This window comes from Desulfobacter latus (assembly GCF_013389365.1).
GTDB classification, from domain to species: Bacteria; Desulfobacterota; Desulfobacteria; order Desulfobacterales; family Desulfobacteraceae; genus Desulfobacter; species Desulfobacter latus.
Genome location: NZ_JACADJ010000027.1, coordinates 1 through 45,165, shown reverse-complemented (window position 1 = coordinate 45,165; position 45,165 = coordinate 1). Strand labels below are relative to the sequence as shown.

The 45,165-nt window shown below is 49.1% G+C and carries 39 protein-coding genes; 29 read left to right on the top strand and 10 right to left on the bottom strand.

Translation table 11 applies throughout. The features are described 5' to 3' along the window. The 5 genes from HXW94_RS19250 to HXW94_RS09550 form a co-directional block, all read left to right on the top strand. The coding region (locus tag HXW94_RS19250) for a hypothetical protein (RefSeq protein WP_218576648.1) at positions 1-255 on the top strand (255 nt) is incomplete at its 5' end. A gap of 190 nt (positions 256-445) precedes the next feature. Further along, complete coding sequence (locus tag HXW94_RS09565; RefSeq protein WP_178366676.1) at positions 446-1,795, top strand: multiheme c-type cytochrome; 1,350 nt, start codon at positions 446-448, stop codon at positions 1,793-1,795. A 9-nt stretch (positions 1,796-1,804) separates the two neighbouring features. Then, entirely contained in the window at positions 1,805-2,383 is a 579-nt protein-coding gene (locus HXW94_RS09560) for a manganese efflux pump MntP (protein WP_178366675.1), read from the top strand. Next, positions 2,380-3,540 (top strand): DNA-methyltransferase, encoded by a 1,161-nt coding sequence (locus tag HXW94_RS09555; RefSeq protein WP_178366674.1) that lies wholly within the window; start codon positions 2,380-2,382, stop codon positions 3,538-3,540. Before HXW94_RS09560 ends, HXW94_RS09555 begins: the two co-directional genes overlap by 4 nt. Before the next feature lie 106 nt (positions 3,541-3,646). Next, positions 3,647-3,913, top strand: coding sequence for a hypothetical protein (locus tag HXW94_RS09550; protein ID WP_178366673.1), 267 nt, complete (start codon positions 3,647-3,649; stop codon positions 3,911-3,913). A 114-nt stretch (positions 3,914-4,027) separates the two neighbouring features. Here the strand turns inward: HXW94_RS09550 and HXW94_RS09545 are convergent, their stop codons facing one another. Further along, positions 4,028-4,246, bottom strand: coding sequence for a Nif11-like leader peptide family natural product precursor (locus HXW94_RS09545; protein WP_178366672.1), 219 nt, complete (start codon positions 4,244-4,246; stop codon positions 4,028-4,030). 630 nt (positions 4,247-4,876) lie between these two features. Between HXW94_RS09545 and modA the strand changes: the two genes are divergently transcribed. The 14 genes from modA to HXW94_RS09475 all read left to right on the top strand — a co-directional run bounded on the left by modA (position 4,877) and on the right by HXW94_RS09475 (position 18,586). Continuing rightward, positions 4,877-5,656, top strand: coding sequence for a molybdate ABC transporter substrate-binding protein (modA, locus tag HXW94_RS09540; RefSeq protein WP_178366671.1), 780 nt, complete (start codon positions 4,877-4,879; stop codon positions 5,654-5,656). 19 nt (positions 5,657-5,675) lie between these two features. Beyond that, complete coding sequence (gene modB, locus HXW94_RS09535; RefSeq protein WP_178366670.1) at positions 5,676-6,356, top strand: molybdate ABC transporter permease subunit; 681 nt, start codon at positions 5,676-5,678, stop codon at positions 6,354-6,356. Between the two features lie 2 nt (positions 6,357-6,358). Continuing rightward, positions 6,359-7,531, top strand: a complete 1,173-nt coding sequence (locus HXW94_RS19510) for a GNAT family N-acetyltransferase (protein WP_178366669.1) — start codon at positions 6,359-6,361, stop codon at positions 7,529-7,531. Between the two features lie 408 nt (positions 7,532-7,939). Then, on the top strand, positions 7,940-8,764 hold the full coding sequence (gene nifH / locus HXW94_RS09525; RefSeq protein WP_178366668.1) for a nitrogenase iron protein: 825 nt from the start codon (positions 7,940-7,942) through the stop codon (positions 8,762-8,764). A 37-nt stretch (positions 8,765-8,801) separates the two neighbouring features. Then, complete coding sequence (locus tag HXW94_RS09520) at positions 8,802-9,161, top strand: P-II family nitrogen regulator (protein WP_178366667.1); 360 nt, start codon at positions 8,802-8,804, stop codon at positions 9,159-9,161. Continuing rightward, entirely contained in the window at positions 9,158-9,538 is a 381-nt protein-coding gene (locus tag HXW94_RS09515) for a P-II family nitrogen regulator (protein ID WP_178366666.1), read from the top strand. The genes HXW94_RS09520 and HXW94_RS09515 overlap by 4 nt, the downstream gene beginning before the upstream one ends. 36 nt (positions 9,539-9,574) lie before the next feature. Then, entirely contained in the window at positions 9,575-11,206 is a 1,632-nt protein-coding gene (nifD, locus tag HXW94_RS09510) for a nitrogenase molybdenum-iron protein alpha chain (RefSeq protein ID WP_178366665.1), read from the top strand. 47 nt (positions 11,207-11,253) lie between these two features. Beyond that, positions 11,254-12,630, top strand: a complete 1,377-nt coding sequence (gene nifK, locus HXW94_RS09505) for a nitrogenase molybdenum-iron protein subunit beta (protein ID WP_178366664.1) — start codon at positions 11,254-11,256, stop codon at positions 12,628-12,630. A 19-nt stretch (positions 12,631-12,649) separates the two neighbouring features. Continuing rightward, positions 12,650-14,026 carry a nitrogenase iron-molybdenum cofactor biosynthesis protein NifE gene (nifE, locus tag HXW94_RS09500; protein ID WP_178366663.1) on the top strand — a complete coding sequence of 459 codons (1,377 nt, stop codon included), beginning with the start codon at positions 12,650-12,652 and terminating at the stop codon, positions 14,024-14,026. Then, on the top strand, positions 14,023-15,432 hold the full coding sequence (locus tag HXW94_RS09495; RefSeq protein ID WP_178366662.1) for a nitrogenase component 1: 1,410 nt from the start codon (positions 14,023-14,025) through the stop codon (positions 15,430-15,432). The genes nifE and HXW94_RS09495 overlap by 4 nt, the downstream gene beginning before the upstream one ends. 11 nt (positions 15,433-15,443) lie before the next feature. Then, complete coding sequence (gene nifB, locus HXW94_RS09490) at positions 15,444-16,766, top strand: nitrogenase cofactor biosynthesis protein NifB (protein WP_178366661.1); 1,323 nt, start codon at positions 15,444-15,446, stop codon at positions 16,764-16,766. 29 nt (positions 16,767-16,795) lie between these two features. Further along, entirely contained in the window at positions 16,796-17,101 is a 306-nt protein-coding gene (locus HXW94_RS09485; RefSeq protein WP_178366660.1) for a (2Fe-2S) ferredoxin domain-containing protein, read from the top strand. Beyond that, positions 17,101-18,237, top strand: a complete 1,137-nt coding sequence (locus tag HXW94_RS09480) for a homocitrate synthase/isopropylmalate synthase family protein (RefSeq protein ID WP_178366659.1) — start codon at positions 17,101-17,103, stop codon at positions 18,235-18,237. The genes HXW94_RS09485 and HXW94_RS09480 overlap by 1 nt, the downstream gene beginning before the upstream one ends. A gap of 100 nt (positions 18,238-18,337) precedes the next feature. After that, positions 18,338-18,586, top strand: a complete 249-nt coding sequence (locus tag HXW94_RS09475; protein ID WP_178366658.1) for a hypothetical protein — start codon at positions 18,338-18,340, stop codon at positions 18,584-18,586. A 299-nt stretch (positions 18,587-18,885) separates the two neighbouring features. Here the strand turns inward: HXW94_RS09475 and HXW94_RS09470 are convergent, their stop codons facing one another. After that, positions 18,886-20,151 carry a radical SAM protein gene (locus tag HXW94_RS09470; protein ID WP_178366657.1) on the bottom strand — a complete coding sequence of 422 codons (1,266 nt, stop codon included), beginning with the start codon at positions 20,149-20,151 and terminating at the stop codon, positions 18,886-18,888. 429 nt (positions 20,152-20,580) lie between these two features. On the opposite strand from HXW94_RS09470, the gene HXW94_RS19505 reads away from it, so the two are divergent. Further along, positions 20,581-20,979, top strand: a complete 399-nt coding sequence (locus HXW94_RS19505) for a NifB/NifX family molybdenum-iron cluster-binding protein (RefSeq protein ID WP_246293816.1) — start codon at positions 20,581-20,583, stop codon at positions 20,977-20,979. Here the strand turns inward: HXW94_RS19505 and HXW94_RS09460 are convergent. From HXW94_RS09460 to HXW94_RS09435, 6 genes are all read right to left on the bottom strand, one after another. Next, positions 20,974-21,357 carry a response regulator gene (locus tag HXW94_RS09460; protein WP_178366656.1) on the bottom strand — a complete coding sequence of 128 codons (384 nt, stop codon included), beginning with the start codon at positions 21,355-21,357 and terminating at the stop codon, positions 20,974-20,976. The genes HXW94_RS19505 and HXW94_RS09460 overlap by 6 nt on opposite strands. 107 nt (positions 21,358-21,464) lie before the next feature. Next, positions 21,465-23,465, bottom strand: a complete 2,001-nt coding sequence (locus HXW94_RS09455; RefSeq protein WP_246293815.1) for a HAMP domain-containing methyl-accepting chemotaxis protein — start codon at positions 23,463-23,465, stop codon at positions 21,465-21,467. Between the two features lie 11 nt (positions 23,466-23,476). Beyond that, positions 23,477-23,854 carry a hypothetical protein gene (locus HXW94_RS09450; RefSeq protein ID WP_178366655.1) on the bottom strand — a complete coding sequence of 126 codons (378 nt, stop codon included), beginning with the start codon at positions 23,852-23,854 and terminating at the stop codon, positions 23,477-23,479. Between the two features lie 198 nt (positions 23,855-24,052). Then, on the bottom strand, positions 24,053-25,504 hold the full coding sequence (locus HXW94_RS09445) for a sigma-54-dependent transcriptional regulator (protein ID WP_178366654.1): 1,452 nt from the start codon (positions 25,502-25,504) through the stop codon (positions 24,053-24,055). Continuing rightward, a complete protein-coding gene (locus HXW94_RS09440; RefSeq protein WP_178366653.1) occupies positions 25,497-28,739 on the bottom strand; it encodes a response regulator in 3,243 nt (1,080 codons plus the stop codon). Before HXW94_RS09440 ends, HXW94_RS09445 begins: the two co-directional genes overlap by 8 nt. 11 nt (positions 28,740-28,750) lie before the next feature. Further along, positions 28,751-29,149: a bacteriohemerythrin gene (locus tag HXW94_RS09435; RefSeq protein ID WP_178366652.1), complete on the bottom strand. Its 399-nt coding sequence runs from the start codon at positions 29,147-29,149 to the stop codon at positions 28,751-28,753. 432 nt (positions 29,150-29,581) lie between these two features. Between HXW94_RS09435 and HXW94_RS09430 the strand changes: the two genes are divergently transcribed. The 7 genes from HXW94_RS09430 (at position 29,582) to glk (ending at position 38,195) form a co-directional block, all read left to right on the top strand. Next, the gene (locus HXW94_RS09430) at positions 29,582-29,914 is read left to right on the top strand and encodes a TusE/DsrC/DsvC family sulfur relay protein (protein WP_178366651.1); all 333 of its coding nucleotides are present in this window, start codon (positions 29,582-29,584) and stop codon (positions 29,912-29,914) included. Positions 29,915-29,962: 48 nt separating this feature from the next. Then, positions 29,963-30,574, top strand: coding sequence for an NAD(P)H:quinone oxidoreductase (gene wrbA, locus HXW94_RS09425; protein WP_178366650.1), 612 nt, complete (start codon positions 29,963-29,965; stop codon positions 30,572-30,574). A 63-nt stretch (positions 30,575-30,637) separates the two neighbouring features. Continuing rightward, on the top strand, positions 30,638-31,384 hold the full coding sequence (gene pgl / locus HXW94_RS09420; protein WP_218576647.1) for a 6-phosphogluconolactonase: 747 nt from the start codon (positions 30,638-30,640) through the stop codon (positions 31,382-31,384). Positions 31,385-31,452: 68 nt separating this feature from the next. Next, complete coding sequence (gene zwf, locus HXW94_RS09415) at positions 31,453-32,913, top strand: glucose-6-phosphate dehydrogenase (protein ID WP_218576646.1); 1,461 nt, start codon at positions 31,453-31,455, stop codon at positions 32,911-32,913. A 62-nt stretch (positions 32,914-32,975) separates the two neighbouring features. Then, on the top strand, positions 32,976-34,430 hold the full coding sequence (gnd, locus tag HXW94_RS09410) for a decarboxylating NADP(+)-dependent phosphogluconate dehydrogenase (RefSeq protein ID WP_178366647.1): 1,455 nt from the start codon (positions 32,976-32,978) through the stop codon (positions 34,428-34,430). Positions 34,431-34,486: 56 nt separating this feature from the next. Then, complete coding sequence (locus HXW94_RS19500) at positions 34,487-37,174, top strand: MGH1-like glycoside hydrolase domain-containing protein (protein ID WP_178366646.1); 2,688 nt, start codon at positions 34,487-34,489, stop codon at positions 37,172-37,174. 1 nt (position 37,175) lies between these two features. Beyond that, positions 37,176-38,195, top strand: a complete 1,020-nt coding sequence (gene glk / locus HXW94_RS09400; protein WP_178366645.1) for a glucokinase — start codon at positions 37,176-37,178, stop codon at positions 38,193-38,195. A gap of 59 nt (positions 38,196-38,254) precedes the next feature. Here glk and HXW94_RS09395 read toward each other — a convergent pair whose 3' ends face one another. Beyond that, positions 38,255-40,090 (bottom strand): cache domain-containing protein, encoded by a 1,836-nt coding sequence (locus HXW94_RS09395; RefSeq protein ID WP_178366644.1) that lies wholly within the window; start codon positions 40,088-40,090, stop codon positions 38,255-38,257. A 229-nt stretch (positions 40,091-40,319) separates the two neighbouring features. Between HXW94_RS09395 and HXW94_RS09390 the strand changes: the two genes are divergently transcribed. Both HXW94_RS09390 and HXW94_RS09385 read left to right on the top strand, forming a co-directional pair. After that, the gene (locus HXW94_RS09390) at positions 40,320-41,051 is read left to right on the top strand and encodes a substrate-binding periplasmic protein (protein WP_178366643.1); all 732 of its coding nucleotides are present in this window, start codon (positions 40,320-40,322) and stop codon (positions 41,049-41,051) included. Positions 41,052-41,094: 43 nt separating this feature from the next. Further along, the gene (locus tag HXW94_RS09385; protein ID WP_178366642.1) at positions 41,095-42,822 is read left to right on the top strand and encodes a methyl-accepting chemotaxis protein; all 1,728 of its coding nucleotides are present in this window, start codon (positions 41,095-41,097) and stop codon (positions 42,820-42,822) included. A 24-nt stretch (positions 42,823-42,846) separates the two neighbouring features. Here the strand turns inward: HXW94_RS09385 and HXW94_RS09380 are convergent, their stop codons facing one another. After that, on the bottom strand, positions 42,847-45,027 hold the full coding sequence (locus tag HXW94_RS09380) for a PAS domain-containing sensor histidine kinase (protein ID WP_246293817.1): 2,181 nt from the start codon (positions 45,025-45,027) through the stop codon (positions 42,847-42,849). Between the last annotated feature and the right edge of the window lie 138 nt (positions 45,028-45,165).

Here is a 45,165-nt window from a genome sequence, read left to right as displayed (position 1 = left end):
CAGTACAGGGCATTAGCTGGAAATATTGCAGGCTGCTTCATGCATCTGACGGTTATTCCTACAATACGACGTGCTAAGGTCCGGTGCCTGGGCTACTATCTTAATTATAAGGAGGACGGCAATTCCTTGCCGCATTTTATGAAAAACAGTAATATTGCACATAAGAAAAAAAATGTCGTTGTCCGCTTTTTTGAATGGATCGCAAAGGGGACCCAAAAGGCCGATCAACAGGGCCGTGGTCCCTGCAAATCCTGAGGCCCGAAAAAGTGATTGGCCCGTGAGGCCAAAAATTTGGGCTTGATTCTATTGTCGGCCATTTTTTGTAGGGGCAACAATCCCCCTGTGGTTGCCCTCGTTAGGGCAGGCACAGGGGCCTGCCCCTACAGCGGCCGACGTTAGAACCAATCCCAAAAATTCTTATCCTAATATAAAAAGGAGTACTCATATGTACAAAAAACAAAGAATCCGGGTTGCCCCCATCTGTTGCGGGCTTGCTTTCCTGTGTGTTTTACTGGTGTGGGCTGTACCCGTTGGTGCCGCTGCCAGGGAAAATAGTTTTGAGCTGGATCAATTCATTGATCCCGAGACCTGTGGGGCATGCCACGATGAGATTATGGCCCAGTGGGAGGGCTCCCTGCACAACCTTTCCCATAAAGACCCGATTTATACCCGGGTGGCAAAATTTTTTCGCGAGGGCCTGACGGATGCCGGTCATATTGAGGAGGCCGAGTCCTGCGTGAAGTGCCATACCCCTGTGGGATTTGTGACCGGTTTTCCGACAAAGGTGTCCGATGATCTTTCCAAAACCCCGTATGTCCCGGCCCAGGGCATCCAGTGTGACTATTGCCATGTGGCTGTAGACGTCAGCCGGATGTACAATAATGGACTGGTTTTATCCCCGGGGCAGGGTGAGGATGATCCCGGTGTCAAGTATGGTCCCTTTGACGATGCTGAACCTGACTTCCACGATGCCGCATTCTCAAAACTGCATACGGATTCAAAAATCTGCGGTACCTGCCACGATGTCAAGCATGTGTCCTTTGGCACCGACCTTGAAACGACATACACGGAATGGAAAAACAGTCCGTATAACAGCTCTGATCCTGAAACGCATGTGTCCTGCCAGGGGTGCCACATGTACCAGCGGCCCGGGGTTCCGGCCACCGGATCGACGCCCCGGCCCAAGAATCCGGGCAGTGCGGCGGCAGGTGCAAAGCAGCGGCCTCATATATTCACCCACAATTTTGTGGGCGCCAACTCCGGTGTGCCGGCAATGTTTAATGCCGAAGATAAATCAGCCATGGCTGTGGAACGCTTGAAACATGCGGCAGATCTTTTCCTGGTCATGACGGATGCCCGCACCGCCCGGGTTGTTGTCACCAATACCGGTGCCGGCCACAGTCTGCCCACAGGGTTAGGGGATCTGCGTCAGGTATGGATTGAAGTTGTTTTAACAGACCGTGCCGGAAAAACCGTTTTCCAGACCGGTGTTCCCGATAATAACAATGAACTGCCGGAAAACACGGTGATGTTTAAAGTCACGCTTGGGGACGGCCTTGGCAATCCGGTGATTAACATGGCCAAAGCAAAGGAAATTTTGTCCGACACCCGGATTCCTGTGGGAAAAAGTGCGGCCCGTTTATTTAATTTAAAGGCCACACCCCAAAAGGGATACACACTGACCGCACGGCTGCTGTACCGGTCCATGCCCCAGAAAATTCTCAACCAGTTGCCCGGACCGGCCTTAGGGCCGTTGCCTGTGGTGGAGATGGCTGCGGTACAAAAAACGTTTTAATATATTACAATGCATTTGTTCGATATTGTTGTCATCGCCATTGGACTGGCCATGGATGCCTCGGCCGTGTCCATGGCTGCTGCGGCCTGCGGGTATGCAAAAGACCGGCGGGCCGTATTCCGCCTGGCCTTTCACTTTGGTCTGTTCCAGTTCATGATGCCGGTGGTCGGGTGGATCCTTGGAACCGGATTTGTGTCATATGTCCGGGCCGTGGACCACTGGATCGCCTTTGGTCTTCTGGTCTTTGTGGGTGGGCGCATGGTCCGGGAAGGGGTTGCCGACACCGGCGACTGTCTTCACAGAGATCCCTCCAAAGGCCTGACCATGGTCATGCTCAGTTTTGCCACCAGCATTGATGCCCTGGCCATCGGCCTGGGACTGGCCGTGATGGATGTTAATATCTGGTACCCTTCAGTGCTTATTGGTATGATTACCTGCGCCATGTCCGTGGCCGCCATCGGCATTGGGAAACGGGTGGGCGCAGTACTCGGCAACCGAATGGAAATTGTCGGCGGAATAATATTAATAGGTCTTGGCTTAAAAATCCTGATTCCCGCACTTTTTACGGTGCCTGATTTAACCATATGAAAACAAACCATAAACACTATATATGCAATGCCGCAAAAATGGCAGCGGTGACAGACGGCAGTGTCAATCTTGTGGTGACATCGCCTCCCTATCCCATGATTGATATGTGGGATGAAATTTTTAGTCACCAGGACCGGAAAATTGAAAAGGCCCTTAGAAAATCGGACGGTTCTCTTGCCTTTGAGCTTATGCATCAGGTGCTGGACCGGATCTGGGAAGAGGTCTTCAGGGTGCTTTCCCCCGGTGGATTTGCCTGTATCAATATCGGAGATGCCACACGTACCCTGGGGGATAATTTTGCCCTATATCCCAACCACGCCAGAATATTAAATGCGACCCAGGCATTGGGATTTACGGCCTTACCCTGCATATTATGGCGCAAGCAGACCAATGCGCCCAACAAGTTCATGGGATCGGGCATGTTGCCGGCCGGGGCATATGTTACGTTAGAGCACGAATATATTCTTATTTTAAGGAAAGGGGGAAAACGCGAATTCACCTCTCCTGCAACCAAGGAAAACCGGCGCCAAAGCGCATTGTTCTGGGAAGAGCGCAACCAGTGGTTTTCAGACATCTGGATGGACCTTAAAGGCACCCGCCAGGCCATGGGAAAACAAAAAAAACGTAACCGCAGCGGGGCCTTCCCCTTTGAACTGGCCTATCGCCTGATCAACATGTATTCCGTAAAAGGGGATCTTGTTCTGGATCCGTTTCTGGGCACGGGCACCACAACGCTTGCGGCCATGGCTGCCGGACGCAATTCCACAGGATATGAAATCGACCCAAGCCTTCTGGAAAATTTTTGCGATAAATGCCGGGATTCCCTTGGTCACTTTTCATCCGTCATCCAGCATCGCATAGATCTTCATAACGAATTTGTCCAAGGGCGTCTGGCGGCCGGGAAACCCATCAAATATGAAAATGCGCATTATGGGTTTCCCGTGGTAACGCGCCAGGAAAAAGAACTTGTGTTAAATATCCCGGTATCTGCTGAACAGCAGGGTGATGAAAATATGGTTGTCCATTACAGCATCCCGTCCCGGGAAACCGCAAATACCGCCACGGCAGCCCAAAACGCCCCGGTTGTGCCCGAGATTTGTGGGGCAAAGTCCAAGACGGATGGACTTTTATTTCCGGATTTTGATCCTGCTTCCTGATAGGCTTGTATATTTTAGGTTTTACACAAAAAGATCTATTCTGTTAGAATGGATTCATAACAGGGCTTTTTTAACCCTATAATTTTCAAACTCCGGAGGTATCCATATGAAATCCATCCAAGCGGAATATAATGAGGCCTCAAAGGCAATTTCCATCAAGAAAGACGCGAAAATCGAAGACTGGGTGTCAGTCTGCCGGCGGTTTAACGATGATGTTTCCAGGATCTGTGATGTTACCGACATAGAAGATTATACCGGGCTTTTTGAATGTTTTGATGATGAAAACAACAAATCCTTCTACCTGGTCAAAGAAGACAAGGCATTGCGCCGGATGAAACGCCGGCACTTTTACGATAACCTGGGACTTGCGTAATGCGTATTGCCTCAACCGTTGAAACCCCTATTGAACATTGGCGCAGCAATTCTAAGGCCCATAACCAAAGTTTTATTTAAAAACGGTGCTGTTGCTGAACAGCACCGTTCACGATTATACCCAAATTCCCTTTTTGGGCGGGTTCCCATATGAATCGAAAGAGTCCCCATTGGCCTTCAATACGGCCTGAAGTTCTTCTACAGTAAATTCAAAGCCATCTTCTTTTGCCATGGCTGCAAATTTTTCCATTGAAAAACAGTTATCGTACTTTACACGGAATTTGCGATCATCTGCGCCTTTATCTAAAAAGGCCTGAACGTTTTCTTCTGACATCGTTTTTCTCCATTAATTAAAGAGTATAGGAATTTCCATTTCCCAGCACCCAGCACCCAGCACCCACCACCTAACATCCCGCCCAAAGGGCGCTAATTTAAGTTTAGTCGCGTCCGGTTAAGGGGTTGCGGATATTTAAAAAAAAGGAGGGGGGCCACCTTTTTGCATTTGCAAAATTATATCTGCAAAAACAAGACCAGTTTTTAACGGTCCATAATTATTTTAGAAGGATCGCCTTATATAAAGGATGAGATAACTATTAAAAAAACGGGCTTGGTCATAACAGCGGCCACAGCGTAGGTTGGGTTGAACGAAGTGAAACCCAACAACTTATCGGCGTTGGGTTTCGTTCCTCAACCCAACCTACCGGAAATTCGTATGGTCTAAAATATGACCAAGGCCCCCAAAAAACGGTATGTTTAATGCTTTTTATTAAATTTTATAGCTTTGGTATGAAAGTTGAAGGTGTAATGTGTAGGTGTAGACAATTTTGTTCTATTTTATGACAATTTTGTTTCTTAAAGGGATTCGTGGTTTATTTTTTACTTGAAAATGGGTATATGCAAAAGCGAACCGGCCACAATTAAAATTAAAATAAACCAACAACAATGAAGTCGGAGGAGGATTGATATGAAAAAAGTGAAAGGATTAAACAATTTTGTTGTTTTTATTCTGCTGGTATTCAGCACCCAGGCCCAGGCCGGGCAGGTTCGTGTTTCAGTGGCAAAGAGCATGAGTAATCTGTGCAATCGTTTGATAATAACGTTTCAGGGACAGCATCCTGATGTGAAAATTATCCCCAATTTTGCCTCATCCGGCGCCTTGGCAAAGCAAATCGAACAGGGGGCGCCTGCAGATATCTATGTCTCTGCCAATCCGAAGTGGATGACGCATCTGATTGAAAAGGGCAAGATTAAGATAGACACCAAAAAAATATTTGCTCATAATGCGTTGGTGTTTGTGGGTAAGCCAGGTACGGATGCCCATTCCGTGAGCGATTTACGGAAACTGACACGTATCGCCTTAGGCAGTCCCGGCAGTGTGCCGGCCGGTCAGTATGCCAAGCAGGCAATGGATAAAGAGGGTATATATGATGAAATGCTTAAAAAAGGGCAACTGGTCATGGCAAAGGACGTCCGTCAGGCCCTGCTTTATGCTGACCGGGGAGAGACCGACGGTGCCTTTGTTTACAAAACGGATGCGATGCTTGCCGGCAGTGCCGGGATTCTGTTTGAAGTTCCTCCAGGGCTTTATCGTCGGGTAACCTATCCGGTTGCCATGACAAAGCAAAGCGATGGGAATGCCGATGCCGAACGCTTCTATGCGTATATCGTTTCTGAAGCGGTCCATCCGGAAATGATTCGCCTTGGTTTTACGCTGCCTGATACGGGGCATGGTAAATCTTTATGATCAAGTAAAAGAAATTACAATGTTGACACTTTCTCCCCAGGATATTTCCGCCGTCTGGCTTTCCCTGAAGGTCGCTTGCTCGGCAACGTTGATTGCCACCCCCTTTGGCATTGCTTGTGGCTATTTTCTTGCCTTTGGCAAAACCAGAGGCAAGGCGGTGATCGAAGGGATGATCAGTCTCCCTTTGGTTTTGCCGCCGGTCGTGGTCGGATATTTGTTGCTGCTCTCCTTCGGGTCCAACGGTATCATCGGTAAGTTTCTGAATCTTCTGGGTATCCAGGTGGTTTTTTCACTTACCGGTGCGGTTATTGCATCGGCGGTGGTCGGGTTTCCCCTGATGGTCCGTTCAATTCGTATTGGTATGGAGGCAGTGGATCAATCCTATATTTCCGTGTCACGCACCCTTGGTGCAGGATGGTGGGACAGTTTTTTTACCATTGTCCTGCCGTTAAGCAGCCGTGCGATTTTTTCCGGGATGTCGTTGATGTTTGCCAGGAACCTTGGTGAGTTCGGCGCCACCGTGATTCTTGCCGGTAATATCCCGGGGGTGACACAGACAATCCCCCTGGCGATCTACGAATATACCGCTGTGCCGGGGGGTGATCGAATGGCGCTGACACTGTGTCTGGTCTCCATCAGCCTGTCTTTTGCCATTCTTCTCGTTAGTGAGGGAATAAACCGAAAGTTCAAGAAGGGATAGCCGTGCGATTAGACGTCGAATTGAAAAAACGTTTCAAGGATTTTACCCTTGATGTTGCATTCAGCCTCTCCTCATCAAGGACGGGGATTTTCGGTCCATCAGGAAGCGGAAAATCAACGATTATGAATCTGCTTGCCGGGCTAGCACTGCCGGACAGCGGTTATATCCGGTTGGGTACAACGGTTCTTTTTGATTCAAAGGAAAAGATTAACCTCAAACCCGATCAGCGCGGCATTGGGGTTGTGTTTCAGCACGCCCATCTCTTTCCTCATATGAGCGTTAAAAAAAATATCTTCTATGGATATAAACGGATCAAATCCGAAAATAGACAGATTGATCCCGCCGGCCTTTTTGAAGTTCTCGGTGTTACACCGCTTTTGTCACGGGATGTTTCCACCTTGTCAGGCGGGGAGCGCCAGCGTATCGCCCTGGCAAGAACGGTTTTGTCGAATCCTCGCTTGATCCTGCTGGATGAACCGCTTTCGGCTTTGGATGAGGGCCATAAATTTCAAATTATTCCGTATTTGAAAAATGTCTTCAACAATTACGGTATTCCCATAATTTTTATCAGCCATTCGGTGATGGAGATGCGAATGATGACTGATGAGATTCTGGTGATCAAGGGGGGCTGTATTCAGCAGCACCGTAGGACTGAAGAACTGATGAAACAACCGTGGCACCGTGATCTTGAAAGTTATGTCAACTTGAGAAAAAAGGCTATGAAAATTATTATTAAAGAGGCACGACCTGTAGATATTGATCAGATGCTGCCCTTGCTGGCCCAGTTATTTGCCATAGAACAGGATTTTGAATTCAATCCCGGGTCCCAGGCCAGGGGGTTGCGATTGATGCTGGATGGCTGCGGAAAGCACCGAACTGTAAAAGTGGCATGGGTGAATGACATAATTGTTGGAATGTGTACGGCCCAAACTCGAATTTCAACGGCCTTGGGCCGTATCACTGCCGTGGTTGAAGATTTGGTTGTAGACCGTGAATACAGAAATAAAGGGATAGCAACCCTTTTACTGTCTGCCATTGAAGATTGGGCGCTAAAAAAAGGGATAAAATCCATTTCCCTGCTTGCAGACAAAGACAACCATAACGGCCTTGATTTCTATAATAAAAAAGCGTGGAAACAGACCTCATTGATCTGTCTGGTTAAATCCCTGGATTAAGCGTTTCATATATCTTTCATTGTTTGTTGTGTCCGTCAGGACATGGCTGTTCTTTAAAAAATCAAACTCATTTCCGTGTCCTTCCGTGCTTTCAGTGGTTAAAATTCAGGATCGCTCACCCAGATACTCAATGATGATCAATAATTTATTAATTAAAAACAAGTTACATATTTGTATCATAATATATCACACAATTGTGATATTAAAATCGTCGTTATGTACAAAAACACAAAAAAAATTTTTTTTTGATTTAAAATAATTCGTAATTCAAAGTGGTTATGTTTTTTTTCGGTCACCACAAATCGCCATGGAACACCTGTTGCAGTTACATGCATTACGACGACGGACAGGTATTTTGCCTGTCAAAATCAAACACAACTAAAGCTTAATTAAAGGAGCGAAACAACAATGAGAAAAGTAGCCATCTACGGAAAAGGCGGCATCGGCAAATCCACAACAACCCAGAATACGGTAGCAGGACTGGTGGAAGCCGGTAAAAAAATCATGATTGTGGGGTGTGATCCCAAGTCAGATTCCACACGGCTCATGCTCAACGGACTGGCCCAGAAAACCGTTCTGGATACCCTGAGGGAAGAGGGTGAGGATGTGGAACTGGAAGACGTGAGAAAAGAAGGGTACGGCGGGGTCCTGTGTACGGAATCCGGCGGGCCGGAACCCGGTGTCGGCTGCGCGGGCCGGGGGATCATCACCTCCATCAATCTGCTGGAACAGCTGGGTGCCTATGACGAAGAGCAGCATCTGGATTATGTATTTTATGATGTTCTGGGCGACGTGGTCTGCGGCGGGTTTGCCATGCCCATCCGTGAAGGCAAAGCCCAGGAGATCTATATTGTTGTATCCGGCGAAATGATGGCCATGTACGCGGCCAACAACATCTGCAAGGGTATCGTAAAATTTGCCCAGTCCGGCGGGGTGCGCCTCGGCGGTCTGATCTGCAACTCCCGTAACGTGGACAACGAACTGGAAATGATTGAACAGCTGGCGAGTAGGCTGGGCACCCAGATGCTCCACTTTGTTCCCAGGGATAACATGGTCCAGAAAGCTGAAATCAACAGAAAAACGGTTATTGATTATGCACGGGACCACCCCCAGGCCGATGAATACCGGGCCCTGGCCAAAAAGATGGATGAAAATGAGATGTTTGTCATCCCCACGCCCCTTGAGATTGAAGAACTGGAAGACCTGCTTATTAAATACGGGATCGCGGCGTAACCGGAAACCACAACACAAAACGATAAGGAATATTTAAATGAAAGCAATGATTAAAGCCATCGTCCGCCCTGAAAAAGTTAATGCCGTCATGTCCGCCCTCATGGAATCGGGATATCCGGCAGTCACCCGGATGAGTGTGGCCGGGCGCGGAAAGCAGCGGGGCATCAAAATCGGTGAAATTACCTATGATGAAATTCCCAAGGAGATGCTTTTATCGGTTGTGGATGAAAAAGACCGTGATTTTGTCCTTAAAACCATTTTGGCCACGGCAAGGACCGGTGAGAAAGGCGCATTCGGCGACGGCAAGATTTTTGTCTCTCCGGTCATTGCGTCTTATACCATCAGTTCCGGCAAAAAAAATATAGACCTTGAAGAAGACCTGGAGGTGGCATCATGAAAGAGATCATGGCCGTGGTCCGCATGAACAAGATCAATGATACCAAAAAGGCGCTGATTGACGCGGGCGTCTCCTCCATGACCGCCCTGGAGTGCCTGGGACGCGGCAAAGGCCTGGTGAACATGGATCTGCTCAAAGGTGCGGAACAAGGTTATGAAGAGGCTATTGCCCAGTTGGGCCAGAGCGACCGCCTGCGACCCAAACGGGCCCTGTTTGTGGTTGTGCCGGACCAACTGGTCCAAAAAACCGTAGACACCATTATATACGCCAATCAAACCGGAAAATCAGGAGACGGGGTGATATGGGTTATGCCCACTGAAGACGCCATCTCCGTGAGAACATCTGAAAGCGGCGATGCCGTTCTGGACGAATTTTGAGCTAAACCATAAGAAAGAAAAAATAGGGGTAAACATATGACAGGCGAACGAACCCACACCGTTAATCCGGAAGAGATAAAAAAAGAAATACTGGCAAAGTATCCGCCCAAAGTGGCCCGGAAACGTGCCAAACAGATCACGCCGGTTTCAAGCGATGAAAAAGACGGCCTGAAGGTCGGTGCCAATGTCAGGACCGTCCCGGGCATCATCACCCAGAGAGGGTGCTGCTATGCCGGCTGCAAAGGTGTAATCATGGGTCCGACCCGGGATATTATCAACCTGACCCACGGCCCCATCGGCTGCGGATTCTACTCCTGGCTGACCCGGCGCAACCAGACCCGTCCCCCGTCAGACGATGCGGACAATTATATGACCTATTGCTTTTCCACGGACATGCAGGACCAAGACATTGTTTTCGGCGGGGAAAAGAAACTGAAAGCCGCCATCCAGGAGGCCTATGATATTTTTAAACCCAAATCCATCTCCATTTTTTCCACCTGTCCGGTGGGCCTGATCGGCGATGATGTCCATGCCGTGGCAAGGGAAATGAAGGAAAAGCTCGGCATCAATATTTTTGGATTCTCCTGTGAAGGGTATAAGGGCGTAAGTCAGTCCGCCGGCCATCACATTGCCAACAATGCCATTTTTACCCATGTTGTGGGCCTGGATGATACGGTTATGGACGCGAAATTCAAAATCAACCTGCTCGGAGAATACAACATCGGCGGCGACGGATTTGTCATTGAAGAACTGCTCAATAAATGCGGCATCGAGCTGGTGTCCACATTTTCAGGTAATTCCACCATGGATCAGTTTGCCAACTGCCACACCGCAGACCTCAATGCGGTCATGTGCCACCGCTCCATTAACTACGTGGCAGACATGTTGGAGACAAAATACGGTATCCCCTGGATAAAAGTCAGCTTTCTGGGGCCAACGTCAACCGCGAGCAGTCTGCGCAAAATCGCTGCCTATTTTGAAGACCAGGAACTCATTGACCGGGTGGAAGCGGTGATTGCCGAGGAAATGGCCCCTGTTGAAGCCAAAATCAAAGAGGTCAAACCCCGGTGTGAGGGCAAAACCGCCATGATGTTTGTGGGCGGCTCCCGGGCCCATCACTACCAGGAGTTGTTCAGGGACATCGGCATGACCGTGCTTTCCGCCGGATACGAATTTGCCCACAGGGATGACTACGAAGGACGCCATGTCATTCCGGACATTAAAATTGATGCAGACTCCAGAAACATTGAAGAGCTGGAAATCGAACCGGATGACACCCGGTACAACCCCAGAAAAACCGAAGAGGAGATGAAGGCGCTGGAAGAAAAGGGGTATCCGTTTAAAGCGTATGACGGCATGATCCCTGAAATGGAAAAGGGCTCCCTGATCATTGATGATATCAGCCAGCACGAAACAGAAACCCTGATCGCCATGTACAAGCCGGACATTTTCTGTGCCGGTATCAAGGAAAAATACGCAGTCCAGAAGCACGGTATTCCCATGAAGCAGTTGCATTCCTATGACACGGGTGGCCCATACGCGTCATTTGAAGGGGCGATAAATTTTTTTGATGAAATCGACCGCATGCTCAACGCCAATATCTGGCAATACCTGGAAGCGCCCTGGCAGAAAAACCCTGAATTGTCGGCCAAATATAATTGGGAATAGTCAAGAGACAAGAAACAAGAGACAAGAAATAAGAAACGGAGAAATTTATGCTGCTTCGACATACACCTAAAGAGATTAAAGCAAGAAAAGCCCTGGCTATAAACCCGGCAAAGACCTGCCAGCCCATCGGGGCCATGTACGCAGGTTTAGGGATCCATGGTTGCCTGCCTCACAGCCATGGTTCCCAGGGGTGCTGCGCCTATCACCGGTCCACGTTGACCCGTCATTACCGCGAACCCATTATGGCGGCCACCTCCTCGTTTACTGAAGGGGCATCGGTATTCGGTGGCCAGGCCAACCTGCTTCAGGCCTTTTTGACCATATTCACCACCTATGACCCGGACATCGTTGCAGTACACACCACCTGTCTGTCGGAAACCATCGGTGACGATGTGAACCAGATTGTCAAGAAGGCCAAAGCCGACGGCACCATCCCCGAAGGCAAGTATGTCATCCATACCCCCACCCCATCCTATGTGGGGTCCCATGTCACGGGCTTTTCCAACATGGTGAAGGCCATGGCTGTCCAGCTGGCTGAAAAGACCGGCAAATCCAACGGAAAAGTCAACATTGTGCCCGGATTTGTGGAGCCTTCGGATATGGTTGAAATGAAGCGAATCGCCGGGATGCTGGGTGTTGAGACCATCCTGTTTCCGGACACCTCGGGCATTTTGAACGGTCCTTTGACCGGCAAATTCCAGATGTACCCCAAGGGCGGCGTCACCATCGACGAACTCAAGCGTACCGGTGACAGTATCGGCTCCATCGGGCTGGGCGCCTGGGCCTCGGCCGATGCGGTCAGAGCCCTTGACACCCAGCTCAAGGTGCCCTGCCAGGTACATGATCTGCCCATCGGCCTGTTGGCGACGGACCGGTTTGTGGATGCCCTGCGCACCGTTGCCGGCGTTTCGGTACCCGATACCGTTACCCAGGAGCGCGGCCAGCTGTTGGATGTGATTTCAGACATGCAGCCCCACTTGTACGGTAAAAAGGTCGCCATTGCCGGAGACCCGGACCAGGTGATTGCCCTGACCGAATTTCTGGTCACCATGGGCATGAAACCGGTCCACATCGTCACCGGCACCCCGGGCAAGGCCTTTACCAAACGGATTAAGGAAGTCACGGCCCGGTTTGGCGACGACATTAACGTCAAGGGGCCCGGCGACCTGTTCCTGTTGCATCAGTGGATCAAGAACGAACCTGTGGACCTGCTCATCTGCAACACTTACGGCAAGTACATTGCCCGGGACGAGGACATTCCCTTTGTACGCCACGGATTCCCCATTCTGGACCGGATCGGCCACTCCTACTTTCCTTCCGTGGGATACAAAGGTGGATTGCATTTGCTGGAAAAAATCCTGGGCGCTCTCATGGACCGCACAGACCGGGATGCACCGGAAGAGCGTTTTGAACTGGTAGAGTAAAATAAGAAGGAGAAATAAAATGACCTCCATATCGGTACTCAAACAGCGGGAAAAACAGATCTACCAGAAGGGTAAGCAGCCCTTTGAGATGACATGTGACACCAAGAGTCTGGCCGGCGCAGTCAGTCAGCGGGCCTGTGTGTTCTGCGGCTCCAGGGTGGTGCTTTACCCCATCGCAGATGCCTTGCATCTGATCCACGGCCCCATCGGGTGCGCTTCCTATACCTGGGATATCAGGGGGGCTCAGTCTTCGGGCCCGGAGCTTCACCGGATGAGTTTTTCAACAGACCTGTCAGAGACCGATATTATCTATGGCGGAGAGAAAAAACTGAAAAGGGCATTGCTGGAGCTCATTGACAAATATTCACCCAAAGCCGCCTTTATTTACTGTACCTGTATTGTGGGCATTATTGGTGATGACGTGGACGCGGTCTGCCGCCAGGTCGAAGAAGAGACCCACATCCCTGTCATTGCGGTCCACTCCGAAGGATTTAAAGGCACTAAAAAAGACGGATACAAGGCGGCTTGCGACGCCTTGTTCAGTCTCATCGAAAGAAACAAAACCCCCCGGATCACCATCCCCGACTCCATCAATATCCTGGGCGAATTCAATATTGGCGGAGAGACCTGGATGATCAAAAAATATTATGAAGCCATGGGGGTGAAGGTGGTCTCCGTGATCACCGGAGACGGCCGGGTGGACGAAGTGATGCAGGCGGGCAATGCCGCCCTGAACGTGGTCCAGTGTTCAGGGTCGGTGACCCACCTGGCAAAGCAGATGGAAAAAGAGTACGGCATCCCTTTTATAAGGGTCTCCTATTTCGGCATTGAAGACACCTCGGATGCCCTGTACCAGGTCGCTGTATTCTTTGATAAAAACCCCGAAATTCTTAAAAAAACCCAGGACCTGATCAAAAAAGAGGTCCAGGCCATTATCCCCCGCCTGGAAACCATGAAAAAAGACCTTGAAGGCAAAAAAGCGGCCATATACGTGGGCGGCGCGTTCAAGGCCTTTTCATTGATCAAGGCATTAAAAACCCTTGGCATGGAAGTGATCCTGGCCGGTTCCCAGACCGGCACCCAGGAAGATTATGAAGTGCTCAGGCAGATGTGTAACGAGGGCACCGTCATTTTAGACGACTCAAACCCCCTGGAACTGGCCAAGTACTCCGTTGAAAAAGATGCAGACCTGTTTATCGGCGGCGTCAAGGAACGCCCCATTGCCTATAAGATGGGCATCGGGTTTTGTGATCATAACCATGAACGTAAAATTCCCCTGGTCGGATTTGAAGGCATGGTCAATTTTGCCAAAGAAGTCCACGGAACCGTGACAAGCCCGGTATGGGATCTGGTTCCCAGGCGGCAGAAACCGGCCGGAAAGGAAGGTGCCATATGACCCTGAGAAAATATAAAGATACACCATCATACACCGCGACCCAGAATGCATGCAAAATGTGCACGCCTTTAGGGGCCACCCTGGTGTTCCAGGGGATTGAAGGCTGTGTACCCCTGCTGCACGGCTCCCAGGGATGCTCCACCTATATGCGGCGTTACCTGATATCTCATTTCAAGGAGCCCGTGGATATTGCCTCATCCAACTTTACCGAGGAAACCGCTGTATTCGGGGGCGGTGCCAACCTGAAACTGGCCATTGAAAATGTGGCCCGCCAGTATGCCCCGGCCATGATCGGTATCGCCACGACCTGTCTGTCCGAAACCATTGGGGATGATGTCCAGCTCATATTAAACAGCATGGGCAATACCATCAATGATACGGCCCTGGTCCATGTCTCCACACCATCATACACCGGCACCCACGTGGACGGATTTCATGGTGCCGTGGCGGCCGTTGTGGATCGCTTCAACCCGGTGGATAAAAGAATCGTTTACCGGCCCAAGAAAAAGAAAAAAATAAACCTGTTTCCCGGTATGCTCTCCAACGAAGACCTGCGGCATTTAAAAGATATTTTTGAGGCGTTTCATACCCCGGTCACCATTCTGCCCGATTATTCGGAACGGCTGGAAGGACCCTCATGGCAGGAGTACCAGGCCATCCAGAAAGGGGGCACGCCCATGTCAGAAATTGAAAAGATGAATGTGGCCGTCCACAGTATGGAGTTCGGTGCCGTGCTGGCCCTGGCCGCTGAAAACGGCCAGGAAACCGCGGGCGACATCTTAAACAAACGCTTTGGTATCCCCTGCACACGGCTGCCCATCCCCATCGGGGTCAAGGCCACGGATCGCTTTCTGGATAACCTGTCCCGGATTTCGGGCCGGCCCGTGCCCGAACGGTACCGAAAAGAGAAATGGCGGCTGGTGGATGCCTATGTGGACGGCAATAAATATGTATCGAAAAAACGGGCCCTGATTTACGGGGAAGAGGATTTTGTCGTCTCCATGGCCGGCTTCCTTGCCGAGGTCGGTATTATTCCCGTACTCTGCGCATCCGGCGGCAAAAGCAAAACATTTAAAAAAGCCCTGGAACAGACCCTGCCCGAAACCCTCATTGACCAGGCTGTGATCCAGAATGACATGGATTTCACCTGCATGGAAGAGACCGCCGCAGCCATGCCCGAAGATCAGAAACCTGAACTCATCATCGGCAACTCCAAGGGGTATGCCATGGCAAGACGGCTGAAAATCCCATTGGTAAGGGTGGGATTTCCCATCCACGACAGGGTAGGGGGCGCGCGCATCCTGCACGTCGGGTATAAGGGGGCCCAGCAATTGTTTGACAACATCGTCAATACAATTCTTACGGCAAGACAGACCGAATCCAGAATCGGATACTCATATATGTAAGGAAAATAAAGATGAATTTAGATCACCATCCCTGTTTTAATAAAAAATCGTGCAAGGATTTCGGTCGGGTCCACCTTCCGGTTGCGCCGGCCTGTAATATCCAGTGCAATTTCTGCAACAGACAGTTTGACTGTGTCAATGAAAGCCGCCCCGGGGTCACCTCCTCCATTCTGAGCCCGGACCAGGCCATGGCCTACCTGGCCGATGTGGTGGCGGCCAAACCCAATACTGCTGTGGTGGGCATTGCCGGCCCGGGCGATCCCTTTGCCAACGGCGATAAAACCATGGAAACTTTAACCAGGGTGCGCGCCGCCTATCCGGACATGCTCCTGTGCGTGGCCACCAACGGCATGAATATCCATCCCTACCTGGATGAATTGAAAGCTGTCCATACCACCCATGTGAGCATTACCATCAACGCGGTGGACCCTGACATCGGCGCAAAAATTTACGCATGGGTCAGGGACGGCAAACGGTCCGTGGGTCCGGCCCAGGGTGCCGCACTGCTGTTAGAGCGCCAGCTTGCCGCTGTCAAAGGACTTAAGGCACGCAATATCATGGTTAAGGTCAATTCTATTCTGTTGCCCGGCATCAATGACGGCCATATGGTAGACGTGGCAGAAAAAATGGGTGAAATGGGCGTGGACATCTTCAACTGCATGCCCTATTTCCCCACCAAAGGCTCAAATTTTGAAAATATGGCAGAACCGGGCAAAGATCTGGTCAGGGAAATCAGAACGGCGGCCCAGGTTTTTGTACCCCAGATGACCCATTGCAAACGCTGTCGGGCCGATGCTGTAGGCCTGCTGGACGATCCCTTGAATCAGAAACTTATGGATCGGCTGACATACCACGCCACTGCCCCGATACCTTTATCCACTGCGACCACGTATTGCCATGAAAGGCCTGGTGAACATGACGATAAGTATGCGTTCAATGCTTCGGCCCCAAGACCTTATGTGGCCCTGGCCAGCCGGGAAGGTGCGTTGATCAATCAGCACTTAGGTGAGGCCACGGAATTACACGTTTATGACGTAAACCAGGAAATCCCGACATTTGTAGAAACAAGAACCTTGCCTAAACCCGGCGGCGGGGATGTCAGATGGCAGAACCTTGCCCGGACCATTAAAGATTGTCACACCATTCTGGTGTCCGGTGTCGGGGATACGCCTAAAAAAATTCTGGGCACTATGGGATTCACCATTCATGAGGTCAACGGCATGATTGATCTTGTATTGGTGGCCTTGAAAAAAGGGGAATCGTTAAATCATCTGGCTGTCCGGACACAGACCGCCTGCGGGGCGTGCAGGGGAACCGGCACCGGTTGTATGTAAAATAAAAAAAAACAACTAAGGAGAAAAAAATGAACAAGCCTGAAAAACACATCCTCGTATGCGCAAGTTTTCGCCCCAGTGGAGAACCCAAAGGCAAATGCCACAGAAAAGGGTCCGGGGATTTTTTGGCCTATATTGAAAATGAAGTGATTGACAGGGGCCTTGAAGAGGTGCTGGTCTCTTCCACCTGCTGCCTGAAACAGTGTGACGACGGCCCTGTGATGGTGATTTACCCGGATAATATCTGGTATGGCAACGTGGAGAACGAAGAGGCCATTGACACCATTTTGGATGCCATGGAAGACGGTGAGATTGCAGAGGACTACGTACTCTGATGAAAACCCATGATGTGCGGGTTTGGATGGTGGACACCACCCTTCGGGACGGGGAACAGGCCCCGGGTGTCTTTTTCAGGCCCCTGGAAAAATTGACTATTGCGAGCCGGCTTGCCGAATGCGGCGTTGACGAAATTGAAGTGGGCATTCCTGCCATGGGCGAGTTTGCATGCCGGGAAATTGAATCCATTGCCCGGTTGAACCTGCCCAGCATGCTCACCTGCTGGTGCAGGGCGGTCAAAAAAGATATCGAACTGGCCATTGGCTGCAACACCCCCGGGGTACATATCAGTTTCCCCACGTCCTCCATTCTGCTCAAGACGTTTGAGAAAAATGAGGCGTGGGTGCTGGAAACCCTGGATGACACCGTCCGATTTGCCAGACACTATTTTGACCAGGTATCCGTGGGCGCCCAGGATGCCACCCGCACAGACATGGATTTTCTTTTACGGTTCTGCCGGGAAGCCATCGGATTGGGCGTCCACCGGGTACGGCTTGCCGATACCGTGGGTATGATTACCCCGTCCGCACTCATGGACATGATCGAGACCCTGTTAATCCGTCTGCCCGGCCTGGCCCTGGAATTTCACGGCCACAACGATCTCGGCATGGCCACGGCCAATGCCGTGTCTGCCGTGGATGCCGGTGCCAAGGCCATCAGTGTAACCGTCAACGGCCTGGGGGAACGGGCAGGCAATGCCCCCCTTGAAGAAACCGCCATGGCCCTGTTCGGTATTGGTGCCAAAAAAAGTAATATGCGCCTGTCTGAACTTGCCCGGCTGTGCAATACGGTGGCCAGGTTTTCAGGGCACCAGATCCATGCGACCAAACCCATTGTGGGCTCACGAATATTTTCCCATGAATCCGGCATCCACTGCGCCGGCCTGCTGAAAGATACACGATCCTATGAATTATACGATCCCGAACAGGTGGGCAGAAGCACCCCAAGACAAATGATTTTAGGCGTTCATTCAGGCTCGGCCGCCATAAAACACGCCCTGGCCCACCGCAATATCGACATTGATGCCGATACCGCCCAAAGGTTGCTGCCCCAGGTGCGGGCAGCAGCTGCCGCAGGAAACAAGCCCGTAACCCCGAAACTACTCGAATCCATCTATTACAAGGCGTTTTGTTGATTTGCAAATGTAATAAAATTTTTTAAATGATATTTGTTTGCAAAAAAAAAGGAAAGTAACGCAAACTCTTTTCAAAAACGATTAATTCAAAGGAGAAAGCATGAAAAAAACAACACTGGAAAAGATTTTTGAATATGCCTCTATGCCGCTTCATGGCACCTTGTCGAGAAAACTGAGGAAGGATGTCCAATGCCAGATAAACGATGAAAAGGTTTATACCGCCGCGACGTTCTTTCTTGGTGACGAGTTTGTTCGCATCACGGAAACCGAAAAAAATAAAATGATCAACACCTATTACGACTGGGAAAGCATCGTCTCTGTGAGAACCATTGCAAACACAGGTGATTAGGAAAGGAGGCCACATTCGATAAAGTGGATATATTTTTTAACGAATTTTTAAAAAATATATCCACTGCTCCCTCAACATCGAGTGTGACTGAAAATCAGCAGACTAATTGCACACATAAAAGGGATTCACTGCTTTTTTTTCATATTTGATTACTTCGAATGAATATTCCCATAAATTATACTCATCAGAACTGCTTTTGTTAAAGCGAACCTTTTCATTTGTAAATTCAATTTGAAGGGGAACAGTTACTGTGTCCTGTTCAGAACAAAGACTCTCTTTAAGTTGTTTGCCGGGTATGATTAAAATCCACACCCCATGCCGGCCATGGGGTTCTTTTTGTTGCATGCCTCGACATCCCGTTGGATCATAAAGTCCATACTGTGCCCCTCGAAAACGGCTTCAGCGGCTTCTACGATTGTTCCGTCTAATTCTAAAACATCAATTTTCTTTTGACTGAGTATGCGGCGCGGACTGTCGCCGAGCCCTGTGACCATCAATGCCCTGCAATCACTGAGCAGAGCGCTCAAGTCTTCCCAGCGCTGCTTCCCACCGCCGGGCCTGGGTGTCTTTCGCGCTTCAACAAAATAGATGCCACCATTATCTTTTTGGGCATAAATTAACAGTTCTTCCGCTTTTCCGAGATGCTGATTAACCAGCCGGCCGTCAAGACTGGCAACCGCCACATAAGGCCGGTCATCGCCGTGTATTTCCGGCATCTGTGCACATTCCTGAAGTTTTTTAGTGATTTTCCGGCCATTGTCCTCACCCAGAATGCCTGCGGCATCAGCCCGGCAGCGTTGGCAATGATACATTTGAGGGATATGTTTTGCCGCCTTTTTTCGAATATCGGCCATTAGTGATTCGGACGGCTCTTCCAAGTGGCCAAAATTAGACCCCTTATTGGGATAAAAAGGGATGCAGTTGAGAACATCTACCTTTAGTTCGGCCATCTTTTCAGCGATTGCTTCAATATGGCCGTCATTGATCCCCGGTATAATGACAGTATTGACTTTAGTGATGATGTTTTTTTCTTTAATACCGCAGATTGCATCAAGTTGCTTTTCCAGCAAAACCTCAAAGCCCGGTTTGGGGGCCAGGGTTCTTTTGCCATGACGAACAAAGGCGTATAGTTGCGATCCGATTTCAGAATCAAGTGCATTTAAAGTGACAGTGACATGGCTGACATTCATCCCGGCCAGGTCATTGATGTACGGGCCGATACCCAAACCGTTGGTGGCCAGACAAAGTATCATTTCAGGGTATTTCCTTCGCACCAATCGAAGTGTTTCCATGGTTTCATCGGGATTGGCAAATGGATCACCCGGACCCGTAATCCCCACGACCGAGATGTTTTTCATTTTTTCAAGTACATAATCGAGATAGACCATTGCCTGGCTCGGTTTCAGGACCGCACTGCTTACCCCGGGCCGGGTTTCATTTACACAGTCGTGTTTTCGATGGCAATAATTACATTGAATATTGCACCGTGGTGCAACGGGAAGGTGAACTCGTCCGTAGGTACCTTTTATCTTGGCATTGAAACATGGGTGTTTGGATAGATCCATTTTTTCTCTCCTGGCTGTTAAACTGATTCTCATTGCCTAACCATATTGCCTTTAGGCCACTGTATTTGGCTTTACCTTTACAGCACCATGCAATCTGTCAATATAGTTGGTTGGTAACTCTGGATAAAAGCAATAAAAATGCCAGTGAATGTGAAAAGTGAAAACAGAAGACAAAGACTACCGAAAATACATGGGAAAAAATATATGATACTGCGTTCGGTTTGGGATGATCCGAGTTTTTTGCTGCATTGTTACGGCTCGGCGGGCGACTAATTGACAATTTTGTTGATTGTTAATGGGAGACATGTGGCTTTTATTGTCAAATTTACATGAATAGGGCCAAGAGTTGCCAAAAATCGATTCTCAGTTTATTGCCGTAATGATATATGTTCAACTACATCATAAAACAGGATTATAAAGGAAAGCTATATGCAGATAACTTACATCGGCACAATACAGAGCCATGGCTTATCTGGCCGCGGGGATGCCGGATGGCAGAATCTTGCCCGGACCATTAAAGATTGCCACACCATTCTTGTGTCCGGGGCAGGGGATACGCCTAAAAAAATCCTGGGCACCATGGGATTTACCATCCATGAGGTTAACGGCATGATTGATCTTGTATTGGTGGCCTTGAAAAAAGGGGAATCGTTGGCCCACCGCAATATCGACATTGATGCCGATACCGCCCAAAGGTTGCTGCCCCAGGTGCGGGCAGCAGCTGCCGCAGGAAACAAACCCGTCACCCCGGAACTGCTTGAATCCATTTATCGCCGGACATTGTGTGTCGGGCATTGTTCATCAGGTTCATCAGGATCTGTTCTATAAGGCCCATGAGCCTGATGCCCCCTGACTTAAAACTTTGGAAAGTACCAACTCCAGGTCTTTTTTGGTGAACGGCTTTGGTAAAACTGCGTCAAAGTCGGAATGTGATAATAACCATGGCGTACCGGATATGCCAACGACAGGTATTGTACTCTCATACGAAGATTTTGCGCATTCAAGCACCTGTTCACCGGAAATGCCCGGCATTTTTATATCGGTGATTACAAGGTCAAAACTATTGCGTTTTAATTTTTGAATTGCCTCTATACCGCTATTCGCTGTCTCAACTAGGCATCCCAACCTTTGCAACTGCATTTTAAGGGTTCGCAGTATTGCGGGCTCATCATCTATAATAAAAACCCGGTTAGATTTTTTATTCATGAAAATAATACTTTATTTTAACGGGAATCATTTGCGCGCTTATTGTTGTTTCCTCTAAATTACGAACGTACCGCCGGGTCACACCCCCCGGCGGTAAGTGCTTATTATTAAACTGTAAACCGGCTCACCAGCTTTTTGAGATTTCCGGCCAGTTCCGTTAACTTTGCGGCACTGGACGCGACCTGAAGTCCGCCGGTTTTCACTTCATCGGTAGCCTGGTTCACCTGGCTGATGTCCACGTTCACTTCAGCGACCACGGCAGATACCTGGTTGACGTTTTCATTGACTTCGTTCACTCCGGAAGCGGCCTGGCTGATGTTGCTGGTAATTTCCTGGGTGGTTGAAGATTGCTCTTCAATGGCTGTGGCCACTGTGGATACAATCTCGTTGATTTCGTCAATAATATGTACAATGGATTCAATGGCGGTCACCGATTCCTGGGTGGTACTCTGGATCCCTGCAATTCGGGTACTGATTTCATTGGTTGCTTCGGCGGTCTGCTGGGCAAGTGCCTTGATCTCTCCGGCCACTACGGCAAACCCTTTACCGGCTTCTCCGGCCCTGGCTGCTTCAATGGTGGCATTTAAAGCCAAAAGGTTGGTCTGCTCTGAAATATCAGCAATGGTCTCGGTTACTTTACTGATTTCCGACGCAGCCTTGCCAAGATCATCCACCTTGGCGGATACATGGGTTGCCGTTTCCACCGCCTGGGCCGTGGTCTGGCTTCCCTTTGCCGTATTGCCGGCTATTTCGTTGATCGTGGCCGACATCTCCTCAACCGCAGCCACGATGGTCTGGATGTTGGCTGTGGTTTGCTCTGTGGCCGCGGCCACACTGGCCATGTTGGTGGACATCTCTTCAGAAGATGCCGCCACATTGTTTGAGCGCTCTGCGGTCTGCTCAACATTGGATGCCATCTGTTCGGAAACGGCAGACAGTTCTCCGGAAGAGGCATCAAGGGTTTGCACCCCGGTCGTGATGTCTTTAATCATATCGGAAAGGTTTTGGGTCATTCGCTTCATGCCGGCGTAAACCCCCTTGTTTTTGGAATCATCGTTGTTAAATTCCATAACCAGGTTACCATTGGCAATATTATCTGCGATCTCTGCAAGTTCACGGGGATCGCTGCCCAACTGCGCCATAACCCCTTTGATTATAATGATTACGATAAACACACCCAAAACGATCGCGATTAAACTGACAATACCAATGGTTGCAACAGAGCGTTGATTGCTCGCCTGCAACCTCGGTCCGATTTCATCCTGGACTTTTTTAATATCAAGCTTTACATTCTCAATTTTAGATGAAATATCCCATCCCATTTTTGATAAAATCTCAGAAACGTTTTTATTTCGTTCAAAAATAGTTGTAACTAACTCATCAAACGTTTTTAAGTATAATTCTTCAGCCTCAATAACGGTTTTTAACAAATCCCTTCGCTTAGGGTTCTCTAATTCCTTGTCCAGGATATCCAGATTTTTCACTGTTTTCTCGAACTCTTCATGCACCCTGTCCACAGCACTCTGATCATTGGTATCAAGAAACGTTGCCATATACAGACGGGCTAAAAGCAAATGTTTCATGGCAAGGCCCGTATAATAAGACGCCGTCATATCACCGTCTTTGTTAGCAGATATCATGATCTCTGTTAATGAATTCTCCATTAATGGGCCGTTTACGTCTAAAACGTCATCAACGAGCTTATTTCTGTGGTTTCGGTATGCAACGATTTGATCAAAACCTTTCTGGTATAGATCCAAATTGCTGCTTATCTCCTTAATGACTGAGGACCATTCCGGTTTAGTAATTTGTTCCTGGGCGATGTTGTGCAGCTCTAAAAGCGTTTTCCATCGTTTGGCAAATTCATCAAGGCTTGCGTCACTTCCGGTATTGATAAAACTTATCGCACTTATTTGGGCTGACAACAGGTTCGCCTGTACTCTGCCTCCTGTGTTCGATCCGATAGCCATCCCGCGATATTCTTCAAAGCCTGAAGATGCCTCATTTAAAGCCATAAACCCCACAGCGGCAACAATCAGAAGAAGTCCCATTACAGTAGAGAAGCCACCGACCAATTTCATTTTCAATGACAAATTTTTCCAGCTCATTTTTTTCTCCATCAAATATTTATTACTGATTTTTTTATCATTTTATTTAATACGTTACCTACATCGGTATAGTCATTTGCCGTGTAACCCAGATACCTGGGCTGCATTGCCAATGCTTTTGAAACCCAATCTTTGTGATCCTCTGAAAGTAGAATAATAAACCTGATATTGAATAAACGGGTTTTGTTTTCTAATAAAGCATCAAGCTCTTCTTCAGAGGAGATCAAAAAAACAAGGATCGTCTCGCCGGAAACCTTTAATTTCAATTGTTGAAAAAGATCCTCAATCTCAAAAATCATCACTGAAACAGGTTGACCGATTTTTGATATTTGCTTTAACAATAAATTTTTTTGAGTATTTTCCGTTTGCGTATATATGATAATTTCCAATTGTTCGCCTCATCGTTTCGAGTATCATTTGGATATTACCTAATCAAAATGCGTGCCAAGTTGTAAAAATATAGAAATCTATTTGATTTCAATTAATTACATAAAGTAAACCAGAGGGGGGCTTTGAAGACAAAATGATTTCGTATTTTATAATACGAAATTCAAATTTTTTGCGACGTTTTTAGAGCTGTTTAAAAATCAGGGTTTGCTGAGCGTCTGATGTGTTTTCAATAAAGAATAGAGCCGGCTTTTACTGATACCGGCCAGTTCACATGTTTTTTCCAAATCACCCTTTGATAAGCGCATTACATGATCCAGATAAAGCTTTTCCGTTTCAACGGCAGTATACTTTTTTACCTGCTTGAGTGATTGAACCGGATTGAAAAGTTTGTCCGGCAGCTGTAAAGATAATGGATTGATTTCGCTGCCGGTTTTTTTGTGAATCTTATTATTCTCAGATTTGTTTTGAATAGATGTCTCAATGTGATGCAGCCTTATGTGCTGGGGCAGGTAATTAGGATATAAAATAGATGCGTCAGCATTGGCAAGAATTGCTTTTTCAAGGCTGGTGATCAGCTCCCGGATATTACCGGGCCAGTTGTAGCTTTCCAGCATTTTGAGAAAGTCAGGTTTGAACCCTTTGGTTTCAAAACCGTGGTGTTCACATAATTTATGGATATAGTGAAGGGTCAGCGGTTTTATATCCTCACGGCATTCCTGCAGCGCGGGCAGCTCAATATGAAAGGTTTTAATACGATATAAAAGGTCACGTCTGAAGGTATTTTGTTTCGCCATATCGTCAAGATTTCTGTTGGTTGCAGAAATAAGTCTGAAATTGCTGGCAATGACCTTTGTCCCCCCGACCTGTTTGAATTTACGTTCCTGGAGTACCCTTAAGAACTTCTTTTGAATGGCCAGGGGAAGTTCCCCGATTTCATCAAGAAAAAGGGTGCCGCCGTCTGCTTTTTTAATTAAACCATCCCTGGCGGCATCGGCACCGGTAAAAGCCCCTTTCACATTCCCGAATAGAACGGATTCAACCAGTTGTTCAGGCAGGGCAGCGCAATCCACCACAATGAGGCCGGCGTTTTTCCGGTTGCTGTTTTTATGAATCGTATTGGCAAAAAGCTCCTTTCCCGTTCCCGTGGGACCGGTTATAAGAACATTTGTATCGGTTTTTGCACATTGTGCTGCCAGGTTAAGGCAGGTTGTTATTTTGGAAGAGGTTCCGACAATATCCGATCTGTCAAAGATTGATTCAAATCGGGCTTGCAATGCTTTTTTAGATGCCCTGAATTCCAGTGCCCGTTTAATATTGAGTAGAATCTCCTGCTCGGAAAACGGCTTTAGAATATAATCCCAGGCCTCATTGTCCATGGCCGTTTTTGCCCCGGCCGCGCTTCCTTCGGCAGTAAAGATGATGACTTCCGGTGCCGAGGCAGACTGCCTGATCTCAGGCAGTATTTCAAGCCCGTTCCCGTCCGGAAGATTTATATCAAGCAGGATAAGATCAAATTTGCCCACAGGAAGCAGGGTCAAACACTCTGACAATGTTTCGGCTGCCATCAGCGTATAATGATAAGGCGTGAGGAATTCAATTAACAGCTCTCGTACGTACGGATCATCGTCAACAATCAGGACATTAGCCATTGTTTCTACCCATCCCGGTGCTATCGCCCCCAAAGCACCTTCTGATCTCTTCTGCAAGATGCCTGCGCAGCGCAGGCTTGGTCAGATAGCCCTTGATGCCCATGGCTTTTGCCTTTTTGAAATTCATTATATCACTGTGTCCCGTCATTAGAATGACCGGTATTTCAGGTGTAATTTCAAATATCTTTTTTGCAAGCTTGTCACCGCTCATACCCGGCATTGTCATATCCGTAATGATTAAATCAAACGCCTTGGGAGAACGTTGAAACAATTCAAACGCCTCAATGCTGTCTGTCATGGCAGTCACGTCATACCCTAGACTTTCAAGAATCGATTCTGTTGCATCCACCAAAAACGCCTCATCATCCACAAGAAGTATGCGTTCATTTCCTTGTGGAATATCTTTGAGTCTCGTCGTCGGGGCCTGTTTTTCCAAGGCACGGACTATGGGTAAAACGATTTGAAAGGTGGTCTGTTTTCCAGGGTCGCTGTGAACGGTAATGTCTCCTTTCAGCCCGGTAACAATGCCGTGGACTGTCGCAAGGCCAAGGCCAGTTCCTTCGCCTTTGGATTTGGTGGTGAAATAGGGTTCAAAAATTCTGTCCAGAATATCTTTGGGTATTCCGGGCCCATTATCAGTGATGGATATCCGGGCATACGGACCTGATGCCAGATGAGGCTTTACAGCGATATCTTCCCGGCTCAGTTCAACTTGTTCCAACGATACACTGAGAACACCGCCGGTGAATTTCATGGCGTGATACGCATTTGTACAGCTATTCATGATGATTTGATGAATTTGTGTTGGATTCGCCAAAACCATGCCGCAGTCATTTTGTATATTTTGTTTGATTTTGATTGTAGCCGGTATTGATGATTGCAACAGTCTGAGCGCTTCCTTTACGATGAACTGGGCCTTTAAGGGTTTAAGGTCCTGCACGTCATTGCGGCTGAATGTAAGAATCTGTGAAACCAGATCACTTGCCCGCCGGCCCGCTGTCAATATATTGTTAAGCCTTTGATGATCTTCACCTGTATCGGGAGCAGATGCCATGAGCAACTGCGTGTACCCCATAATTGCTGACAGGATATTGTTGAAGTCATGGGCAATCCCTCCGGCAAGGGTGCCAATGGATTCCATCTTCCTGGCGTGTTGAAGTTGATTTTCCAAAGCCTGCTTTTCCTTCTCAGCAGCCTTGCGTTTACTGATATCCCGGATAATGACAATCAGGTGCGCTTCCTGTTCTATTGTTGTGGTATCGCATGATATTGCGGCATCAAAAGTTGCACCGGAGGATCGCTGGCATTGAATTTCAAGCCCTTGAACACGATTGCCTTTTTGTAACTCCTTGAGGATAAATTGGGTTATTTCTTTGTCAAGCCAGGGCTTAAGTGATAGAAAACTCTTTTTTCTGCAGAATTGCCGCTCATATCCAAAGGTCTTTTCAAATGCAACATTGACATCTACGATATTGCCGTCTGATAATCGAAGCAGGACAGTCGCATCGGGACTGGAAAAAAACAATTTTGAAAACCGGGCTTCAGATGATTGCAGCTTTTCCTCTATCTGTTTATGCGAAATAATATCCCAAGCCATGTCAGCCAAAGCCGTCACATTTTCACAGTCTTCAGCAAGGTAGTTATATTCTCGATTGCCAACCCCTAAAACGGCAACGATTTGATCATTTTTCAATACCGGGACAACAAGTTCTCTTACAATGGGCGCGTGACCTTCAGGCAATCCCTTTTTATTGGGTAAAGATTCATAGTCATTGTGAATTACAGCATTTCGTGTTCTTAAACAATCTGCCCAGACACCGGCTTTTTCCTTGGGATAATGACCGGTGTTGTCCTTGGCCTTGCACATATTTTTACGCGTGTTGGTTGAACAGGCTGTCAATTTGATTAAAGAACGTTCTTCATCTATGATATGGAAAAATCCGATTTTGCTGTCCGTTATTTTCTCAGCTTCATTTAAAAAAGCCTCTGTGACCTCTTTTGAGGTGGCACCCACAGCTAGTTTAGACAACTTCACCAGGGCATCTCTTCGTTGCTCCCTGCGTTTTTGTTCCGTGACATCCCGAAACAGTTTTATCATCTGGGTTACTTCACTGTTTTCATCCAAAATCGGTGAACACGATATCTCAATTGACCGGTTTCTATTTTGACTGTCCCTGTAAGTGTGTTCAAATTTTTCAAAAGTTCTTGATTTTATAATCTCTTTCAGTGGGCAAACGACTCCTTTGCCGCTGCACGGAGCGTTTTGGGCATACAAAACCTCATAGCAGGTCATGGTAGGTTCCAGGCGTTTATGCCCGTAAGTTTCCAAGGCTACCTTGTTTGCATAAGCTATGGTATAGTCCCGGTTAATCACCATCAAGCCGTCATTGACCCCGTCGATGATTTTTTGAAGGAAATTTCTATGTTGAAGAATCTTTTCTTCAGCCTTTTTCTGCTTGGTTTCATCGGTGTATAATGCAACAATTTCTCCTGAGGGCAGCTTAATCACATAGTTTTCCCGCCATCCCTGTATTCTGTTGTCCTTGTAAATACTGACAGGGTGGCGGACAGGCGTTCCGTTTTTGTAAACCTGTTTAAATACGTCCAGCAGACCGAACTCATTAACGCCGGGGAACGCCTGGGTGAGCGGTCTGTCCACAACATCCTTCATCTTGATTTTTTCGATCTTTTCTGCGGCAGGATTAAACTCCTGGATGACAAAATCATTGCCGTTATTAATCGGTTCAAAAATAACAGCGCCGATACTTAAACTGGTAAAGATGTTTTTAAATCGGGACTTGTTTGCTTCAAGTTCTTTGGTACGATCATACACTTGATGTTCAAGCTTTTTTAAATACATTTGATTTAATAGACAATTATGAATTCGTACAAGTAACTCTGATGAAGCATAGGGCTTTGTTATAAAATCATAACATCCTGCGTCAAAAGCATTTTCTTTGTCTTGGATTTCAGGAAGCATTAAAATGATAATAACAGGGACATCACTTGTTTTTTCTGATGCTTTTAAAGAACGGCACAGTTCAATGGCAAAATCATTAGAATCTTCAACGTCTATTAAAACAAGGTCCGGATGTGCCAGGCGAACCATCTCTGGGATGTTGTCATCTTTTTTGAGATTCATGACATCAAATGTTTGGCCTGATAAGATATCCGGTAATAAGTCGCTGCTTTCATCACTTTTAACCACAATGACGATTTGTTTATACTGTTCCATGGATCTACCTGCTATTTTTCATTCAAAAAAAGAGAAAACGCCTTATCGTGCTCAAGGGTGTGCTCAAAGAACCAGCTGACCAGAAAGTTAATAATTGACTCTTCGGTTACTTTTTCTGAGCAGAAGTAGTTTATTTGGTCATTCAAGCGGCTTAACAGTTTTCGATGAAGGCGTGCGTGACCTTTATAATCAGGAAAATTTGCTTTCATCATCATATTTTCTTCACTGATAAAGTGAAATGACGCATACAAGGAAAGCTCTTCCATTAATCTGTGCTTATAATGAATACTGTTTGTCAAAAAAAGCTCACTGCCAAGTCTGTTTATCAGCAAGGCAAAATATTCATGCTGTAAATCAACTTCTTTGATACCGATTTTGTACTTAGTTTGCCATTGAATTCTTTTTATCATTGCAGGGTCTTTGCGTTGCTTTAAATATTTTAACAGTTATTATTTCAATCAATATCCATACCATTCGATGACCACGTTTTTAAATCGAATTCATTTTATACAGTCTGGCCGCAAAATCAAGAATTTCATCCACTGCAAGCCTCTCTTTAGGCTTGACAAAAAGCAATTTTTTGTCCTACACTTCACATAATTTTTTGAACAGATCCCTTGGCGAGCGAAAGTTTGGACATTCAGCTGACGGCCATTGGATGGGTACGCGTGGTTTTGTATTTATAACGTATTATTTTTTTGAGTTTCTGCCCCCTTTTTTGATGTGTGAAGTTTTTTAATCTATCTTTGTCATGTGTCAGAAGTGGCTTGTTTTAATGTTTCTCTTTATGCGGCGTCATCTGCGTTGCTATTTTTAATTATTTTAAAATAAGGAGGCCAACCATGAGTTCATTGGGCCAAGAAGAATTAAAACTGGATGCGGACGGGTACCTGATGGATCCTTCCACCTGGACCGAACAAATCGCATGTGCCCTTGCGGAGAGGGAAGGCATATCCGATGAGTGTCCCCTGAGCAAGGAACGGATGGAAATTCTTAAATTTGTCCGGGATTATTATAAGCGGTTTGAGGCCTTCCCCATCATCAGGGCGGTCTGCAAAAATGTGGGGCAGGAAAAGTCCTGCCAATATCATCAGTTTCCCGATCCTATTACGGCGTGGAAAATTGCAGGTCTGCCCCAGCCCAATCCGGAGGTTCTGGCCAAGATCAGGCATTAGGCCCCGGGTCACCGCACCTTCCCAAAACCGATAACAGGAGATCATCCAATGAGAATACTGATCGTTTACTACTCTACTTATGGGCATGTACACAAAATGGCGGAAGCGATTGCAGAAGGCGTCGGACAGGTCGTTGACGCCGAAGCCGTCCTGCGGCGCGTACCGGAAACCCTGCCTGAAGACGTCCTTGAGAAGATGGGGGCGGTCGATGCCCAACAAACACAGGCCCATATACCCGTCTGTACGGTTGACGAGCTTGCCGACGCGGATGCCGTCATCTTCGGCACGCCGACTCGTTTCGGCAATATGTGCGGGCAGATGCGCCAGTTCCTGGATGCTACCGGCGGGCTCTGGGCCCAGGGCGCCCTGGTGGGCAAAGTGGGCAGTGTGTTTACAAGCAGCGCCACGCAGCACGGCGGGCAGGAATCTACCATACTCTCGTTTCATGTCTCGCTCCTGCATCACGGTTTCGTGATCGTGGGGTTGCCCTATGCGTTTCAGGGCCAAATGCGCATCGACGAAGTAACCGGCGGTTCGCCATACGGCGCGTCGACAATCGCAGGCGGATCGGGTGAGCGAATGCCCAGCGAGAACGAGTTGGCGGCAGCGCGCTTTCAGGGCAAACATGTCGCCGAAATCGCCAAGAAGCTCATGGGATAGTGTGGGCTTCAATATGTAGAGCACTCCAATTTGTGACAATATGTGAATATCGAGGTCCGGAACATGGGATCACAGCCTGAGGTGAACGTCTATTCCAACCGCGACAAACTGTCGTCCGCCCTGGCTGCTTACGTCGCCCGCCGGGCAGCCAATGCTGCGGCCAGGCGGGGCCGGTTCTGCGTGGCCCTGTCGGGCGGCTCGCTCATGGACATCATCGGACCGCCCCTGGCAACGATGCCCTTGAGCGCCGCCATCGACTGGGCTGCCTGGCATATCTTTTGGGCCGACGAGCGATGGGTACCCAAAGACAGCCCGGATTCCAATTACCATCATGCGGACCGGCAATTGCTCACCCATGTCGGGATTCCGGTTGAACAGATTCACGCTGTTGACGATTCGTTTGATCCTGCTCAGACCGCAGGGCGTTATGAAGACGTCATGCGACATGTGCTGGAACCTGAACCCGGCCAATGGCCGAGATTGGACCTGATCCTGCTCGGTATCGGCACAGACGGCCACACCGCATCTTTGTTTCCGGACCACCCGGCGCTGCGCGAGACGCAACGCTGGGTGGTGGCGGTGATGGATGCGCCCAAGCCGCCGCCCATCCGTATCACGATGACGCTGCCTGTGATAAACAATGCCCACAGCGTTCTTTTCGTGGCGGCCGGGGACCAAAAGGCCCAAATACTATCGCGGGTATTCAAGCCAAACGGGAAGAAACCGCGACTGCCGTCACAACTGGTAAATCCATCAGGTGGTGAGTTGGGGTGGTTCCTCGACAGGGCCGCGGCCGCGGATTTGTTCTGAAGGTGCATACACCAGGCTTCATCGTCCCGATGGCAAACGCCATCAAGCACAGGAGGTACGGGAAAGGCATGAAAACCAACACACCTTTTACCATCGTCATTTTCGGCGCATCCGGTGATCTTACGGTCAGAAAGCTGATGCCGGCGCTTTACCACAACTTCCAGAAAAATCGTTTGCCCGCGGGGTTGCGCATCGTCGGATTTGCCCGGCGGGACTGGCGTGATGAAGATTTCCGGGAAGAACTGAAAAAAGGCGTCCAAGCCCACGGTGCAAGCTTCGAGGACGCGATCTGGAATGAACTGGCCCCTTCAATTCATTATTTCCGGGGGGATCTGGATGCCGCCAAAGACTATCGCGCGCTGCAGGCCCACCTCGACTGTTTGGCGCCGGGTGCCACCGGGTGCCTTTACTATCTGGCTGTTGCGCCGGATTTTATCGGGCCTGTCTGTGCCCACCTCAAGGCGGCCGGCATGGCCGCTGAAACCCATGGGTTCCGCAGGGTCATTATTGAGAAGCCCTTTGGCCGGGATCTCACGTCCGCCAGGGCGCTCAATCGTGAGGTACACGAGGCTTTCGCCGAACACCAGGTGTTCCGCATCGACCATTATCTGGGCAAGGAGACGGCCCAGAACATCATCTTTCTGCGATTCGCCAATACGTTTTTCGAGCCGGTCTGGAACCGGCGTTACGTTTCCAACGTTCAGATCACGGTGGCCGAGCAGGTGGATGTGGGACGACGGGGCGGCTACTACGACAAGGCGGGCGTGTTGCGGGACATGTTCCAGAACCATCTCATGCAGCTGCTGGCCCTGGTGAGCATGGAACCGCCGGCCTCCCTGGATGCCGACGCCATCCGCAATGAGAAGGTCAAGGTGTTGGGCACGGTCCGTCCCATCTCCATGGCCGACACGGTGCGCGGCCAATACGAGGGCTACCGGTCAGCCAAAGACGTGGCGCCGGATTCCCAAACCCCCACCTACGCCGCCGTGAAGCTTTTTATCGACAACTGGCGCTGGCAAGGGATTCCTTTTTATCTGCGCTCCGGGAAGGCCATGATTGCCAAAAGCAGTGCCATTGTCGTTGAATTTCAGCCGCCGCCGGATGTCATTTTCAATCTGCACGGCAACCAGGGATTCACCCCCAATTTTCTTTCCATCTGCATCCAGCCGGACGAAGGCATTCAACTGCGCTTTGAGACCAAGGTTCCCGATACCGTGGCCGAATCCCGTTCGGTCAACATGAGCCATTCCTATCACGAGGCGTTTCCGGGCATCGTACTTCCGGACGCCTATGAACGGCTTCTTCTGGACGCTCTGAAAGGGGACGCCGCCCTGTTTGCCCGCAATGACGACATTGAGAATGCCTGGCACCTGATGGACCCGATTATCCAAGGGTGGGACGCGTCGTCCCGGGTCTCGCCCCTTGAGATCTATCCCAGGGGCAGCTGGGGGCCCAAAGCCGCTGATGCGCTGCTGGCCAAGGGCGGGCATGCCTGGCGAATGGGCTGTTGTGGACTGCCGTGCAACTAGGAGATGAACGTGCCGGTATCGGCCGGCCAACCGAACAATCAAAAAAGCAGAAAGGAAACACCGTGAACAATCAAGCCGACATCGGAGTTGTGGGACTGGCCGTCATGGGTGAGAATCTGATTTTGAATATGGAAAGCAAGGGCGTTACGGTGGCCTGCTACAATCGCACCACGCGCAAGGTGGATGACTTTATCAACGGCCGTGCCGCCGGGAAAAATATCATCGGCTGTCACACGGTCGAAGCGCTTGCAGGAACGTTGAAGCGCCCGCGCAAGGTCATGTGCATGATCAAGGCCGGCGCACCTGTAGATGCCTTCATTGAATCGGTCATGCCCCATCTGGAAGCCGGCGACATCATCATCGACGGGGGCAACGCAAACTTTGTCGACACCAACCGGCGGGTGGCGGCGGTGGCGCGCCAAGGGCTCCACTTTGTAGGGGCCGGCATATCCGGTGGCGAAGAGGGTGCCCTGCTGGGGCCGTCCATCATGCCGGGCGGCGCTGCCGCGGCCTGGGCGTCGGTCCGGCCGATCTTCCAGAAGATCTGCGCCTACACCGACGACGGAGAACCCTGCTGCGACTGGGTCGGTGAGGGCGGCGCAGGCCATTTCGTGAAAATGGTGCACAACGGCATTGAATACGGCGACATGCAGCTCATCAGCGAGACCTACCAGATGATGAAGCAGGGCCTGGGGCTTTCCAACGCGGCCATGGCCGATGTGTTCGCCAAATGGAACAACGGCCCGCTTAATTCCTATCTGATTGAAATCACCAGGGACATTCTAGGCTACAGGGACGAGAACAATGAAGCCGTGGTGGATCAAATTCTCGACACGGCCGGCCAGAAGGGCACCGGCAAATGGACAGCCATTAACGCCCTTGATGTGGGCCAGCCCCTGACACTGATCGGCGAAGCGGTTTTTGCGCGCTGCCTGTCGGCCCTCAAGGATGAGCGCACTGCGGCCGCAGGGGTGCTCAAGGGACCCCAGACCGTGTTTGAAGGCGACCGGACAGCGATGATTGATGACTTGGAACAGGCGCTCTACGCCGCCAAAATCGTTTCCTATGCCCAGGGCTATCAGTTGATGCGGGCTGTGGCCGCCGAGCAGGGGTGGGATCTAAACTATGGCGGCATCGCCCTGATGTGGCGGGGAGGATGCATCATTCGTTCGGCATTTCTCGGCAGGATCAAGGCGGCGTTCGACACCGATGCGGGCCCGGTCAATCTGCTCCTGGCGCCTTTTTTCAGGCAGGCCCTGGAAACCGCCCAGGACGGCTGGCGGCGGGTGGCGGGTACGGCGGTGCAACTGGGGATTCCCCTGCCGGCCATTGGCGCGGCATTGGCCTACTACGACGGGTATCGCGCAGAGCGCCTGCCGGCCAATTTGCTGCAGGCCCAGCGCGATTATTTTGGCGCTCACACGTATGAGCGCATCGACCGGCCCAGGGGAATGTTTTTTCACACCAACTGGACAGGCCGCGGAGGTACGACCGCATCGTCGACCTACAACCGTTAAGGGAAGAAGGAGACTATGTTTCAGTGACAAAATAATCATTTTTCAGGAGCCTCAAAATGGAAATCACTGCAGAGCATCAACGCCTTGAAGCGTACCGAAAGCGCCGGGCCAACTGGAAAAAATGGGGTCCCTATCTCAGCGAAAGATCCTGGGGCACCGTCCGCGAGGACTACAGCGCCGATGGCAGTGCCTGGGACTATTTTCCCCACGATCACGCCCGCAGCCGGGCTTACCGCTGGGGGGAAGACGGCATTGCCGGAATTTCGGACCGCCATCAATATATCTGTTTGGCCCTGTCCCTCTGGAACGGCAGGGATCCGATCCTCAAGGAGCGCATGTTCGGGCTGAACGGCGCCGAGGGCAATCACGGCGAGGATGTCAAGGAATATTACTTTTACCTCGACAGCACCCCCACGCACAGCTACATGAAGATGCTCTATAAATATCCCCAGGCCGGATACCCGTATGCCGATCTGGTTTCCGAGAACCGGCGGCGGGGATTTAAGGACTTCGAATATGAGCTTCTGGATACCGGTGTATTCGATGGCGACCGCTATTTCGATGTGGTGATCGAGTACGCCAAAGCCGGCCCTGATGATATTCTGGCCGGAATAACCTTGATTAACCGTGGGCCGGATACCGCCGGATGCGCGGCACTGCCCTGCCTCTGGTTTCGCAACACCTGGTCCTGGGGCTATGAAACCGGCCCGATGAACGATGTTGCCGGCCGCCCGCACTTGAAACAGATCAAGGCGCCCGACGTTCTTTCGGCAGTGAAGATTCAACACCCGGCCGCCGGCGGTTACTTCTGGTACATTGAAAACGCCGATGACCTGCTTTTCACGGACAATGAAACGAACGCCGCACGATTCGGCAATACCCCCAACGCCCACCCTTTTGTCAAAGACGCCTTTCACCGCTATCTGGTGGACGGCGAAACAGATGCCGTTAACCCGGCTAAAGAAGGCACCAAGGTTGCAGCGCTGTTTGACGTTGATATCGATCCGGGTCAATTGCGGACATTTCGTCTGCGGCTAGCCCGCACCGGGCATGAGAAACCCTTTGCCGAATTCGATGCGATCCTGGCCGCACGTCAGACCGAAGCCGATGAATTTTACGACTCGATCCAGAATCCGGACCTGAGTGCAAACGAAAGAGATGTGCAGCGGCAGGCCCTGGCCGGCCTGCTGTGGACCAAGCAGTTTTACTATTACAATGTCGAGCAGTGGCTTCAGGGCGACCCCGGCCGGCCGGCGCCCCCGGCTTCCCGCCGCCATGGGCGCAACAGGAAATGGGCGCACCTCAACAACTTCGACATCATCTCCATGCCGGACAAGTGGGAGTACCCGTGGTTTGCGGCCTGGGACTTGGCGTTTCACTGTATTCCGCTGGCCCTTGTGGATGCCGATTTCGCCAAACGCCAACTCGACTTGATGGCCCGGGAGTGGTATATGCACCCCAATGGTGCGCTCCCGGCCTATGAATGGCAGTTTGGCGACGTCAATCCCCCGGTGCATGCCTGGGCGGCCTGGCGGGTCTACAAAATCGACGCCAAGCAGCAGGGCGCCGCCGACCGGAGCTTCCTGGAGGGCATATTCCACAAGCTGCTGCTCAACTTTACCTGCTGGGTCAACAGGAAGGATATGGATGGCAACAACGTGTTCCAGGGCGGTTTTCTGGGGCTGGACAACATCAGCGTATTCGACCGCAGTGCGCCGCTGCCCACCGGAGGCCACATTGATCAGTCCGACGGGACGTCCTGGATGGGCTTTTACTGCCTGGTCATGTTGAAAATCGCCCTGGAGCTGGCCAGGGATAACCCGGTTTATCAGGACACGGCCAGCAAATTCTTCGAGCATTTTCTGCGCATCGCCCGTGCCATGACGGACGAATGCCATGGCGGCAAAAGCCTGTGGGATGAGTCGGACGGATTCTTCTACGACGTTCTGCACCTGCCGGGTGGGGGCTATGCCAGATTGAAAGTTCGATCCCTGGTCGGCCTGATGCCGCTGCTGGTCGTGGAAACCCTGGAGCCCGATCTGGTCAATCGCATGCCGGACTTCAAAAGGCGCCTGAACTGGTTCTTTGAAAACCGCCTCTATTTGCGGGACAGCGGTGATGTGGCCTGCGTCAAAGCCCAAGGCGAACATGCCCGCCGGCTTCTGTCGGTGGTCAACCGCGAACGGCTGATCCGGACCCTGAAGCCGATGCTGGATGAAAACGAATTTTTATCCCCGTTCGGTATCCGCTCGATATCGAAATTTCACCAAGCAAGGCCCTACCATTTTCATGTGAATGGCCGGACCCACACCATCTCCTACCAGCCGGCCGAGTCTGAAAGCGGCTTGTTCGGGGGCAATTCCAATTGGCGCGGTCCGGTCTGGTTTCCAATCAACTACCTGCTGATCGAATCCTTGCAGAAATACGATCATTACTATGGAGATACGCTGAAAGTGGAATGCCCCACCGGATCCGGAAACATGATGACCCTTGGTGAGGTGGCCACTGAGCTGTCCCGGCGCCTGATTCGCCTGTTTTTGCCGAATGGCGACGGCGGACGCCCCATCTACGGCGGTCAGCGGATGTTTCAGAATAATCCCCACTGGTGCGATCACATGTTGTTTTATGAGTACTTCCACGGTGACAACGGGGCTGGACTGGGCGCTTCCCATCAGACCGGCTGGACCGGACTTGTGGCCAAACTGATCCAGCAATCCGGCGGATGGGAAAATAAGGAGCGGTAGCATGAAGAATGAACACGGGCATTTTTTAAAGGGAGAAAAAGTCGTCCTGGCCGGGGATATCGGCGGTACCAAGACCCACTTGGGCCTTTATGCCATCGACGCCGGCGGACCCAGGACACTGGAGGTGGTTACGTACCCCAGCCGGGATGTGGCCGGTCTGGAGGAGATGATCCGCGATATCCTCGCTCGCCGTGAAACGACCATCGTGGCCGCCTGCTTCGGCATCGCCTGCCCGGTGGTGGGCGGTGCCTGCCGTCCCACCAATCTGAACTGGTCGGTTTCCGAGGATCGTCTGCGCCGTATATTTGGCTGGCGGCAGGTAGAGATTCTCAATGATCTGGCCACAACGGCCATCGCCGCGCCGCGGCTGGCATCCAATGTCCTGACTACTTTGAATCCCGGTCAGCCGCAAAATGGTGGAAACATGGCGCTGGTTGCCCCGGGAACCGGTCTGGGGCAGGCCCTCCTGCTCCCGGAGCTAAAGGGATACCGGCCCGTGGCATCGGAGGGCGGCCACGCCGACTTCGCCCCCAACAATACAGCGGAGCTTGAGTTGTGGCGGTTCCTGCACCAACGCTTCGGCCATGTGAGCGTCGAGCGCGTGCTCTCGGGCCAGGGACTCGTTAACATCTTTGATTGGCTGTGTTCCAGCGCCGGCCAAGCGCCTTCGCCGGCGGTCCGGCGGGCCATGGCGACCGAGGATCCGGCCGCGGTCATCACCCGCCACGCCATGGACGGGGACGATTCACTCTGTTCGGATGCCCTGCAGCGGTTTTGCCGCATCTTCGGCGCGGTGGCGGGCAATCTGGCGCTCACCGGCATGGCCACGGGCGGCGTTTACTTAGGGGGCGGCATCCCGCCTAAAATTTTACCGGCACTGAAAAAGGCCGCCTTCATGGAAGGATTTATCGCGAAGGGCCGTTTTCACGACTTTATGACAGCCATTCCGGTCCAGGTCATCCGTGAAGACAGGGCGGCCTTGATGGGGGCTGCGCAACGCGCATACGAACTGGCAACTTGAAAAGGAACCCGCGATGAAAACAGAAAAACAGGACAAATTAAAGGCGAGTTTCGATTTTGCTAATCCTCATAAATATCCATATCCGGGTGATACTTTTTTGCACAATCTTGACATATACCATGACTGAACTCAGCCTCAGAGTGTTCATGAATATAGGATTCAATCTGAGTCCAGTAACCCTTGTCGTCACGAATTTTTTTACAATATGAACAGATAGGGAGCAGCCCGCTTAATTGCTTAACTTCGCTTAACGCCTTTTGCAGGTCAAATAGCAAACGCTCCCGTTCAATCTCATTGTGCTTTTTGCTGCTGATGTCATCAATTATCCAGACGACACCTTCATTTAAATCCGCAGGAATTTTAGAATCCAAAGCTTTTCCTGAGATCATACACCAAACAGAAGTCCCGTCTTTTCGTTTAAGTTGATATTCTATTTGAAGCATCTTTTTGCTTATTAACTTGTCAAAATAATTATTTCCAAATTCCTGGAAACGCTCTTCGCTCAAATGGAGGTCCATCATTGAGAAGCCCTGCATTTGTGCAGGTGTATTATAACCAAAAATATCAGCTAATCTCTGATTTGCTTTGTGGAGGAAGCGTCCCCCCTTGAGTACCATAATACCAATCTGGCTATTGTTAAATAAAGCTTCTAATTCACCCAGAGCTTCAGTCAATTGTGCGGTTCGCTCCGCTACACGGTGTTCAAGCTCATCACGGGATTTTTCCAATTGTTGTCTTGTCGTTTCTAAAGTGCCAACAAATCGGTTGTAATTTTTAACAACTTCACCCATTTCTCCTCCCCATTTGACATCTAATGGCCTTACAAAACCTGATTGAGCGCCTGTCTCAAATAAAGAAATCATCACCTGTAAAGGTTTTGCAAGCATAGAGCTTATCAACCAGGTAATGGGAATCATTAAAATCACCATGATAAAAAGAGTCACCCCAATTGAATAGGCTATTGTGGTCAATGGATAATAAAATTCTTCCAAATAGCTGGATGATGCAACGATCCAATCCAGTTCTGGAACATAATTAAAAACAACGAGCTTTTCACGGGCTTTTAATTCCCCCGGATTCTTCCATGGATATACTATTTTTCCATTTTTCTGTTCACAAATTTTTTTGATAAACATGCGTCGATTCACATCTTTTGAACTATAAATATTCGTCCCAGTGAGCTCGGGATGAATAACAAGTAGCCCATTGCTATCCATAATATAAGAATATCCTGTTTTCCCAAATGTGATAGAAAGAATATTTTGCTTGAAATCCTCAGTACTTAATATTTCTTGGAATTCGTCTCTATATGAGGAAACTGAGATTATCCAGTCCCATGGTGTAAAATAAGTCATGTAAAGGGCCTTGGCGCGTTTGATTTTTTCTCCAGGATTGGCCCAGTCATATTCAAGGTATCCCACTTTTTTAATTTTTTGAATTTTAATAAAGTTGTTTTTTGATAGATCTGTGCCGACAAGCTCCTCTTTTGGATGAACCTGTATGATTCCTTCGCGGTTTATGCAGTATATATAGCCACCTTTACCTATGGATTGTGATAAAAGGATTTGTTTTGCCCTTTTTTTTGCTTCTTGGGAGGAGATTAAACCATTATTGGCTTTGTTATATAGATCGGTGATGATGTCTTTATTATTTTCCGCAATAGCTCTTAAGTGATTCCGGATAGAAGCATTGATAGCCGTCTTCACCATGTTCAGAATCGTTTGAGTGGAATTTTTTAATTCATTTTCAATATTTTTTTCAATGGTCGTCCGTGCCACTGAATAAATCACAAGTCCAGCCAAACTCAAAATAAACAAAAAGGTGAGTGAATATGACCATAACAGCCGATAATGAATGGATAGATTTTTTAAAAGCGATCGAATTTTTTTCATCATAAATCCTAATCTAATAATCTAATCCCTTTCACCAAAAGTTGTGTTACGATCAAGTAGTTGAATGTCATAAGGATTTTTCTTTTTAAAAAAAGAAAACATTTTTCTAAATCAAAGTCAAGGAATCCTTCCTAATAAAAAAATAATTTGTAATCCTAAATAAAACCAATATAAAAATACTATTTTTGAAGTTTGAGTATCGTTTTCCACATTTTTAGAAAAAGGTAAGCATATGAAAAAATACATGGTTATTTTGGCACTGATTCTTTGTTCAGTAACGGTAAATGCAGCAGAGAAAATTACCCTGTCTACGCTAGATTGGGAACCATATATCGGCAAGGAGATCAAAGACAACGGCTATGTGGCGGTTCTCGTCAAAGAGGCCTTCCGGCGGGGCGGACTTGAGGCCGATTTCCAGTTTGATCGATGGAGCCGGGTCGTGGGGCTTGCAAAGAGCGGACAGGTGGACGGCTATTTTCCCGAGTACTTCTCAGAATCGATAAAGGCATATGCCTTATTTTCGGATCCCTTTCCCGGAGGCCCCATCGGATTCTTCAAATTAAAGCATAAGGATATCTCCTTTAACCGGCTTGAAGACCTCAAGGGATTAAAAATCGGAACGGTAAAAGGATACGTGAACACCAAAGAATTTGACGAGGCCGATTACCTGAACAAAGATGCGGTCAAAGATGATCTGACAAATTTTAAAAAACTGGCTGCCGAAAGGCTTGATCTCGTTGTCGCGGATAAATTTGTCGGCTTGAACCTGATCAAAAAACATATGCCCGATAAAGCCGGACAAATTGAGTTTATGGCAAAATTCCTGGAGGAAAAGGATCTGTTTGTCTGCATCTCAAACAAGGTGGCCAATGCAGATGCCAAGGTAGAAGCATTCAACGCGGGGCTCAAACAGATGAAGGCCGATGGCACCATAGATAAAATTCTCATTAAATACGGATTCTAAAACACCTAAATTTGATTGATACCGGCGATCCATAAGGAACCCTATGACCGATTCCAAATCATCCTTTGGTCTGAAGGATATAAGTATTGCTGTAAAAACATCCCTTGTAAGCGGAATGGTTGTCCTGGCGCTTCTGATGATCATTGCCGTGATCATTTTGTCCATGGAAACCAAGATGATCGGGTATATCATTGACAGTCTGGTCGAAAAAGAGATGACAACTTCCCAGAACCTGGCAGAGAAAGAAAAAAAGGAACTGGCGCATCGGCATCAGATCAACGCCGGAATCTGCTCTGGCCTGGCCGCCTCCTTTGTGTACAATTTCGAGCCGGAAGCTCTTAACAGCAGCCTGGAAACCTTTCTCAACCTCCCGGACATCATCGCTATTCAGGTGACCGATGCCCGGAAAAAGCCTTTTTCGGCCATCTGGAAAAAAAATGGGTCCATCATGAAAGCCGAGGCCTTGGCGTCGGACTTGGGTCTGGATGAAAAATTATCGCTCACAAGCAACATTGTCATGGAAAAGGAATACATCGGTTCTATCCGACTCTTTTATTCGGATAAGCTGGTGAACGATACCCTGGCGCAGAAGAGAATAGAGAGCCGGAAATCTGTCGAACGTTTTAAAAAAGATATCAATGCCAAGGTGAATAAAGATTTGGCCATCAAGATTATCGCCTTTGCCATTGTTCTGGCGGCGCTGGTGGCCACCATATTTTTCACCTTGAAATTTATTGCGGTCACCCCCCTGGAAAAGGTAACCGCCGGCCTTAAAGATATTGCAGAAGGCGAAGGCGATCTGACCAAGCGGCTGGAAATTACAAGCAAAGACGAAGTGGGTGAGCTGGGGCGCTGGTTTAATACCTTCATCGGTAAAATTCATGAAATTATCCAGGATCTTGCCGAGAGTGCCGGCAGGCTGAACACCTCTTCGGAAAATCTCATGCAGCTCTCCGGCCGGATGACGGAGAATGCGGACCAGACTTCGAATAAGACTAAAATCGTATCGACCGGTTCCTCATCCGTATCCGAAGCCATGAATAGCGTGGCCACTGCCATGGAGGACGCGGCATCCAATATCAATATGGTGGCTGCCGCCGCCGAAGAGATGACAACCACCGTCGGAGAGATTTCAAGCAATACGGAGCGGGCCAACACCGTCACCCAGGATGCGGTGGCGCATGTCACCACGGCCTCGGATCAGGTTGGAGAACTGGGCACAGCGGCCCGGGAAATCGGCAAGGTGGTCGAGACCATTACCGATATTTCCGAACAAGTGAACCTTTTGTCCCTGAACGCCACCATTGAAGCGGCCCGGGCCGGGGAGGCCGGAAAGGGATTTGCCGTGGTTGCCGGAGAAATCAAAGCCCTGGCCGGCCAAACCTCTGCAGCCACCAATGAAATCAAATCCCGGGTTGAAACTATCCAGGGCGCCACAGGCGTCACCGTGGAGAAGATCAAATCCATCTCTTCCATTGTCAACGACGTGAACCAGATCGTATCCACCATTACTGCGGCGGTGGCGGAACAATCAACAACCACCCGGGAGATCGCCGGAAATGTGGGCCAAGTGTCCGACGGCATCAGCCGGGTCAATGACAGTGTCAACAGCATCAGCAGTGCCGTTGCAGATATGGCTGCTGAAATTGCCCAGGTCACGGCGGCTTCGGACGATATTTCCTCCAAGAGCGGTGAGGTCAGCCAGAATGCCGAAGAACTGGCCGCATTGTCCCGGAAACAGAATGAAGTGGTCAGCCGGTTTAAAATATAGCGTTCCCCCTGCGGGGGGAACCTGTCACTCTTTGGCTATCGACGGTTCATCATATGCCGGTATCAGAATAGTAAAGACAGATCCTTGGTTTTTTTTACTGTCACAAACAATTGATCCGCCGTGTTTTTTTACAATCCCGTGGACAACAGCTAAACCGAGACCACTTCCTTCCCCAACACCTTTTGTCGTGAAATAGGGTTCGAATATTTTTTCAAGTATCTTTTTATCCATACCAATACCATTGTCACGCACCGCTAACTTTACATATGTGCCTGATGCCGATGTTGGAATTAAAAACGCCTCATTTTCTTCTAAGTTTGTGTTGCAAAGTTCAATATCGATTGTCCCGCCGGATATCTGCAAGGCATCAACAGCATTATTACACAGGTTAATCAGTATTTGATTGATTTGAGTGGCATCACCATAAATGGGCAGACAATCAGGGGATATCTTATCCCTGATTTCTATATTGGTCGGTGTGGTGGATCGGATTAATTTCAGCGATTCTCTGACAACAGATCCGATTTCGATCGGTTTCTTGCTCGAAGCATCATGTCTGCTGAACGTAAGGAGATGTCTAACAATATCCCTTGCGCGAAGACTTGCCAATCGTATCTCTTCTGAATTTTCTCTTGCAAGGCTTTTTTCCGGCAAGTCTTCCATGATCAATTCATTATTTCCAATTATAATACTCAGAATATTGTTAAATTCATGGGCAATGCCACCGGCCAAAGTGCCAATTGATTCCATTTTCCGGGCTTGATTCAGTTGGGTTTGGAGTTTTTTCCGTTTCAATTCGGCCATCCTGCGTTGGGTATCGTCGTGCATGGCCACAACAGCACCGATGATCTTCCCGGCATTATTTTTTAACCGTTGTCCGTTGCAGACAAGATGACGCAGACTGCTGTCTCCGGTAGCCACCACAATTTCTGCATCCCGGACGTGTTCTCCTGTAAGGGCACGATACAATGGGATTTCTTCTACAGGAAGCGGAGTTATGCCATCCGCCTTGAACAGGCTGTAGTATTCAGACCACTGTTGCGGTTTAACAGGCTGTTCCGGCAGGCCGTGCAGCTTGCGTGCAGCTTCATTGAATTGAACAAGCGTGCCGTTTTCATCACAAATAACAATGCCTTCTTCAATATTGTCGAATACCGCGGTCAGAAATTTTTGCTGGCTTTCAAGATCATTTTTTGTTTGCTTGTGATCTGTGATATCCAGGGCGGTGAACGTCACCCCCTTGGCATGATCCGCCACATCCACAAATGTAGAACTGAGGATCACATCTACAATACTCCCGTCTTTTCGCTGCCAGCGGGTTTCAACTTTGCCGATGCCGTGTTTTGTTATTTGGTCATACTTTTTCCGGCCGACAAATTCAAAAGCGGCATCGTCGGGATAGAGTATCCGGGCACTTCGGCCGATCAGTTCGGATTCGTCATATCCACAGATTTCACACATGCGGTTGTTGACTTTTTTAAGTACCCGGTTGACAACAAAACCGATGCCCACAGGCGCAGTTCTGAAAATACTTTTTATTTCTTCTTTACTCGCTTTAAGCGTTTTCTCAATTTTGTATCGTTTCTTTAGGTGGACTGTCTGCAGAACAACGATAATCATTAATGAAAATAAAGAACATAAAACAAAAGAAATAAGGTGTTTGTATTTACCCCACAAGGTGTCGGGACGATTCATTAAATGAACACCTTCGGGCAGGTCTTTCAGCGTAAGGCCGAATCGCCTGATCTGCTGATAATCGATAAACGGAATATTGGGACTTTCCATAATAATCGGAATATCATCTGCTGAGGTCCCTTCGAGAATCTGGATAGAAAGCGCCGCTGCTTTTCGTCCTTGTTCCATGGCACTGACCAATACGCCCCCGATCGCCCCAAGGCCCATATCAAAATCCCATGCCGTAAAAATCGGCAGGGCCACCTCTTTGGATAAAATCGCCATGGTTTCATGGATGGATACAAAATGTTCTTCTGCGTTGAGCAGGTTGTTAAGGCGGAATAAGAGCGTATCCGGCGAGAATTTCCCAAGCACATCATGGACATCGGTATTTTTCAAATTTAAAACTTCTGAAAAAACAGCTCTATTCTTGAATTGGTCTGCGGTATTCCGGAAAACATTCAGATTGTTTTTGCCGACAGCCGATTTATCATCACATACCGCAACGATATTTTTCGTATCGGGAAACAGATGGAAAGCCAGGGCGCATTCCCATTTTCCCGGTTTTAAAAAAGCCTATCTTTTTATGAAAAAAGCATGATATGAACTCTCGAAACAATACTATCTGAGGAGCAAATATAATGGAAATGAAGAAAGCCGAAGACTGTG

Excerpts from the sequence above, each read along its gene's own strand:
- HXW94_RS09565 (WP_178366676.1), top strand. The coding sequence starts at position 446 with ATGTACAAAAAACAAAGAATCCGGGTTGCCCCCATCTGTTGCGGGCTT.
- HXW94_RS09560 (WP_178366675.1), top strand. The coding sequence starts at position 1,805 with ATGCATTTGTTCGATATTGTTGTCATCGCCATTGGACTGGCCATGGAT.
- HXW94_RS09555 (WP_178366674.1), top strand. The coding sequence starts at position 2,380 with ATGAAAACAAACCATAAACACTATATATGCAATGCCGCAAAAATGGCA.
- HXW94_RS09550 (WP_178366673.1), top strand. The coding sequence starts at position 3,647 with ATGAAATCCATCCAAGCGGAATATAATGAGGCCTCAAAGGCAATTTCC.
- HXW94_RS09545 (WP_178366672.1), bottom strand. The coding sequence starts at position 4,246 with ATGTCAGAAGAAAACGTTCAGGCCTTTTTAGATAAAGGCGCAGATGAT.
- modA (WP_178366671.1), top strand. The coding sequence starts at position 4,877 with ATGAAAAAAGTGAAAGGATTAAACAATTTTGTTGTTTTTATTCTGCTG.
- modB (WP_178366670.1), top strand. The coding sequence starts at position 5,676 with ATGTTGACACTTTCTCCCCAGGATATTTCCGCCGTCTGGCTTTCCCTG.
- nifH (WP_178366668.1), top strand. The coding sequence starts at position 7,940 with ATGAGAAAAGTAGCCATCTACGGAAAAGGCGGCATCGGCAAATCCACA.
- HXW94_RS09520 (WP_178366667.1), top strand. The coding sequence starts at position 8,802 with ATGAAAGCAATGATTAAAGCCATCGTCCGCCCTGAAAAAGTTAATGCC.
- HXW94_RS09515 (WP_178366666.1), top strand. The coding sequence starts at position 9,158 with ATGAAAGAGATCATGGCCGTGGTCCGCATGAACAAGATCAATGATACC.
- nifD (WP_178366665.1), top strand. The coding sequence starts at position 9,575 with ATGACAGGCGAACGAACCCACACCGTTAATCCGGAAGAGATAAAAAAA.
- nifK (WP_178366664.1), top strand. The coding sequence starts at position 11,254 with ATGCTGCTTCGACATACACCTAAAGAGATTAAAGCAAGAAAAGCCCTG.
- nifE (WP_178366663.1), top strand. The coding sequence starts at position 12,650 with ATGACCTCCATATCGGTACTCAAACAGCGGGAAAAACAGATCTACCAG.
- HXW94_RS09495 (WP_178366662.1), top strand. The coding sequence starts at position 14,023 with ATGACCCTGAGAAAATATAAAGATACACCATCATACACCGCGACCCAG.
- nifB (WP_178366661.1), top strand. The coding sequence starts at position 15,444 with ATGAATTTAGATCACCATCCCTGTTTTAATAAAAAATCGTGCAAGGAT.
- HXW94_RS09485 (WP_178366660.1), top strand. The coding sequence starts at position 16,796 with ATGAACAAGCCTGAAAAACACATCCTCGTATGCGCAAGTTTTCGCCCC.
- HXW94_RS09480 (WP_178366659.1), top strand. The coding sequence starts at position 17,101 with ATGAAAACCCATGATGTGCGGGTTTGGATGGTGGACACCACCCTTCGG.
- HXW94_RS09475 (WP_178366658.1), top strand. The coding sequence starts at position 18,338 with ATGAAAAAAACAACACTGGAAAAGATTTTTGAATATGCCTCTATGCCG.
- HXW94_RS09470 (WP_178366657.1), bottom strand. The coding sequence starts at position 20,151 with ATGGATCTATCCAAACACCCATGTTTCAATGCCAAGATAAAAGGTACC.
- HXW94_RS19505 (WP_246293816.1), top strand. The coding sequence starts at position 20,581 with ATGCAGATAACTTACATCGGCACAATACAGAGCCATGGCTTATCTGGC.
- HXW94_RS09460 (WP_178366656.1), bottom strand. The coding sequence starts at position 21,357 with ATGAATAAAAAATCTAACCGGGTTTTTATTATAGATGATGAGCCCGCA.
- HXW94_RS09455 (WP_246293815.1), bottom strand. The coding sequence starts at position 23,465 with ATGAGCTGGAAAAATTTGTCATTGAAAATGAAATTGGTCGGTGGCTTC.
- HXW94_RS09445 (WP_178366654.1), bottom strand. The coding sequence starts at position 25,504 with ATGGCTAATGTCCTGATTGTTGACGATGATCCGTACGTACGAGAGCTG.
- HXW94_RS09440 (WP_178366653.1), bottom strand. The coding sequence starts at position 28,739 with ATGGAACAGTATAAACAAATCGTCATTGTGGTTAAAAGTGATGAAAGC.
- HXW94_RS09435 (WP_178366652.1), bottom strand. The coding sequence starts at position 29,149 with ATGATAAAAAGAATTCAATGGCAAACTAAGTACAAAATCGGTATCAAA.
- HXW94_RS09430 (WP_178366651.1), top strand. The coding sequence starts at position 29,582 with ATGAGTTCATTGGGCCAAGAAGAATTAAAACTGGATGCGGACGGGTAC.
- wrbA (WP_178366650.1), top strand. The coding sequence starts at position 29,963 with ATGAGAATACTGATCGTTTACTACTCTACTTATGGGCATGTACACAAA.
- pgl (WP_218576647.1), top strand. The coding sequence starts at position 30,638 with ATGGGATCACAGCCTGAGGTGAACGTCTATTCCAACCGCGACAAACTG.
- zwf (WP_218576646.1), top strand. The coding sequence starts at position 31,453 with ATGAAAACCAACACACCTTTTACCATCGTCATTTTCGGCGCATCCGGT.
- HXW94_RS19500 (WP_178366646.1), top strand. The coding sequence starts at position 34,487 with ATGGAAATCACTGCAGAGCATCAACGCCTTGAAGCGTACCGAAAGCGC.
- glk (WP_178366645.1), top strand. The coding sequence starts at position 37,176 with ATGAAGAATGAACACGGGCATTTTTTAAAGGGAGAAAAAGTCGTCCTG.
- HXW94_RS09395 (WP_178366644.1), bottom strand. The coding sequence starts at position 40,090 with ATGATGAAAAAAATTCGATCGCTTTTAAAAAATCTATCCATTCATTAT.
- HXW94_RS09390 (WP_178366643.1), top strand. The coding sequence starts at position 40,320 with ATGAAAAAATACATGGTTATTTTGGCACTGATTCTTTGTTCAGTAACG.
- HXW94_RS09385 (WP_178366642.1), top strand. The coding sequence starts at position 41,095 with ATGACCGATTCCAAATCATCCTTTGGTCTGAAGGATATAAGTATTGCT.